General features: G+C 70.0%; 49 protein-coding genes (1 of these 49 running past the window's edge). 30 read left to right on the forward strand and 19 right to left on the reverse strand.

Features of this window, described 5'->3' with window-relative positions; all coding sequences use genetic code 11:
• Positions 1-108: 108 nt before the first annotated feature.
• The 3 genes from FCN22_RS08550 to FCN22_RS08560 all read right to left on the reverse strand — a co-directional run bounded on the left by FCN22_RS08550 (position 109) and on the right by FCN22_RS08560 (position 3,275).
• On the reverse strand, positions 109-1,608 hold the full coding sequence (locus FCN22_RS08550; protein ID WP_137121135.1) for an APC family permease: 1,500 nt from the start codon (positions 1,606-1,608) through the stop codon (positions 109-111).
• A gap of 114 nt (positions 1,609-1,722) precedes the next feature.
• Positions 1,723-2,415, reverse strand: coding sequence for a cache domain-containing protein (locus FCN22_RS08555; RefSeq protein ID WP_137121136.1), 693 nt, complete (start codon positions 2,413-2,415; stop codon positions 1,723-1,725).
• A gap of 44 nt (positions 2,416-2,459) precedes the next feature.
• A complete protein-coding gene (locus FCN22_RS08560; RefSeq protein ID WP_137121137.1) occupies positions 2,460-3,275 on the reverse strand; it encodes a FadR/GntR family transcriptional regulator in 816 nt (271 codons plus the stop codon).
• Positions 3,276-3,454: 179 nt separating this feature from the next.
• On the opposite strand from FCN22_RS08560, the gene FCN22_RS08565 reads away from it, so the two are divergent.
• The 5 genes from FCN22_RS08565 to FCN22_RS08585 all read left to right on the forward strand — a co-directional run bounded on the left by FCN22_RS08565 (position 3,455) and on the right by FCN22_RS08585 (position 9,795).
• Positions 3,455-4,939: a (Fe-S)-binding protein gene (locus tag FCN22_RS08565; RefSeq protein ID WP_202911477.1), complete on the forward strand. Its 1,485-nt coding sequence runs from the start codon at positions 3,455-3,457 to the stop codon at positions 4,937-4,939.
• A 2-nt stretch (positions 4,940-4,941) separates the two neighbouring features.
• The gene (locus FCN22_RS08570; RefSeq protein WP_137121138.1) at positions 4,942-6,468 is read left to right on the forward strand and encodes an FAD-binding oxidoreductase; all 1,527 of its coding nucleotides are present in this window, start codon (positions 4,942-4,944) and stop codon (positions 6,466-6,468) included.
• The gene (locus FCN22_RS08575; RefSeq protein ID WP_202911478.1) at positions 6,465-6,782 is read left to right on the forward strand and encodes a hypothetical protein; all 318 of its coding nucleotides are present in this window, start codon (positions 6,465-6,467) and stop codon (positions 6,780-6,782) included. The genes FCN22_RS08570 and FCN22_RS08575 overlap by 4 nt, the downstream gene beginning before the upstream one ends.
• A 93-nt stretch (positions 6,783-6,875) precedes the next feature.
• The gene (locus FCN22_RS08580) at positions 6,876-8,666 is read left to right on the forward strand and encodes a thiamine pyrophosphate-requiring protein (protein ID WP_137121139.1); all 1,791 of its coding nucleotides are present in this window, start codon (positions 6,876-6,878) and stop codon (positions 8,664-8,666) included.
• A 7-nt stretch (positions 8,667-8,673) separates the two neighbouring features.
• Positions 8,674-9,795 (forward strand): enolase C-terminal domain-like protein, encoded by a 1,122-nt coding sequence (locus FCN22_RS08585; protein WP_137121140.1) that lies wholly within the window; start codon positions 8,674-8,676, stop codon positions 9,793-9,795.
• Positions 9,796-9,885: 90 nt separating this feature from the next.
• Here the strand turns inward: FCN22_RS08585 and FCN22_RS08590 are convergent, their stop codons facing one another.
• On the reverse strand, positions 9,886-10,806 hold the full coding sequence (locus tag FCN22_RS08590) for a LysR family transcriptional regulator (protein WP_137121141.1): 921 nt from the start codon (positions 10,804-10,806) through the stop codon (positions 9,886-9,888).
• Between the two features lie 72 nt (positions 10,807-10,878).
• Here FCN22_RS08590 and FCN22_RS08595 point away from each other — a divergent pair, with 72 nt between their 5' ends.
• The 5 genes from FCN22_RS08595 (at position 10,879) to FCN22_RS08610 (ending at position 16,709) form a co-directional block, all read left to right on the forward strand.
• Positions 10,879-12,921, forward strand: a complete 2,043-nt coding sequence (locus FCN22_RS08595; protein WP_137121142.1) for an NADH:flavin oxidoreductase — start codon at positions 10,879-10,881, stop codon at positions 12,919-12,921.
• Between the two features lie 97 nt (positions 12,922-13,018).
• Positions 13,019-14,284, forward strand: a complete 1,266-nt coding sequence (locus FCN22_RS08600; RefSeq protein ID WP_137121143.1) for an aromatic ring-hydroxylating oxygenase subunit alpha — start codon at positions 13,019-13,021, stop codon at positions 14,282-14,284.
• Entirely contained in the window at positions 14,281-15,417 is a 1,137-nt protein-coding gene (locus FCN22_RS08605) for an FAD-binding oxidoreductase (RefSeq protein WP_137121144.1), read from the forward strand. Before FCN22_RS08600 ends, FCN22_RS08605 begins: the two co-directional genes overlap by 4 nt.
• Positions 15,418-15,570: 153 nt before the next feature.
• Positions 15,571-15,783, forward strand: a complete 213-nt coding sequence (locus tag FCN22_RS22160; protein WP_238384614.1) for an MFS transporter — start codon at positions 15,571-15,573, stop codon at positions 15,781-15,783.
• A 101-nt stretch (positions 15,784-15,884) separates the two neighbouring features.
• Positions 15,885-16,709: an MFS transporter gene (locus tag FCN22_RS08610; RefSeq protein ID WP_238384615.1), complete on the forward strand. Its 825-nt coding sequence runs from the start codon at positions 15,885-15,887 to the stop codon at positions 16,707-16,709.
• Positions 16,710-16,730: 21 nt separating this feature from the next.
• Here the strand turns inward: FCN22_RS08610 and FCN22_RS08615 are convergent, their stop codons facing one another.
• Both FCN22_RS08615 and FCN22_RS08620 read right to left on the reverse strand, forming a co-directional pair.
• Positions 16,731-17,429, reverse strand: a complete 699-nt coding sequence (locus tag FCN22_RS08615) for a DUF6766 family protein (RefSeq protein WP_137121145.1) — start codon at positions 17,427-17,429, stop codon at positions 16,731-16,733.
• Positions 17,430-17,510: 81 nt separating this feature from the next.
• Positions 17,511-17,912, reverse strand: coding sequence for a hypothetical protein (locus tag FCN22_RS08620; RefSeq protein WP_202911479.1), 402 nt, complete (start codon positions 17,910-17,912; stop codon positions 17,511-17,513).
• A 349-nt stretch (positions 17,913-18,261) separates the two neighbouring features.
• Here FCN22_RS08620 and ddaH point away from each other — a divergent pair, with 349 nt between their 5' ends.
• Positions 18,262-19,023 (forward strand): dimethylargininase, encoded by a 762-nt coding sequence (ddaH, locus tag FCN22_RS08625; protein ID WP_137121146.1) that lies wholly within the window; start codon positions 18,262-18,264, stop codon positions 19,021-19,023.
• Positions 19,024-19,096: 73 nt separating this feature from the next.
• The gene (locus FCN22_RS08630) at positions 19,097-20,275 is read left to right on the forward strand and encodes an SIS domain-containing protein (RefSeq protein WP_137121147.1); all 1,179 of its coding nucleotides are present in this window, start codon (positions 19,097-19,099) and stop codon (positions 20,273-20,275) included.
• Positions 20,276-20,365: 90 nt separating this feature from the next.
• On the opposite strand, the gene FCN22_RS08635 is transcribed toward FCN22_RS08630, so the two are convergent.
• Positions 20,366-21,655: a hypothetical protein gene (locus tag FCN22_RS08635; protein WP_137121148.1), complete on the reverse strand. Its 1,290-nt coding sequence runs from the start codon at positions 21,653-21,655 to the stop codon at positions 20,366-20,368.
• Positions 21,656-21,959: 304 nt separating this feature from the next.
• Between FCN22_RS08635 and FCN22_RS08640 the strand changes: the two genes are divergently transcribed.
• The 3 genes from FCN22_RS08640 (at position 21,960) to FCN22_RS08650 (ending at position 24,511) form a co-directional block, all read left to right on the forward strand.
• Positions 21,960-22,379 carry a hypothetical protein gene (locus FCN22_RS08640; protein ID WP_137121149.1) on the forward strand — a complete coding sequence of 140 codons (420 nt, stop codon included), beginning with the start codon at positions 21,960-21,962 and terminating at the stop codon, positions 22,377-22,379.
• A 1-nt stretch (position 22,380) separates the two neighbouring features.
• Positions 22,381-23,193, forward strand: a complete 813-nt coding sequence (locus FCN22_RS08645) for a FliA/WhiG family RNA polymerase sigma factor (protein ID WP_137121150.1) — start codon at positions 22,381-22,383, stop codon at positions 23,191-23,193.
• A gap of 82 nt (positions 23,194-23,275) precedes the next feature.
• Positions 23,276-24,511 (forward strand): GGDEF domain-containing protein, encoded by a 1,236-nt coding sequence (locus FCN22_RS08650; protein WP_137121151.1) that lies wholly within the window; start codon positions 23,276-23,278, stop codon positions 24,509-24,511.
• Positions 24,512-24,613: 102 nt separating this feature from the next.
• Here the strand turns inward: FCN22_RS08650 and FCN22_RS08655 are convergent, their stop codons facing one another.
• Positions 24,614-24,961 (reverse strand): hypothetical protein, encoded by a 348-nt coding sequence (locus tag FCN22_RS08655; RefSeq protein WP_137121152.1) that lies wholly within the window; start codon positions 24,959-24,961, stop codon positions 24,614-24,616.
• Between the two features lie 84 nt (positions 24,962-25,045).
• Complete coding sequence (locus FCN22_RS08660) at positions 25,046-27,760, reverse strand: putative bifunctional diguanylate cyclase/phosphodiesterase (protein WP_137121153.1); 2,715 nt, start codon at positions 27,758-27,760, stop codon at positions 25,046-25,048.
• A 226-nt stretch (positions 27,761-27,986) separates the two neighbouring features.
• Between FCN22_RS08660 and FCN22_RS21580 the strand changes: the two genes are divergently transcribed.
• The gene (locus FCN22_RS21580) at positions 27,987-29,660 is read left to right on the forward strand and encodes a peptidoglycan-binding domain-containing protein (protein ID WP_162308163.1); all 1,674 of its coding nucleotides are present in this window, start codon (positions 27,987-27,989) and stop codon (positions 29,658-29,660) included.
• 76 nt (positions 29,661-29,736) lie between these two features.
• The gene (locus FCN22_RS08670; RefSeq protein ID WP_137121154.1) at positions 29,737-30,252 is read left to right on the forward strand and encodes an RsiG family protein; all 516 of its coding nucleotides are present in this window, start codon (positions 29,737-29,739) and stop codon (positions 30,250-30,252) included.
• A 49-nt stretch (positions 30,253-30,301) separates the two neighbouring features.
• Here the strand turns inward: FCN22_RS08670 and FCN22_RS08675 are convergent, their stop codons facing one another.
• Genes FCN22_RS08675 through aroA form a run of 4 tightly spaced genes read right to left on the reverse strand, consistent with a single transcriptional unit; the run spans position 30,302 to position 37,395 of the window.
• Positions 30,302-32,350, reverse strand: a complete 2,049-nt coding sequence (locus FCN22_RS08675; protein ID WP_137121155.1) for an oxidoreductase — start codon at positions 32,348-32,350, stop codon at positions 30,302-30,304.
• A complete protein-coding gene (locus tag FCN22_RS08680) occupies positions 32,343-33,212 on the reverse strand; it encodes an SDR family oxidoreductase (protein WP_137121156.1) in 870 nt (289 codons plus the stop codon). The genes FCN22_RS08675 and FCN22_RS08680 overlap by 8 nt, the downstream gene beginning before the upstream one ends.
• On the reverse strand, positions 33,209-34,429 hold the full coding sequence (locus FCN22_RS08685) for an acyl-CoA dehydrogenase family protein (protein ID WP_202911480.1): 1,221 nt from the start codon (positions 34,427-34,429) through the stop codon (positions 33,209-33,211). The genes FCN22_RS08680 and FCN22_RS08685 overlap by 4 nt, the downstream gene beginning before the upstream one ends.
• Positions 34,426-37,395, reverse strand: coding sequence for a 3-phosphoshikimate 1-carboxyvinyltransferase (gene aroA, locus FCN22_RS08690; protein ID WP_137121157.1), 2,970 nt, complete (start codon positions 37,393-37,395; stop codon positions 34,426-34,428). Before aroA ends, FCN22_RS08685 begins: the two co-directional genes overlap by 4 nt.
• Positions 37,396-37,536: 141 nt before the next feature.
• Between aroA and FCN22_RS08695 the strand changes: the two genes are divergently transcribed.
• From FCN22_RS08695 to FCN22_RS08715, 6 genes are all read left to right on the forward strand, one after another.
• Positions 37,537-38,994, forward strand: a complete 1,458-nt coding sequence (locus tag FCN22_RS08695) for a chlorohydrolase family protein (protein WP_137121158.1) — start codon at positions 37,537-37,539, stop codon at positions 38,992-38,994.
• A 72-nt stretch (positions 38,995-39,066) separates the two neighbouring features.
• Complete coding sequence (locus FCN22_RS08700; RefSeq protein ID WP_137121159.1) at positions 39,067-41,217, forward strand: GAF domain-containing sensor histidine kinase; 2,151 nt, start codon at positions 39,067-39,069, stop codon at positions 41,215-41,217.
• Positions 41,214-42,560 (forward strand): hypothetical protein, encoded by a 1,347-nt coding sequence (locus tag FCN22_RS22165; RefSeq protein WP_238384616.1) that lies wholly within the window; start codon positions 41,214-41,216, stop codon positions 42,558-42,560. Before FCN22_RS08700 ends, FCN22_RS22165 begins: the two co-directional genes overlap by 4 nt.
• Positions 42,557-43,228 (forward strand): response regulator transcription factor, encoded by a 672-nt coding sequence (locus FCN22_RS08705; RefSeq protein WP_238384617.1) that lies wholly within the window; start codon positions 42,557-42,559, stop codon positions 43,226-43,228. Before FCN22_RS22165 ends, FCN22_RS08705 begins: the two co-directional genes overlap by 4 nt.
• Positions 43,229-43,395: 167 nt before the next feature.
• Positions 43,396-46,218, forward strand: a complete 2,823-nt coding sequence (locus FCN22_RS08710) for a hypothetical protein (RefSeq protein WP_137121161.1) — start codon at positions 43,396-43,398, stop codon at positions 46,216-46,218.
• The gene (locus tag FCN22_RS08715; protein WP_137121162.1) at positions 46,206-47,183 is read left to right on the forward strand and encodes a hypothetical protein; all 978 of its coding nucleotides are present in this window, start codon (positions 46,206-46,208) and stop codon (positions 47,181-47,183) included. Before FCN22_RS08710 ends, FCN22_RS08715 begins: the two co-directional genes overlap by 13 nt.
• Positions 47,184-47,304: 121 nt before the next feature.
• Here the strand turns inward: FCN22_RS08715 and FCN22_RS08720 are convergent, their stop codons facing one another.
• A complete protein-coding gene (locus FCN22_RS08720; RefSeq protein ID WP_202911481.1) occupies positions 47,305-48,504 on the reverse strand; it encodes an NAD(P)/FAD-dependent oxidoreductase in 1,200 nt (399 codons plus the stop codon).
• 237 nt (positions 48,505-48,741) lie between these two features.
• Between FCN22_RS08720 and sigK the strand changes: the two genes are divergently transcribed.
• The 5 genes from sigK (at position 48,742) to FCN22_RS08745 (ending at position 52,456) form a co-directional block, all read left to right on the forward strand.
• Positions 48,742-49,350 carry an ECF RNA polymerase sigma factor SigK gene (sigK, locus tag FCN22_RS08725; RefSeq protein WP_137121163.1) on the forward strand — a complete coding sequence of 203 codons (609 nt, stop codon included), beginning with the start codon at positions 48,742-48,744 and terminating at the stop codon, positions 49,348-49,350.
• Positions 49,347-50,171: an anti-sigma factor gene (locus tag FCN22_RS08730; RefSeq protein WP_137121164.1), complete on the forward strand. Its 825-nt coding sequence runs from the start codon at positions 49,347-49,349 to the stop codon at positions 50,169-50,171. The genes sigK and FCN22_RS08730 overlap by 4 nt, the downstream gene beginning before the upstream one ends.
• Before the next feature lie 156 nt (positions 50,172-50,327).
• Positions 50,328-51,101: a GVDTG sorting domain-containing protein gene (locus FCN22_RS08735; RefSeq protein ID WP_137121165.1), complete on the forward strand. Its 774-nt coding sequence runs from the start codon at positions 50,328-50,330 to the stop codon at positions 51,099-51,101.
• A gap of 76 nt (positions 51,102-51,177) precedes the next feature.
• Positions 51,178-51,987 (forward strand): class F sortase, encoded by an 810-nt coding sequence (locus FCN22_RS08740; RefSeq protein WP_238384618.1) that lies wholly within the window; start codon positions 51,178-51,180, stop codon positions 51,985-51,987.
• Positions 51,988-52,036: 49 nt separating this feature from the next.
• A complete protein-coding gene (locus tag FCN22_RS08745; RefSeq protein WP_137121166.1) occupies positions 52,037-52,456 on the forward strand; it encodes a hypothetical protein in 420 nt (139 codons plus the stop codon).
• 152 nt (positions 52,457-52,608) lie between these two features.
• Here the strand turns inward: FCN22_RS08745 and FCN22_RS08750 are convergent, their stop codons facing one another.
• From FCN22_RS08750 to FCN22_RS08765, 4 genes are all read right to left on the reverse strand, one after another.
• Positions 52,609-52,929 carry a TraR/DksA family transcriptional regulator gene (locus FCN22_RS08750; protein ID WP_137121167.1) on the reverse strand — a complete coding sequence of 107 codons (321 nt, stop codon included), beginning with the start codon at positions 52,927-52,929 and terminating at the stop codon, positions 52,609-52,611.
• A 109-nt stretch (positions 52,930-53,038) separates the two neighbouring features.
• Positions 53,039-53,785 carry an MFS transporter gene (locus FCN22_RS08755; RefSeq protein ID WP_238384630.1) on the reverse strand — a complete coding sequence of 249 codons (747 nt, stop codon included), beginning with the start codon at positions 53,783-53,785 and terminating at the stop codon, positions 53,039-53,041.
• The gene (locus tag FCN22_RS08760; RefSeq protein WP_137121169.1) at positions 53,785-54,477 is read right to left on the reverse strand and encodes an MFS transporter; all 693 of its coding nucleotides are present in this window, start codon (positions 54,475-54,477) and stop codon (positions 53,785-53,787) included. The genes FCN22_RS08755 and FCN22_RS08760 overlap by 1 nt, the downstream gene beginning before the upstream one ends.
• Positions 54,478-54,601: 124 nt before the next feature.
• Entirely contained in the window at positions 54,602-54,946 is a 345-nt protein-coding gene (locus FCN22_RS08765; protein WP_202911482.1) for a carboxymuconolactone decarboxylase family protein, read from the reverse strand.
• 154 nt (positions 54,947-55,100) lie between these two features.
• On the opposite strand from FCN22_RS08765, the gene FCN22_RS08770 reads away from it, so the two are divergent.
• Entirely contained in the window at positions 55,101-55,724 is a 624-nt protein-coding gene (locus FCN22_RS08770; RefSeq protein ID WP_137121170.1) for a hypothetical protein, read from the forward strand.
• 22 nt (positions 55,725-55,746) lie between these two features.
• On the opposite strand, the gene FCN22_RS08775 is transcribed toward FCN22_RS08770, so the two are convergent.
• Positions 55,747-56,400 carry a hypothetical protein gene (locus tag FCN22_RS08775; protein WP_137121171.1) on the reverse strand — a complete coding sequence of 218 codons (654 nt, stop codon included), beginning with the start codon at positions 56,398-56,400 and terminating at the stop codon, positions 55,747-55,749.
• Positions 56,401-56,785: 385 nt separating this feature from the next.
• On the opposite strand from FCN22_RS08775, the gene FCN22_RS08780 reads away from it, so the two are divergent.
• Positions 56,786-57,671: the beginning of a tetratricopeptide repeat protein gene (locus tag FCN22_RS08780; RefSeq protein WP_137121172.1), read on the forward strand. 2,033 nt of this gene lie beyond the right edge of the window; the window shows 886 of its 2,919 coding nt (coding positions 1-886); it begins with the start codon at positions 56,786-56,788; its stop codon lies beyond the right edge, outside the window.

A 57,671-nucleotide genomic window follows, 5' to 3' on the forward strand; every position in this document is an offset into this window, starting at 1 on the left:
GCCGTCACCGGACTCACCACATCACTGGTCACACCCGACTCGGCGTCAACATACTCGCCACCGACAAAACTACGCAGAACCCGGGGACTCGTGCTCACGACATACTCCTCATTCGGTGTGATGGACAGCAGGCTGACTGGTGCTGGCGTCGCCGTGGACCAGGTCGTCACGACGGGTGTATGGCTTGGCGATGATCATGTAGACCAGGCCGACAGCCACGACGATGGTGGCCGACAGCAGGACGATCCAGTTGTCGTACCAGGCGACGTCCGGGGTGCGGGGCCAAGCCATGTTGACCGCAGCCACCACCTGGTAGGCGATCGCGGCGATGTTGACGGCGAGACCCCACCTGCCGAGGGTGAACTTGCCGGACGGCTTCCAGCCGCGCAGCCGTGCCCGCAGCGCGGCCAGCACCACCATCATGAAGGCCAGGTAGATGCCGAGGGATGCGAACGAGATGATCTTGGTGAGCGCGTTCTCCGAGATCTTGGACCCGACGATGATCAGGGCCGGGACGGTCGCCGCCAGCACCAGCGCGAACGGTGGCACGTGCCGGTTCGGCGAGAACTTCTTGAACAGGTGGCTGGCCGGCATCATGTCGTCGCGGGCGTAGGAGTAGACCAGCCGGCTGGCCGCGGCCTGCAGGCTGAGCGCGCAGGAGAAGAACGAGATGAGCACGATGAACATGACCACCTTGAACCCGACCGCACCGAAGGCGTCCCGGAAGACCGTGGAGACCGGATCCGCGTCCTTGCCCGAGATCACGGCGCCGAAGTCGGGCACGGCCAGGATCAGGGCCAGGGTGATCAGCAGCGAGGCCACACCGCCGATGTAGATCGTCATCCGCATCGCCCGGGGGATCTGGATGCCTGGGTTGCGCACCTCCTCGGCGACGTCGCCACACGCCTCGAACCCGTAGTAGAGGTAGAGCCCGATCAGCGCGGCTGCGGCGAAGGCCGGCAGGTAGGAGCCGGCACCCTTGGTGCCCGCCGAGTCGAAGAGGACGCCGAGGCCGTGGTGCCGTTCGGTGAGCAGCAGCCAGCCACCGACCGCAACCGCACCACACAGCTCGGCCGCGAAGCCGAAGAACGCGATCTTGGCGAGCAGCTTGGTGCCGCCGAGGTTGATGACGGTGACGACGGCGATGAGCACCAGTGCGCAGATGATCGTCACGTTGGTCGAGGGCTCGATGCCCAGCAACATCGCCACGAACGGGCCGGCGCCATAGGTCACACTGGCGATGGTGACGATCAGGGCGAGCATGTAGATCCACCCGGTCATCCAGGCATACCGGCGTCCCCACAGTCGTCGGGCCCACGGGTAGACGCCACCGGAGACAGGGAACTGTGCCACCACCTCGCCGAACACCAGGGCCACGAGCAGCTGGCCGATTCCGGCGATCACGACCGCCCAGATCATCGGCGGGCCCCCGGTGGCCAGCGCGAAGGCGAAGAGCGAGTAGATCCCGACGACCGGTGACAGGTAGGTGAACCCGAGCGAGAAGTTACCCCACAGGTTCATGTCGCGCTTGAAGTCGGAGGTGTAGCCGAGAGATGCCAGGTGGGCGTCGTCCTCGTCGTGCAGCTCATGGGCCGTGGAAGCCGTCATGTCTCATCTCCTGCCCGGTGTACGACGCCAGGGTGTGCGGTTCGGCCGCGAACGATCGGCCCGTCGCGGGGCAGCGTCAGCATCGCTGCGCCGCTTCGGTGGAAGGTAGCGCTGTTAAACCTGTGACGTCAATGGTTTCGAGAACTTGCCCGTCCGGAGTCGCCACGGCAGGCGCGGGAGCGACTGGAAGCCCAGGGCATCGGCAGCCTCGGCGGACACGAGCTCCCCCGTGAGCCAGGCGGTCGACGTGGACAGCACCACCCTGCCCTCGGCACCCAGCACCACCACCTCGCGCGCCCCACCGAGCTCGGGCAGCAGTCGGGTCTCGAGCCATGCGGCCGGGACATCTGCTCCTGCCACGCCGAGGAACTGTCCGTCGGCCACGATTGGCGTGGTGAAGGTCAGGATGTACTGACCTGTGCCGTGGACGTCGACATAGGGACCCACGACATGCCGTGCGCCCGATCTGCGTGGCACGTCGAACCACTCGGCGCTCTCGTAGTCGTAGAAGCCGAGGCTCAGCCGATTGAGGTCCACCTCGAGTGCCACGGGGTCTTCCCGGCCCGGCTCGGTCTGCCACCACTCCAGCCGCAGCGGCTCGTCGTGCAGCACGTCGGGAGCCACGATCAGCCCGATCCCGATGACCAGCCCGCGCCCTGCTCGCAGGTTCGAACGTATGGCGGGGCTCAGCTCAGCGATGTCACCACCACCCAGCGGTGCCCCCCGGGCGACCGAGGCCGCGTGGGCGCGCAGGGCCTCGTCGTGCACCCTGTCGACGACGGCGAACACCTCTTCCGCGAAAGCCACGATCGCACGTCGCGCCCGCACGCCGGGCCGAGGCGCGGCCGCGCTCATCGTGCGGCCACCCGCGCCCCGCGAGTCCTGCGCCGCGGGGCCAGCCCGGTTTCGTCGCGACGGTCTCCCGCGGTCGCCGCCTTGAGGTGCAGGTCCACCAGCCACGCGGTCCGTGTGGTCAGGTGTTCCTCCATCCGCGACCGCGCCAGGTCTTCGTCCCGTTCCTCCACCGCCTGCACCACCAGGGCATGACCCTCGACAACCCGACGCAGCCGCTTGCCGGAACCCCCTGCCGGCCAAGGGATCTGGCCCATCTCGGTCTGCAGGTCGATTTCCGCCATGGTCAGTCGCACGGACTGCGTGCAGGCTGCGAGCTCGACGAAGTAGCGCGCGTCGAGTCGCCGTTTGTCGGTCAGGTCCGTGGCGCCGGCCAGGCGGTCGACGATCTCGCGCAGCCGAGTGACCTCCAGGGGTGACGCGCGTCGGGCGGCCAGCCGCGCTGCGGTTCCGGCCACGGCCACGTGCACGTCGCCCAGCTCACGCAACTCGCTGGTGCCCAGTTCTTCCAGCCGCACCTGGGACAGCCCGGCCAGTGCTTCGTCACGAGTCCTCACGAAGCTGCCGCCCGCCCGACCGCGGCGGGTCTCCACCAGGCCCCGGGCGCGCAGGTCGGCCAGCGCGTCGCGCAGCGTCATCGTCGAGACGTTGAGGGAGGTGGCGAGGTTCGCCTCGGCCGGCAGCTGCTCGCCGTCCACGATCAGTCCGAGGGCGATGGCGCTCCCCAGCCGGCGCACGACCGCCTCGCTGCGAACGACACCCTCGTCGAGGGGCGCGAACACCGCCCGTCGCGCGTCTCCCGAGAGCAACCTCATGCTCTCCCCTCCCTCCGACCGGCGACCACTGCTCCGCCGCAGTCTCCATCCGCAACGCGCTGGATTGCCATTCAACCACTGCCGCTGCTCAAGTCGGCAGGGCTAAACCCTAGAAATCAGAGGTATCACTGGCTACAGTCATCGGAACCCGGAAGACGGCAAGGTCCAGGAGGCCCATCGTGACCCAGGTTCCACCCGATCCGACCATCGAGGGCGACGCCCTGTCACGGCCGTTCACCCCGGGCGCCCAGCCCGCCGACCTGGCCGGACTGGACACCTACGTCGAGACCGCGGCCGCGAGCACGCCGACGCCACTGGCCGACCCGAAGACACGCGAGTTCGTCGAGGAGTGGCGCAACGCGTCATACAACTGCTTCTCCTCCGGGCACAAGTTCTGTCGTGAAGTGTGCCCGGTGACCCAGGTGGCCCGCAACGACTCCTGGACCCCGACAGCCTTCCACGCCAACGTCGTCGCGCTCGAGCGTGGGGAGCTCGAGATCGGGGACATCGCGTCGGACTACGTCAACTGCACCCAGTGCGGGGCGTGCGAGCTGCGATGCCCCAACACGCTGTTCACCGGCGACTTCTACCGCTTCCGCACCCGCACCGTCGACGTCGTCAAGGCGGTGCGCGCGCTGGCTGTCGACAGCGACGTGCACCAAGCCGGATGGAAGACCTGGAACGAGCGCACCAACGACCGCACGCACGAGCCTGTCCTCGGTGACACACCCGTCAGCCAGGAGACGGTCCGCGACTGGGCCGACGGGCTCGACCTGCCGATAGGCGGCGAGACCGTCCTGTTCGTCGACTGCGAGGCGGCGTTCTACCGCACCTCGGTCCCCCGCGCCGTCGCGCAGATCCTCGCGCTGGCCGGCTACGAGTTCGGCCTCATGCAGGAACAGTGGTGCTGCGGCGGACCGGCGGCCGAGATGGGCTACGTCGACCAGGCGAAACGGTTCGCCCGGCACAACCTCGACAACTGGCGGGCGTCCGGCACCAAGCGGGTGCTGGTGCTCGACCCACACGACTACATCTCGTTCACCGAGGACTACCCCAAGTACTTCGGTGAGGAGTTCGACATCGAGGTCGTGCTCGTCATCGAGGTCTTCGCTGAGCTGATCCGAAGCGGCAAGCTCTCGCCCACGGTCCCGATCGACAGGGCCATTACCTACCACGACCCGTGCCGGCTCAACAAGCGCAAGGGGATCTGGGAGGAGCCCCGCGAAATCCTGCGCGCCATCCCGGGACTCACCTTCGAGGACGTCGACCGGGTCACCCAGTGGTCCTACTGCTCCGGCGGTGGTGGCGGACTACCCATCGAGAAGCCCGAGCTGACCGCGGCGATCAGCGCCAAGCGGCTCGACAACGCGGCCCAGCTCGACATCGACACCCTGGTCAGTGCCTGCCCGTGGTCCGAGCGTCCGCTCACCGAGGCCGGAGACGCACAGGACATCGACGTGGTGGACCTGCACGAGCTGCTCGCCGAGTCGTTGGGCATCGAGGTGGGCGGATCGCGCGGCGACCTGGGCGACAGGCGGCTCGCCCAGGAAAGGTCCGGGGTGCCGGGACGAGCCCGCCGGGCCCGCGGCGCCGGATGCGGCTCCGGGGGCTGCGGCTCCGGGGGCTGCGGCTCCGGCAACGGCTGCGGATGCGGAGGCCACTGACCATGGCGCTCACCGAGACGCAGCTCGACTCCCTGGTCCAGGCGCTGCGGACCGTCCTGCGTGACGACCAGATCCTCACCTCCAAGACCGACCGCTACAACCGCACCCGGGTGCCAGCCCCCTTCCCTGTGCATCGCTGGGCCGAGCGGCTGCCCGACCTGGCCGTGTTGCCGACGACGACCGAGCAGGTGGCGGGAGTGGTCCGGATCGCCAACGACCTCCGGGTGCCGGTGGTCCCGCGCGACGGTGGCACCGGTCTGACAGACGGCGCTGCTCCCCTGCGGGGCGGCATCGTCGTGGACCTGAAGGCCATGGACCAGATCTACGAGCTCGACCTCGAGAACCGCACCGTCTCGGTGGGCGTGGGCATCAACATGCTGAAGCTCAACGAGAAGCTCGCGAGACACGGCCTGTTCTATCCCGACGACCCCGCGTCGTACCCCTGCTCGCTGGTGGGCGGGCGCATCGGCACCAGCGGCTGGTCACTGATCGGCTCCCGCTACGGCCACACGCGAGACCTGGTGCTCAGCTTCGACCACGTGCTACCGACCGGCGAGGTCATGCACGTCGGCGACGGAGGCGGCGGCAAGATCAGCAAGTCCTCCAGCGGTTTCCAGCTCAAACACCTGTTCATGGGGCACCAGGGCACGCTGGGCATCGCGACCACCGCCACGCTGAAGCTCTTCCCCAAGCCGGAGGCCGAGCTGTCACCGTTCTGGTCGTTCGACAACTATGACGACGCCTACGCGTGCACCGGCGCACTGGCCCGGGCCGGCGTCGCCACCTTCGCCGGTGCCGTGCTCTTCGACGAGTACAAGGTCGCCTACCTGCGCCGCGACGACGAGGCCTACATCCCCCAGCCGGGCGACGTGCGCGCCCTGGTCTGCTCGGTGATGTACGGCTACGAGGACGAGGTCCGGGCAGGCGGCAAGCGGCTCTTCCGCATCGCCCGCGAGCACGGTGCCAGCTACCTCGGCGACGAGATCTCCGAAGGAGACTGGGCCGCCCGCCACGACAGGTATGCGACTCCTCTGCACGGCCGCACCAAGGACGGCCAGGTCATCCCGATGAGCTGGCACTGCGAGGACGCTGCCGTGAACTACACCAACCTCCCCTCGGTGTCCAAGGCCTGGCACGACATCATCGCCGACCTGCGCCGCAAGACCGACGTGTTCGACGACTGGGGCATGTTCGCCTACACCTCCGGCAACACCGGTGTGGACTACCTCACCGAGATCGACGTCGGGATCTGGGAGCAGCGACTCGACGACACGGCCTGGGAGCTGTGGGTCAGGGCCAAGCGGGACATCGCGGCCGTCGCGCTCGCCCACGGCGGCTCGATCAGCACCTGTCACGGCTCCTGTCGGGAAGGCGAGGTCGATCTCGTGCCCGAGGAGCTGGGCCGCGGCTTCCAGGTCATGCTCGACGTCAAGCGCACGCTCGACCCGCACAACATCATGAACCCGGGCAAGTACCTGCTCGACCGCGCTTATGACGCGAGTCCCCACCCCGAGGGAGCGCTCCAGTGACCGACGAGTCCACCAAGGCCCCCCACGGCCCGCGAGCTGCCGCCGCCTACCGCTTCGCCGAGCAGATGACGCCTCCGCCTGCGGCACGGGTCAGTGAAGTGGCCCAGACCACGTTCGAGCACGTCTACGAGGTCGATCCCCGGCTCATGGAGCGCCACGTCCTGCAACAGACCTTCCCCAACTGGGACACCCTGCGCATCATGAACGCCCGCCACGACCACCTCGACTGGATGCACCGGCACTTCGCCGACACGGTCGTGACCGGTTCGGCGCTGCTCGACGAGGTCGAGGGGTTGCACCGCACGACCGAGTGAGCCGGACGGCATACCGCGTCCTCGCAACAGGCGCGGCACATGTTCTGACGGGAGTCGGGTAGAGGCGAAGGTACCCGATTTTCAGGAGGAACCGTGAGCGATCCGATGGTTGCCGACTTTCTGCTCGACCGGCTGCGTCAGTGGGGGGTGGAGAAGCTGTTCGCCTTCCCCGGCGACGGCATCAACGGGATCGTGGGGGCACTGGGGCGGGCGGACAACAAACCGGAGTTCATCCAGGCCAGGCACGAGGAGATGGCTGCCTTCGAGGCCGTCGGCTACGCGAAGTTCACCGGGCGCCCCGGCGTCTGCATGGCCACCTCAGGTCCAGGAGCGGTGCACCTGCTCAACGGCCTGTACGACGCGAAGCTCGACCACGTGCCGGTCGTCGCCATCGTCGGCCAGACGGCCCGCACGGCGATGGGGGCGTCCTACCAGCAGGAGATCGACCTGATGAGCCTGTTCAAGGACGTCGCGTCGGACTACCTGCAGATGGTGACGGTGCCGGAGCAGCTGCCCGTGGTGCTCGACCGGGCCATCCGCATCGCCACGGCGGAGCGGACCGTGACGGCACTGATCATCCCGTCCGACGTGCAGGAGCTGCCCTACTCCGCGCCGACGCACGAGTTCAAGATGTCTCCGGGCAGCGTGGGCACGAAGTGGCCGACCCCGGCCGTCGACGACGCGGTGATCAGGCAGGCGGCCGACATACTCAACGCCGGGTCGAAGGTGGCCATCCTCGCCGGCGCGGGCGCCAGCGGGGCCCGGGCCGAGCTCGAGCAGGTGGCTGAGCTGCTCGGGGCGGGCGTGGCCAAGGCGCTGCTCGGCAAGGACGTGCTCTCGGACGAGCTGCCCTACGTGACCGGGTCGATCGGCCTGCTGGGCACCAAACCGAGCTATGACCTGATGATGGGCTGCGACACGCTGTTGACGGTGGGTTCCAGCTTCCCCTACACGCAGTTCATGCCGAAGTACGAGCAGGCCAAGGCGGTGCAGATCGACATCGACCCGAAGATGATCGGCATCCGCTACCCCTACGACATCAACGTCGTGGGGGATGCGAAAACGACGCTGCAGGCACTCATCCCGCTGCTCCAGCGCAAGGAGGACCGCTCCTGGAGCGATGAGGTCGTCAGCGGGGTGTCGAGCTGGTGGGAGACCATGGACAAGCGCGCGGCCGTCGAGGCCGAGCCGATCAACCCGATGCGGCTCTTCTCCGAGCTGTCACCCAAGCTCCCCGACGACGTGATCGTCACGGCTGACTCCGGCAGCAGCGCCAACTGGTATGCCCGGCACCTCAAGTTCCGGGGGCGCATGCGCGGTTCGCTCTCCGGCAACCTGGCAACCATGGGCCCTGGTGTGCCGTATGCGATCGGCGCCAAGTTCGGCAACCCGGAGCGACCTGTGATCGCCTTCGCGGGGGACGGCGCGATGCAGATGAACGGCATGGCCGAGCTCATCACGATCAAACGCTACTGGCAGGACTGGGCGGACCCCCGGCTGATCGTCGCCGTGCTGCACAACAACGACCTCAATCAGGTGACGTGGGAGCTGCGCGCGATGGGGGGCGACCCGAAGTTCACCGAGTCACAGTCGTTGCCGGACGTCGACTACGCCGCGTTCGCCGCCACCCTGGGTCTCCAGGCCATCACGGTCACGGATCCGGGTGACCTCGCCGGCGCGTGGGACCGGGCCCTGGCTGCAGACCGGCCGACGGTCCTCGACGTCCACGTCGACCCTGACGTGCCGCCCATCCCGCCGCACGCGACCTTCGCCCAGGCCAAGGCCACGGCCGAGTCGCTCCTGAAGGGTGACGAGGATCGGTGGGGCGTCATCAAGGAGGGCATCAAGACCAAGGCCCAAGAGTTCCTGCCGGGCGATCGGTAGTCCCGACGTGCCGAAAAGCAAGGCAGGCACCGAGCCACGCGTCGAGGCCGTCGACGCCCGCGTGTTCACCGTGCCCACGAGCTCACCGGAGGCCGACGGGACGCTGGCGTGGGACTCCACCACCTTGGTGCTGGTGCGGGTCCGGTGCGGCGACGAGGTGGGCACGGGCTGGACCTACGGGCCAGGTGCGTGCGCCCTCGTGGTGCGCGAACAGCTGTGCGACAAGGTCATCGGCACCGACCCCCAGGACGTCCGCGGCACCAGCGCAGCGATGCTGAGGGCGGTGCGCAACGACGCTCGGCCGGGTCTTGCCAGCTATGCCATCGCGGCGGTCGACATCGCGCTCTGGGACCTCAAGGCGCGCCTGCTCGGGCTACCGCTCCACCATCTCCTCGGCGCCGTGCGTGAGGAGGTGCCGATCTACGGCAGCGGCGGCTTCACCACTTACGACGAGGCCCAGCTCGCCGCCCAGGTCGAGTCCTGGCTGGAGGTCGGAGCGCGCGAGGTCAAGATCAAGATCGGCGAGTCGCGGGGCACGCGGGTCGATCGAGACCTGGAGCGGATGCGTCAGGTGCGTCGTCTGGTGGGCGACGACGTGGGCCTCATGGTGGACGCCAACGGCGGCTACCAGGTCAAGCAGGCGGTCCGGCTCCTGCGTGACGCCGCGGACCTCGACGTCAGGTGGTTCGAGGAGCCCGTGTCCTCGGACGACCTCGAGGGCCTGCGCGAGGTCCGCGGTCTGGTCGACGCCGACGTGACAGCGGGCGAATACGGCTGCGACCTCTACTACTTCCGTCGGATGTGTGCCGCCGGAGCCGTCGACTGCCTGCAGGTCGACGTGTCCCGTTGCGGCGGCATCACGGAGTGGCTGCGCGCGGCAGCCGTCGCCGCGTCATACGGCTTGCAGGTCTCCGGCCACTGCGCACCAGCGCTGCACGCGCACGTGGCCGCCGCCGTGCCCAACCTGCGCCATCTCGAGTGGTTCCACGACCACGTCCGGATCGAGTCGATGCTGTTCGACGGTGCGCCGGTCGCCCGCGACGGCACACTTCACCTCGACGGCTCCGCACCGGGTCACGGCCTGACCCTGCGCGAGGGCGACGCCGAGCAGTTCGCCGTGGACGTCTGATCCCCCGGTACCACGCCGTCAGCCCAGCCCAGTCGGGCCGACTCCTCGGCGCTCCGGGCCTTGCTCCGCTCGATCCTCACGCCGTCGTCGTCAGCCCAGCCGAGGCAGGCGGTTGCGGTTGGCCACCTCCTCGAGTGCCCGCAGGGCCTCGGCGATGACCGGTTGTCCGCGGCTGCCCCGTCGGACCGCCGTGAGGATGTGCCGCGCGGGGCTCGGGTCTCCACGCAGCGGCACCCGGGCGACCGGATAACCGGAGGGCAGGCGCGCGAGCCGGGGCACGAGTGCCACGCCGAACCCAGCCCCGACGAGCGCGGCGCCGGTGTCCCACTCGGCGACGTGGTGCACGATCGCCGGCGTGAACCCTGCCGAGGCGCACGCCGTGAGGACGAGCTGATGGTGCGGTCGCCCCGGCCGGTCCCCGATCCACAGCTCGTCGGCCGCCTCCTCGAGGGGCACCGAGCTCCATCCGGCCAGGCGGTGGTCGGCGGGCACCAGCAGGTCCAGCGGGTCGTCCAGCAGCGGCCGCTGGTCGAACCGTGGGTCGATGCTCGGTGGCAGGGAGTCGGTGGCGACCACCACCGCGATGTCGGCGTCACCGGTGAGCAGCAGGTCGAAGCATTCCTCGGGGTCGGCCTCGATGATCTGCACCGTCAGTCGCGGTCGCTGGGCGCACACGGTCTTCGCGGCGTAGGGCAGCAACGCCGCAGCTCCCGTCGAGAACCCCGACAGGCGCAGCGTCCCGAGCTCCTGGTCGGATCCCCGCTGGACGTCGGCGCGCATCTCCTCCCAGCGCGTGTAGAGTTCATCCGCGTGCGCCACCAGGATCTGCGCCGCCGGCGTCAACCGCACTCCCCTGCCCTCGTGCACGAGGAGCGTCACGGCCAGGTCGCGGGCCAGCGAACGGAGTTGGTGTGACACGGCGGACGGGGTGTAGTTGAGCGCCTCCGCTGCGGCGGTCACGGTGCCCCGTTCGGCCAGCACCCGCAGCACGTGCAACCGTGGGTCGATCATGCAACAGTCTTGCACGATCTCGTGCACTTCTCTGCGCTTATCTTCAGGAGTCGATTGGGTCACACTGACCGGGTGCGCACCCTCGACCCCTTGTTGCAGGACTTCCGGCTGAAGCACCTCACGCTGCGCAACCGCGTCGTGAGCACCTCGCACGAGCCGGCCTACGGCGAGGACGGAATGCCCAAGGACCGCTACCGGCTGTACCACCTCGAGAAGGCCCGGGGCGGGGTCGGATTGACCATGATCGGGGGCTCGGCCGTCGTCTCACCCGACAGCCCGCCCTCGTTCGGCAACCTGCTACTCTACCGCGACGACATCGTCCCGTGGCTGCGCCGCCTCTCCGACGACGTCCACGAGGCGGGCGCCGCAGTGATGTGCCAGGTCACCCACCTGGGGCGCAGGACAAGCAACTTCACCGGTGACTGGCTGCCGCTGGTCTACCCGTCACGGCTGCGCGAGCCGGCTCACCGCGCCTTCCCCAAGGTCGCCGAACCCTGGGACCTGGACCGCATCGTCGCCGACTTCCGCGACGCCGCCCTCCGCTGCCGCGACGGCGGGCTCGACGGGATCGAGCTGATGGCCTACGGGCACCTGTTCGACGCCTTCCACTCCCCCGCCACCAACCATCGCAGCGACGAGCTGGGCGGCACCCTGGAGCGGCGTATGGCGTTCCCGCGCCGGGTGATCCAGGAGATCCGTGCGGCGGTGGGACCAGACTTCATCATCGGCATCCGGATGTCGATGGAGGAGGACCTCGCCGGCGGCCTCGGTCGGGAGGAGGCGCTCGAGCTGCTGCGCCACTACGTCCACGACGGCATCGACTTCCTCAGCGTCATCAAGGGCAACATCGACAGCGACGCCCACCTGGCCGCCGTGATCCCGTCGATGGGCACGCCCGCAGCCCCCTTCCTGGAGTTCGCCGGTGAGCTGAAGCGGGCCCTGGACATCCCGGTCATGCACGCCGCACGCATCCAGGACGTCGCCACCGCCAGGTATGCCGTCCGCGAGGGTTTGCTGGACCTGGTCGGCATGACCCGCCCCCAGCTCGCCGATCCGCACCTCGTGCGCAAGCTGGCCGCCGGTGAAGAGGACCGGATCCGCCCCTGTGTCGGAGCGAACTACTGCCTCGATGCGATCTACGACTCCGGCGACGCCAAGTGCATCCACAACCCCGCCACCGGACGCGAGCAGGCCTTGCCGCACACCATCGAGCGCTCGCCGCGGCCCCGTCGCAAGACCGTCGTGGTCGGTGCAGGGCCGGCCGGCCTGGAGGCCGCCCGGGTCCTCGGTGAACGCGGTCACCAGGTGGTGGTCTTCGAAGCGGCGGACGCACCCGGAGGGCAGATCCGGCTGGCGGCGTCCTCGCCCCGGCGGGCCGACCTCATCGGCATCGTCGACTGGCGGGTCACCGAGGCCAAGCACTCCGGCGTCGACTTCCGCTACGGCACCCTGGCCGGCACGAAGGAGGTCCTGGCCGAGGAACCGGACCTGGTCGTGGTGGCCACTGGCGGGACTCCGGACCGTTCCTTCCTCACCGCGGGCCAGGAGCTGGTCATGGACACCTGGGACGTGATGGACGGCAGCTTCCGCACGCACGGCAACGTGCTCGTCTACGACGACAACGGCACGGAGCAGGCGATGGATGCCACCGAGCTCCTCGCCACCCGCGGTGCCCGCGTCGAACTCGTCACGCCGGAGCGTCAGCTGGCCCCGGGCGTGGGCAGCATGAACTCTCCCGCCTACCTCGCGGCCTTCACCGAGCACGACGTCACGATCACCCTTGCCTACCGGCTGACGGCGGTGACCAGGGGCGCCGACGGCCGCCCGGTCGCGCATCTGGTCAGCGACTACGCAGACCATCCGCTCGAGCGGCACGTCGACCAGGTCGTCGTCGAGCACGGCACGTTGCCCAACGACGACCTCTACTTCGAGCTGCTGCCCGGATCGAGCAACCTCGGGGAGGTCGACCACGAGGCGCTGCTGGCCGGGTCCCCGCAGACGGTCAACCGCAACGCCGCGGGCAGCTACCAGCTCTTCCGGATCGGCGATGCGGTCAACAGCCGCAACATCCACGCCGCGATCTACGACGCGCTGCGCCTCTGCACGGCCACGTGAGCACCGGCCCGAGCGCCGACCCAACCACACGCCCGAGCGCCGACCCAACCACACGGCATACCAGTCCAACCCGACGCATCCACCCCAAGGAGTCCCGATGACCGCACTCGCCGGCCGCTCCACCCGCTTCCCGGAGCTCGCCGGGCTCGTGGCGTCCCGAATCCCCGGACGCTGCCTGCCTGCTCCGTTCTACACCGACCCTGCCATCCACGACGCCGACGTCGCCGGCATCTTCGCCAGGCACTGGATCTTCGTCGCCACGGAGCCGGAGGTGTCCGAGCCAGGCGACTACGTGACCGTCGAGATCGGCCCCTACTCGGTGATCATCGTTCGTGACGACGACGAGCAGATCCGGGCGTGGCACAACGTGTGCCGTCACCGTGGAGCCCGAATCCTGCCCGAGGCCAACGGGTCCGTGGGCAACATCGTCTGTGGCTACCACAAGTGGACCTACAGCCCGGACGGTGTCCTGCTGTCGGCCGGAGAGCAACCGCCCGACTTCGACAAGGGGTGCTTCGGCCTGAAGCCGGTGCAGCTGCGCAATGTCGCGGGCCTGATCTACCTGTGCCTCGCCGACGACCCGCCCGCCGACTTCGACGAGGTGATCCCGCGCATCGAGCCCTACCTCGCCCCGCACCGGCTGGAGCACACCAAGGTCGCTGCGCAGGTGGACCTGGTCGAGCCCGGCAACTGGAAGCTGGTGATGGAGAACAACCGGGAGTGCTACCACTGCGACGGTCACCCGGAGCTGTTGTGCTCGTTCTTCCCCACCTACGGCTATGAGCCCGACGACATGCCAGCGCGCCTCCAGCCGGCGTTCGACCGCTTCCTCCAAGCCGACCTCGACCTACGCAACGCCTGCGACGAGCGGGGTATGCCACACGCGCTGATCGAGGAGCTGTCCGGTCGCCCGACCGGGTTCCGGATCCAGCGCGAGGCGTTGGACGGGGCAGGCGAGTCGTTCACCCGTGACGGCAGAGCGGCGTGCCAGCGCCTGCTGGCCGACTTCGACACGCCACGGCTGGGACGGATGACGATGCACCAGCAGCCCAACGTCTGGCTCCACCTGCTCAGCGACCACGCCGTCACCTTCAGCGTCCTGCCGATCGCTGCCGACCAGACCCTGGTGCGCACCACCTGGCTGGTCCACGAGGACGCAGTCGAGGGCGAGGACTACGACGTGGCGGCCCTCACCGACGTGTGGCGGGCCACCAACGAGCAGGACCGCGGGTTCGTCCGGCTCGCCCAGCAAGGGGTGAGCAGCCCGGCATACGAGCCAGGCCCCTATTCGGCCAGTGAATACCAGGTGGAGCAGTTCTGCGCCTGGTACATCGAGCGAATGACCCAGTTCGTGCAGTCATGACCGAGCTGTTGTCCACGTCCGCACCGCTCACCGGCGCCCTTGGCACCGCAGGTGACCAGCACCTGTGGGACGACAGCGAACTGACCCTGATGTGTCGACGGACCATCCAGGTCACCCACGACGTGCGGACCTTCGTGCTGGAGCCACTCGCGGCCGTGCCCCAGGAGCAGCTCCCCGGGCAGTACCTCACGATCACCGTTGGCATCGACGGGATGGAGGTGCAGCGGTGCTACACGGTGTCCTCTCCCCCGACCCGTCCGGGCGCCTTGACGATCACGGTCAAGCGCGTGCCCGGGGGGCCGGTGTCCAACTGGCTCCACGACCACCTGCAGGCTGGCGCAACCCTGCGCGCCGCGGGGCCGTTCGGCCGGTTCACCATGAGCGAGCACCCCGCCACGAAGTACCTGTTCCTCTCGGCCGGTAGCGGCATCACCCCGCTCATGTCGATGACTCGCACCCTGTGCGACCTGGGCATGCCCGCAGACGTGGTGTTCGTGCACAGCGCACGCTCCCCGCGGGACATCATCTTCCGGCGTGAGCTCGAGGCGATGTCAGCGGCCTTCGACAGCTTCACCGTGACCGCCGTCTGCGAGGAGGACTCGCCCGTCGAACGCTGGGCCGGGCCGCACGGACGGTTGTCGCTCGGGCTGGTGCGCGGCGTCGTGCCGGACCTCGCCGAACGTGAGGTCTTCACCTGCGGGCCCCCTCCCTACATGGAGTCCGTTCGGGCCATCCTCACCGAGGCGGGGTGCGACCCGGCTCACTGCCACGAGGAGAACTTCTGCTTCGAGGCGCCAGGACGCCTCTCACTCTGTCCCGACCCCGGTGACGCCGGAGTGCCCCCAGTCGCTGAGCCTCCTGTCGCGGCACCGGTATTCACGGTGGAGTTGCGCGCCAGCGGACGGCAGATCGAGTGCGCCGCCGACACCACCGTCCTCACGGCCGCGCTGCGGGCCGGGGTGAACCTGCCCAGCTCCTGCACGGAAGGAGCATGTGGCACCTGCAAGAGCACCCTGCTGAGCGGGAGCGTCGACATGCAGCACGCCGGCGGGATTCGCCCCCGGGAGATCGCGCAGGACAAGTTCCTGCCTTGCTGTTCCAAGCCGCTCGAGAACCTGGTCATCGACCGATGAGACCATCGCGGCCGGGCACCGTGGCCTGTACATCCCGATCAGCGATGCCCGCTTGCCGAGATCCTCGTTGTCGCGACGGTTGAAGGCAGCCGGTCCAACCGGGAGGGGCCCTGGTCGAAGTTCCACTGGCGAGTCCTCATCGGCCTCGGCAGCGTGTGGATCCTCGACGGTCTCGAGGTCACCATGGTGGGCAGCGTTGCCTCGCGGCTGACCGAGAAGGGCAGCGGCCTCGCGCTGAATCCCGGCCAGATCGGCTTGGCTGCGGCCATCTACGTCCTCGGGGCCTGCCTCGGGGCGCTGTTCTTCGGCCAGCTGACCGACCGCTTCGGACGCAAGAAGCTGTTCATGCTGACCCTGGGGGTCTAGATCATCGCGACCGTCGCGACGGCCTTCGCCTTCGCCCCCTGGTACTTCTACCTCTGCCGGTTCTTCACCGGTAGCGGCATCGGTGGAGAGTGCGCAAGAACGTGCCGGAGAGCCCCCGCTGGCTGTTCATCCACGGGCGGGCGGACGAAGCCGAACGCATCGTCGGGGGGATCGAGGACGACATACGGGAGGAGACCGGGGAGGAGCTCGAAGAGCCGCAGGACACCATGAAAGTGCGGCAACGCGAGTCGATCCCGTTCCCTGAGATCGCCAAGGTCGCGTTCACCATGTATCCCAAGCGGGCGATCCTCGGCCTCGCGCTGTTCGTCGGACAGGCTTTCATCTACAACGGGATCACCTTCGACCTCGGGACCCTGTTCGGCACGTTGTACGGCGTTGCCTCCGGCACCGTGCCCCTGTTCATCATCATCTGGGCCCTCGGCAACTTCGCCGGCCCGGTGACCCTCGGGCGGCTGTTCGACACCGTCGGGCGCGAGCCGATGATCTTCGGGACCTATCTCAGCTCTGCGCTGGTGGCGGTCGTCCTGGCCGGAGTGCTCGCCTACGGGATCGGCGGCGCGTGGTTGTTCCTGGGCATCCTCGTCGTCTGCTTCTTCCTCGCCTCGTCCGGGGCGAGCGCCGCCTACCTCACGGTGAGCGAGATCTTTCCGATGGAGACCCGAGCACTGGCCATCGCCTTCTTCTACGCCGTCGGCACCGGCGTGGGCGAGATCACCGGGCCGCTGCTGTTCGGCAAGCTGATCGGCTCGGGCAACGAGGGCAACGTCGCGATCGGTTTCCTGATTGCGGCCGCGGTCATGGCCGTCGGCGGCATCGTGGAGATCTTCTACGGCGTCAAGGCCGAGCAGGCGAAGCTCGAGGACATCGCCATGCCGCTGACCACCGCCGACGAGAGCGATGCCTGAGGCCGCGGACGGCCGAGGGCCTCAGCCCTCCACCGCGGTCTCGTCGTGCGGCGCGCCGACCGGCTTGGACTCCGGGGATCCACGCTCGCGCAGGTAGACCGACAGGACGGCCATGCTGCCCACAGCCAGCAGCTCGGACTGCCAGTTCTGCAGCGTGCGGTTCCAGAAGTCCGGTGCCATGAGGTAACCGCCCAGACTCACCGGATCCTCCAGGTTGCTGAGCTGTTGGGAGTTGTATGCCGACCGCCCCGCCACCAGCTGCGCGAGCCACGACCCCAGGAACACCAGACCCATGACGAGCACCAGGGAGTGCGAAAAGATCCGGGTGCGCCAACCGCCGGCCTTCGCCCACTTCGGCGAGTCCTCCTCGGCGTACCGTCCGACCTTCTGCTCGCGGTCGCTACCGCGTCCCGAGGCACCCACCTTCTTCGACTCGGGTGAACCCCTCTGGACGAGCCACACGGTCAGGAGGATGTAGAGCAGGAACTGCAGGTACTCCGACTGCCAGTTCTCGGCGACGTCGACGGTGAAGTTGGAGGAGGTGACGTACTCCCAGAACGACACGTGGGCGAGGCCCAACGTGTCCGCCCGGGAGTTGATCTCCGCCTGACCCGTGAACGCCTGGCCCAGCAGGGCGAGCAGCAGCAGGGCACCGAAGACGAGCCCGAGGCCGTTGTCGCGAACGGTTTCCCGGAGGGTGCGTGAGCGCGCCGAACTCATCGGCCGACCAGTCCTACGACCGTGCAGTAGACCAGGCCGACCACGATGGTCAGCACATAGGTGGCAAACATGTATCGCATCTCAGCCGCCCTTCACGATGCAGTTGTAGGGCCGGTCGTGACGCGGCTCGCAGCCCGCGGCCACCACCTTCCACCCGCTGCCGAACTGCGAGAGGAAGACGATGTCTCCGCGCAGCACGACGCGGGCGTTGTTGCCGTAGACGTCCACGGTCTCCGGCTCCTGCGCCCGGGGAATGCCCTGCTTGTCGACCACCGTGCCACAGGACTTGCCCGTGGAGTCCTCCAGTTCCTGGAGTGTTCGCGGCGCCAGCAGGCCACAGGCCCGAGCGCTGGACCCTTCGGCCAGTGCGGTGTGGAAGTCCCGCGCAGCCTGTTCAGCACCCACCCGGTCAGGGGCGATGCCGCCGCAACCGGCGAGCACCAGCACGGCGAAGACTGCCGCCGCCACCGTCCGCACCGTCACGGATCGACGCCGAGATGCGCGCGGTGCCAAGTGCATGCCGTGAGGTTAGGACATTTCCGCGGCTGGTGGTCGCAGGCCCGCCGTGGCCGGAATGTCGGGCTGCGCTGCAGCGCCTTCTCGGGTCACCGTCGTTGCCACGGCGCGGCTGCCGCCGGCCTCGGCGCAGCCGGATTCACGATGGTGAAGCAGGCGTGGGCGGAGGGTACGCGGCGCGCCGCCGAGGGCATGCGTCAGGACGTGGCCGCCGTTGCGGCGCCGAAGCCGTCTCCCGAAACCTCTTGACCCCCTGGCCGGCACCGCGAGGTCCTCGGTATTGACGAGTCCCGGCTGCGCGGCCATAGTCAGCCCAATGACCCCCGTTGCGATCGTCCGCAGAACCAGTTCAGCGCTCCAGGACGGTCTCACGTCGCACATCGCACGGGTGCCCGTCGACGTGGACCTGGCCCGACGCCAGCACGAGGCCTACTGCGCGGCGCTCACCGACGCCGGCTATGACCTCCGCTACGTCGAGGACGCGGCGGAGCTGGCGGACGCGGTCTACGTCGAGGACACCGTGGTGGTCTTCGGCGACATCGCGGTGCTCACCCGTCCCGGTGCGCCCGAACGCCGCCCCGAGGTCGCCGGCACCGAGGCGGTCCTGCGCGAGCTGGGTCTGACCGTCCACCGCATCAGCGAGCCCGCGACGCTCGACGGTGGCGACGTGCTGCAGGTCGGCTCGACGGTCTACGTCGGGCGCGGCGGACGCACCAACGGCGCCGGGATCGCCCAGCTCCGAGAGCTGGTGCGTCCGCTGGGCCGGACGGTCGTCCCGGTGCGGCTGACTGAGGTGCTGCACCTGAAGTCGGCGGTGACCGCCCTGCCGGACGGCACCATGCTGGTGCTCGATGACCTGGTGGAGCAGGGCGCCCTGCCGCCGGGTCGACCCGTCACGGAGGAGGCCGGCTGCCACGTCGTGCCGCTCGTCGACGGCACTGTCCTGATCAGCGCGTCGGCGCCGCGAACTCGGGACGCCTTGGAGGACTTGGGCTTTGGCACCCGGCCGGTCGAGATCAGCGAGTTCGAGAAGCGCGAGGGCTGCGTCACGTGCCTGAGCGTGCTGGTCCACTCGTGACAAGGCGCGGCCCGACGATGTCGACGGGCTTGTTCTGGACAGGTTCGTGGCGCGCACATGACGGGAGCGTGAGATGACATCACCGGAGACACCGGACTGGTATGACGGGGCGGTCTTCCCGGAGCTGCGCCAAGCTCCGCCCTGGGTCATGGAGGAGATGATCGCAGCCGAGAGCGCCCTCCCCTCGCAGCTCGCCGACACCACGGGCGAGGCAGCCGCACGACTCGCCGCGCGGATCAGGGAGGTCGTGGAGGCCGGGGACCCTCTGGTCGTGACCGGAGTCGGGACCTCGGGCCACGGCGCCCGCGCGACGGCGCTGATCCTCAACGACGCCGTGTCCGGTTCGCCTGTCGCGGCGGGGCCGGCGGAGGCTCGCGAGTCCTCGGACCAGGAGCTGGCGCCGCGGGCTCGGGGCCTGTGCCTCGGTATCTCGCACGGCGGCATGACCCGGTCGACGGCGGCCGCGCTGGCCGCCGCCCGGGAGGCCGGGGCGAGCACCGCGCTGGTCACCGCCTCGACCGAAGGCCCGGTCCGCCGCGTGGCTGACGACATCCTGCAGACGCCCCTGAAGGACGCGTCCTACTGCCACACCGTCGGCTACGTCTCGCCGATCCTCGCCGCCATCTCGGTGGCCGCCGCCTACCGGGGTTCGCCCTTCCCCGCAGCCGAGCTCACGTCATACCTGCAGGAGCTGGACTCGATCCGGGAGGTGGCCGCAGAGGTCGCCAGCGGCCTGCACGGCGCTCGCCGGCTCATCGCCGCCGGTAGCCTGGTCGACGTGCCCACCGCACGCGAGCTGGCGCTCAAGGTTGCCGAGGGTGCACGGCTGCCGACGAACGCGCTCGGGGTGGAGGACACGCAGCACGGCCACCTCGCCGGTCACGACCGGGACTCCGCCCTGGTCGCCATCGCGACCGGCGGAGCCGAAGCGAGACCGTCCGCTGACCGCGTGGCGGAACTGTTGCGCTCAGCACGGCACATCGGCCTGCGGACGGCGGCAATCGTCAGCCCTTCCCTTGCTGACGCCATCGATCCCGCCACCGCGAGCGCCGGTCTGGTGGTGCTGCCGGGTGGTGCCGGTGCCGGACTGCCCGACGCCTGGACGTCCCTGCTCGGCGGGGCGTTGGCCCTGCAGCACCTGACCGTCGGCCTCGTGCGCGCAGAGGGGGTCAACCCGGACCTGATCCGCCGGGAGGAGCGCCTCTACCGCGAGGCCGTCGCCCTGAGCGGCGCCAAGCTGCCACGGACCTGACCAGCGCCGAAACCCCACGCCCGCACCGCCTCGCGCACTCCGCACCTCGTGGGTCGCTCGCTGTCAACAGGGCCTCGCGCCCACCGATCCTCAGCGGGTGACCCGGACGACGACGCTCTTGACTCCCACCCTGCCGTAGCGGTCGACGGCCGCCGCCCGGAAGACCTTGCGGCCCGTGCCCTTGGTGCACCGGGCCCGGGTGGTCGCGCGGTAGGGATCACTGAGGCCGCAGCCCGCGGGTGCCACCCAGAACGGCACCGCTCGGTAAGCACCGGCCGGGGTGCGGCGCCCCGCGGAGCGCAGGGTGAACGGTCGGCCGATCCGGGCCGTGCGCGGGCCGGATGCCGAGGCCACGCGCGGGCCGAGGGGCGCAGGACCGGTGCGCTGCAGGAACGGTGAGCGCGCGACGTTCCAGTGGCGCGCGAGGTAGCTGCCCTTGCGGGGCGACACGTTGTAGTAGGTGTCCCGCCCGCAGTCCACCATCCCTGCGAAGGGTTGCCGCAGTCGCAGCGGCACGGCGCACCGCCGCACCAGTCTGGTCCCGCTCGCGTCCTGGTAGCACATGATGTCGGCCGTGTCCCGGCAGTGGCCGTGGGCGCTCGCGTAGGGCGCGCCCGGCTGCACCGCGCCGAGCGTGTGCAGGGCCTCGTGCAGCAGACCGCCCTCCCAACAGGGCGGCGTGAGCCAGGCAAACAGCGCCATCCGGTTGTGCCAGTTGTCCGCCGGACGAGGGGTGTCGTCGAGAAAGGTCTCCCCGAGCCCGCAGACGCGCTGCCGCGGCGGCGTCTCCGCCCAGACCACGTAGTGACGCCGCGGGCTGGTGTAGCCGAGCCGCCGCAGGTGGGCCCACAGCCTGGCCGGACCGGCATAGGCGCTGGCCGGCACCACCACCTTGCGCACGGACACGACACACCGCCCGGAGGCGGGCTCCGAGGTCACCCAGCGCATCCGCTGACCGTAGGAGCGGCCGGCCGAGGCGAACCACACCTCGGTGCTCGCCTCACCGATCCACTGCCGGATCCTGGGCGCCACCGTCCGGTAGCGGTCGGGATAACCCTTCGCTGTCGCGTAGATCGCCTGGAAGCGGTAGCCGCCGGTCCCGGTCCGCAGACACGGCGCGGACGAGCCGACCGGGTTGACACCCGGCACCCGCATCGGCGTCGCGACCGCACGGTGCACCGGCTGCGGCTCGAGCGCCCGGCGGACCGGCGGTGCCGAATCGAGTCCGTGGCCGAGCTGGCCGACCCGGCTGACCCAGGCGGGCACGGAGTCCGACCCGGTCACCACAGGAGCGGTCGTGGCCACGGGGGCTACGGCACTCCCGGTCAACCCGCCCAGCGCCAGGGCGAGGATTGCCGGGAGCAACAGCCTGGTGCGCATGGAACCTCGCCGTTCGGTCGGTGATGAAGGAATGTTCAGTCCGTCGCCGGGCCGGGTCTGCCGGACACCAGGCGCCACACCGAGCCGTGGGTGTGGCACACGTCGACTCCCTATCGCCACCCGCAGCCGCCGACCTGAGAGGTCGGTTGGACTCCTCACCCTCGACGGTGCCTCCGAGAGGCGGGCGGCCGCGCAGGCAACACCGTAAAGACCTCGTAAAGTGGGCATTTCGCCCCAGCAGCACCATTGGTCCCGCTGGTAGCGTCGTGCCGGACGGGCGCCGCCCCGATGGAAGTGTGGAGAAATGAGGCTCTTTCGCAGGCGACACGCCTCGCCCACTGCGGATCGCCCCCGCGCTGACCCCCTCACCGTCACGCTCCAGGTCGATGCCAGCGCCGCGACGGAACAGTCCATCGAGGTCGACGCCGACAACGAACTGCTCTCGTTGCTGGAGGAGGCGCTGCGAGAGCACCTGCCCTTCGGGATGGAGGGGGCGGCGCACGCCCAGGCGGTGGCCGTGCTGCCGATCGTGGTGGGCCGCGACCTCGTCGTGGAGGGGCGGCGGACGCCCGCCGAGGAAGTGCTGGAACAGCTGTGCCGCGACCACTCCCAGTCGCGCTCGGTGGACGACGGAGTGGTCTCGTGCAGCCTCTGCTCCGGCACCGGGTGGCCGTGCGGCGTGTGGGTGGCGGCGGCCCGTGCCGGCCTGGTCGAGGAGCGCTGAGATGATCCCGGACGACGAGGCCGGAGGGGCCGACCTCACCCATGAGCCGCAGTCACTCGCGGACGTCCACGACGAGCCCGAACTGTGGTCCTTCTACAAGCGGACGGGCGATGAAGCCGCCCGCGAGCGGCTCATCCTGCACCATGCCCCGCTGGTGAAGTTCGTCGCCGGTCGGCTCCGCTCGGGTCTGCCCTCCACGGTGGACCCGGGAGATCTCTACAGCGACGGGATGTTCGGGCTGTTCGACGCCATCGAGAAGTTTGACCCGGGGCTCGGTATCAAGTTCGAGACCTATGCCCAGCAACGGATCAAGGGGGCCATCTACGACCGACTGCGCACCATGGACTGGGTGCCGCGCTCGGTGCGGAGCAAGATCAAGGCGGTCGACCAGGCCCACGAGAGGCTCGAGCTCGAGCTGCAACGCACCCCCACCGACGAGGAGGTCGCCGATGCCGCCGGCGTGACGCTGCCCGAGCTGCGCGGCGTCTACACCCGGACCGCGACGACGAGCGTGCTCTCCCTCGACCGCCGGATCGGCGGCCAGGACGACCAGTCCACGCTCGGCGAGCTGCTCGCGCCGTCGACCGGAGAGGTGCTCGGCGAGGACCTCGAGGACGCGGAGCTCAAGCAGGAGCTGCTGCGGGGCGTGCGGCTGCTCCCCGAGAACGACCGCATCGTGATCACCCTCTACTACTTCGAGGAGTTCACGCTCGCGGAGATCGGCCAGGTCCTCGGTGTGACCGAGTCGCGGGCGTGCCAGCTGCACGGCCGCGCCCAGAAGAGGCTTCGGGCGCACCTCACCGCCCACGTCTGAGGCGGCTGGGGGCTCAACCGGCCGGTGGGAGGCGCCGATGGTTGGAGAAGGCCGAAGGCGCCCGACAGGATGGCAAGGAGCCATGACGCAGCGAGAGCACCGGACCGTGCGAGCCGTTCCCCGCGAGCCGCTCCCCTCCAGCGTGTACCACTTTGCCATTGCCGTGATCGCGGCGCTGTTGTGCCTCCAGTCGGTGGTCTACCACTCCGAGGTCCACCGCAACGAGATCGGCATCGGCCTGGTCCTGACCATCGCGATCGCGGTGACCCTGCTCGCCTCGACCCGAAGCACGCCCAGGCTCGCCCGGTCATCCCGTTTCGGGCTCTCACTCGACGCCGTCTGGGTCTTCGCGGCGGTGTTGCTGCTTCCCTTCCCGCTCATGCTCTTCGCCATCATGGTGGCGCGCTGGGTGGCCGGCGTGGTCACGGCTGCCACGGCCGGCGCGTCCTACCGACGGTCGCGGCTCATCTCCTACGTCTCGATCACCGGCATCAGCGGCTGGGTGGCCTCGGTCGTCCACCTCGCGGTCAACCACCTGCCTCGGCCGGGTTTGCGCGCCGACTCCCTCGAAGTGGTCGCCGTGCTGGCGGCAGCCGTGACCTTTGCGGTGCTGTCCAACGCGCTGACCAGCATCGGTTACGCGCTCTACCGCTCGGAGCACCTGCGGATCAAGGAGACCGCCACCGGTTTCCTCGTGGAGGTGGCCCTGCTCTGCCACGGCGGCCTCATCGCCTGGGCCTGGACCGTGTCGCCGGCCATGTTCCTGCTCGGCCTCCCCTCTCTCGTGCTCGTCCAGCGGGCGCTGCTGCACGACCTGTTGGAGCGTCGAGCCAACCGGGACGCGAAGACCGGCCTGGCCGCCCACGACTGGTGGAAGGAACGGGCTGCCCACGAGATCGGCCAGAACCGGACCGGAAGGCAGGTCGGTGTGCTGGTGCTCGACATGGACCACTTCAAATGGGTCAACGACACCCATGGACACCTCGATGGCGACCGCGTGCTGCGCGAGGCGGCGGCGGTGCTCGAGCAGCTGGTGCGCTCGGGCGATCTGGTCGGTCGCTTCGGCGGCGAGGAGTTCGTCGTCCTGCTTCCGGACATCCGACTACCCCAGCTGCTCCAGGTCGCCGAACGGCTGCGCAAGGGGGTGGAGCGGCACGTGGTGCCGCTCCCCCGCGGCTCGGTGCGCCTCACCGTGTCCGTCGGTGGCGCCGTCCACCCGCGCGACGGAGACAGCGTTGACGCGCTCCTCGCCCGGGCCGACGAGAACCTCTACCGGGCAAAGCGCGCCGGTCGCAACCAGGTGGTCATCGACACGTGAGCACCGGCTGCCGCCCTGCACCGTGCATGGAAGCAACCGCAACGCCTCCGCGCATCGGAATGCCCGGTCCACAGACCAGGCGAGAGTGATGGACGGCGCCGTTCAGACGGCGAGCGGCGGACTCCGGTCCCCGTCGCCGCCGGGGCCGCCGGGTCGAGCGGATCCTTCGAGGTGTGCAGCGTTCGCAGCCGCCACGATGCCCTGGCGCGCCTGGTCCCACAGCTCAGACCAGCCCTCGGCGGGGATTCGGAGCGCGGTCCGTCGCACCTGACGACTGGCCGGGTCGAGATAGGAGACCTCCACGACGAACGTGACGTCGTTGAAGCTCTCGTCCGACGTGTTGTAGATGCCCGTCTCGAATGCAGCGTCCTCCACGCGCACGCTGCCCCTCGCGAAGGGTATGCCGTCAGCGGTCATCTTCGCGTGGATCGCGTCGCGCAGTCGGTTCATCGGAAAGGTCCTTGTCACAGTGCTTCCGGGCCTTTGGGCGCGGGACGAACAGTAGTGAGTCGATGCCACAGTGGCCCGGGAGACCTACTCTGACACGTCGCCCCCCAGCGCCGGGGCCACTTTGCCGAAAAGGTCCTGCCCGGGGTGCGGTGCAGCCCGCGTCCACCGCTCCCGCCAGGCGGCCGTCCAGTCCGTGACCGCGGCAAGGGCGAGTGGCCGACCGAACCAGTAGCCCTGGCCGATGTCACAGCCCATTTCCTGGAGCAGGGCCACCACTTCGGCGCTCTCGACTCCTTCCGCGACCACCACGCAGTCGGTGCCGTGCGCCATGTGGATGATCGCTTGGACGACCGAGGACTGTGCCGGGCTGGCCCCTGCGAGATCGCGGACGAAGGACTTGTCCACCTTGAGCTCCCGGATGGTCCCCTGCCGCTGCAGCAGCGACTGGATGGAGGAGAACCCCGTTCCGAAGTCGTCGATGGAGATCCGGCAGCCCAGCTCGGCCAGGACGCGCATCACTCGTTCGGCGCTGGTCCAGTCGTGGACGTTGGCCGACTCGGTGATCTCGATGACGAGCTGCTCCGGAGGGACACCGTGATGGGCGAGTCGTTGCTCGATGTGACGTGGGAGGGACAGGTCGAGCAGGTTGCGCGCGGAAACGTTCACCGAGACCGTGAACGCGTCGGAGCCGACGTCCAGTCGTTCGCGCAGCTCGGCGTGATCCCGGAGGACGTCGTCGACCACCTGGGAGGTGAAGGCGGTGATCATGCCCGACTGCTCGGCCAGGGGGACGAACGCGTCCGGGTAGAGCAGGCCCCGGATCGGATGGTGCCAACGCACCAGAGCCTCCGCTCCGACGACGGCGCCCGTGCGCAGGTCGATCTGCGGCTGATAGTGCAGCACCAGCCCGGCACGGGGCACGTCACTGTCGGACACGTGACCCGCGTGCCTTGCCGGAGCCCTCTCCGCCCGGTCCAGCGCGGCCCGCAGGTCGACGGTGAGCAACAGCTGCTCCGGGGTGTGCTGGGCCATCCGAGGCTCGTAGACCTGGGGCCGGCTGTCCTTGTTGACCTTCGCCTCGTAGAGGGCGATGTCAGCCCGCTTCAACAGCTCCGATATCCCGACGCCGGCCTCTGCGTGCGCGATGCCGAGGGACGTCTCCACGGCCAGCTGGATCTCCTCCAGCGGGATGGTGTGGGACACGGCGGCGGCGATCACCTCGGCATACCGAAGCGCTTCCTCCGGACGGGCAAGATCGCCGGCGAACACCACGAACTCGTCGCCACCGACACGAGCGACGATGTCGGAACGGCCCACCAGGGCACGGATCCGGTCGGCGACCACCTTGAGGACCTCATCACCCGTGGCGTGGCCGAGGGTGTCGTTGATCCGCTTGAACCCGTCGAGGTCGAAGATGATCAGCGAGGCGTGCCGGCCTCGTGACCGCGCCGCCCGCAGCGCCCGGGCACCGCCGCGGTAGAGCCGGGTCCGGTTCCCCAGCATGGTCAACTGGTCCTGCTCCGCCTCACGCGCCTTGGACTCCGCGTAGCTGCGCATCGAGTCGTGCTGCCGGGCCAGCATGAGCGTCGAGGCAGCCGAGGACAGGAACTGGGAGAGCACCCGCGACAGCTGTCTCGTGTGCCGCTGGTGGCCGTGGAAGCTCAGCTCGCAGTGACCCAGCACCCGACTCGCTGCGCTCAACGCACCGACGGCCTCGGTGGCCGTGACGTAGGGCGCTGCCGGCGCCGACGGGACCCGATAGTTCGGGGGCAGCGGCGTCACGCTGACCTGATCGGCGTTGCGTCGGGCCCGGACCACATGGCCGCTGGAGCCGAACTGCTGCGGATTGGGATAGACCGTGATGGCGCACTCGGTGACCGGGAAGATCCGCACGGCGTTCGCGGCGGCCAGACTGGCGATCTCCAGTTCGTCGCTGCGGCCGAGGAGGCTGGCGTTGTGCTCGTCCAGGTTCTCCCAGGTGGCCCGCTCGTGCCTGACCTCAGCCAGCTCGTAGAGCAGCTTCCACACGAGGGCGGCCGAGAGCGGGACCAGGACCAGCACGTAGTCGTCCACGGGGAGGAGCAGCACCATCCCGAGCACGAAGGCGACGAGCACCGGGATGCTGGTTCGCAGTATGCCGACCCTGAACACGTGCGAGGTCAGCTGCACCGGGTAGGTGAGCCGGTAGCAGCCCCAGAGGCAGAGTTCCCCCATCGCGCTGGCGACGAGGACGCCCAGCACGTAGTTCCACGGCAAGGCGTCGAACGACGAGACGAGGAGCGCGGTCAGGCTGGTGACCAGCAGCCCCGACCCGAAGTTGAAGAGCGCCCGGAGCCGTTCGTCGGGGTGCAGGACGTAGTCGCGAAGCAACAGCGCGCTGCGGGCGAGCAAGGCCGCCAGGATCGTGGCGGCCGGGCTGGTCACGGCGACCGAGACGAGCACGGCCAGGTCGCCGAGCGCATAGCGGAAGGAGCGCTCGCCGCGACGCACCGACACGACGCCGGCGGCGAGCATCGCGAAGTTGAGGACGAGCACCAGCCAGAAGATCGGCGTGGTGAGGGGCCCCGGCGCGAGGCCCCGCCGGATCAGCGCGCCGAGGGGGCCCAGCAACCCGACGGCGAGCACGATGGCCACCCAACGCTGCAGCGTCGCGGGCGGCCATTCGTCGACCGCGGCGCCCGGTCGGGAACGCGGCCACGACGCGCCCGAGGTGGCCTTCGAAGGGGGCGCCGGCAAAAGCCCACCCGGCTCGTCGACCGGCCAGAAACCGGTCGGCCCGATCACTGCCCGCTCGTCCACCCTGCTCCCGTCCAGCCCCGGCTCCGCCTACCCAGCGAACTCCATGATGCCCGACTCCGAGACAAAGACAGCAACACGGATGGTCGAGAACGGCCCACCACGACAAATTGATCTCGATTGAAGGTTCAAGTGGAAGGTGCCGGTGCCGATAGGACGGGAGAACGCTCACCCTCACGACACCACGGAGCCCCCGACCGCCATGTCCCGACACCGCCAGCCCCGCGCAGTGCGCACCACCTCCGCCGCCGCGCTCGCCACGGCCACCGTGCTCCTGCTCCCAGGGGTCGCCCAGGCCGCCCCTCCCCCCGCGTCCAGCGCTGCTGCCACACCGCAGGTCGGCGCCATGGCGCCGGCGAACCCGGCGCCCTCTGCCCGCAACACCGCCGCGCAGGCGCTCCGGCCACCGACGACCCCGACGTTGCCGAGGAGCATCGAGGACTACGCCATCCACGTGTCGGCGAGCTCGTGCGACACGTCGGACAAGCCCGGGACGGTCAAGCTCGCCAAGCTGCTGGTGAACACCTACCCGGGGACCAGCTACAGCCTGTCGCGTTCCTGCGGCTCCAGCACCATCCCGACGACCGAGCACTACGACGGCCGCGCCATCGACTTCGCCACGAATGCCCGCACCAGCAGCGGCCGGGCCGTCGGCGACAGCTTGGTGCAATGGCTGCTCGCCAAGGACAGCTCGGGCAACCCCGGCGCGAACCTGCGTCGCCTCGGGATCCAGTACATCATCTGGAACAACTGGGCCTGGTACACCTACAAGTCGCCCTGGATCACCAGCAACGGCGGCTGGGTGCACTACCGGGAGGACTGCTTCACCACCGCGACGGGCGCCGCCTACGACTCCTACTGCCACCGCAACCACGTGCACCTGTCGCTGTCCTGGAACGGGGCAATGGGCCAGACCACCTGGTGGACCGGCCGGGTCAACAGCTTCGACTACGGGCCGTGCAGGGTGCCGGACCTCAACTGGGCACCGACCCGTCGTGCCTTCAACGGCACCAAGTGCCGCAGCTATCCGACCGTCCAGCCGGAACCCGGGTCGTCGGCGTTGCACCGGACGCTGGTCACCTTCTCGGGGATGTCGGCCCGGCTCGGTATGCACGGGAACGCCGTGAAGGCGGTGCAACAGGCCGTGGGAGCCGGTGCGGACGGCTCGTTCGGCCCTGCGACCGACGCCATGGTCAGGCAGTTCCAGGCCTCCCAGGACCTCACCGCGGACGGGATCGTCGGCGTCAACACCTGGCGCGCCCTGCTCAAGGTGACCGCGCCGGGCTACCGGCCGCCTGTGTCTGCCACCCCACCACCTGCGCCGGCCCCGACCCAGCCCGTGATCACCGCCCCGGCGCCGGAGCCGTCGCAGCCCGTGAAGGCCCGGACCAACGTGTCACTCGCGGCCTCCGCCGCCCGGATCACCAAGGGGCGCAACGTGATGCTGACGGGCGACCTGCTGACCACCTCACGTCGCAAGATCGTCGGCGAGACGGTGCGGCTCTACCGCAAGCCTGCCGGCTCGCGAGTCTGGAGCCCTCTGCGGTCACTCCGGACCGGTGCTTCCGCGAGGTTCCGCGCCACGGAGCGTCCCGGCGTGACGACGGCCTACCAGGCCCGCTACACCGGATCCTCCCGGTATGTCGCGTCGGCGTCGCCCTCGCGCACGGTCACCGTGACCGTCGTCAAGGCGCGGCCCTACGCGAAGTACGAGAAGGTCGTCCTGCGGGTGGGGTCCCGCGGTGTCTCCGTCAAGGTGCTGCAGCGGGCCCTGCGCATGCCGGCGCGTGAGCTGGACGGCGTGTTCGGGCCCAAGACCCGCGCCTGGGTGGTGGCCTTCCAGAGCGCGCACCGACTGCCGGTCAACGGCGTGGTCAGCGCCCGGGTCTGGCGGGCGCTGTAGAGCCCGCGCGTCCCGGCTCGGTCCGAAGGGGCGGCGCCGCTAACCTTGGGGCTCCCGGCCGAAGTGGAGCAGTCGAATGAAGGCAACCGACCAGTTGACCGAGGTCTCGGAACACCAGGACCTCGCTGCTCTCCCCCTGGATGAGCTGCGTCGGTATCGCCAGCTGCTGCGCGACGAGGAGGACCGCGTGTCCTACCACCGGCGGGTGCTCTTCGGGCGGGTCGACCTGTTGCAGAAGGTGTTGGACAACCCGCACCGCACGGACCAGTCCTGGTTGCTCAACGCGCGAGAGCTCGCACACGCCCTGCGCGACCGCCACCCGGGCACCCAGCGGGCGGCGCTTGTCCGGATCCGGCATGCCGAGGAGCTCACCGAGCTCCCGGACACCGAGGGCGGCGGGTGGAGCCGTGACCCCGACCTGCACGACCCCGACGACGTGCAGGACGTGCTCGCCGAGACCCGGGCGGTGGCCGACCGGATCAGTGGCTACCGCAGCCAGATCCACGCCCGGATGGACGAAGTGATCGCCGAGCTCATCGCCCGGTACAGGGCAGACCGCTCGGCCGTCCTGCGGCTCATCGACGAACGCTGAGGCAGGGCGTCCGTCGGGGCGCACGACCCCCGGAACGCGGCCGCTGACGCTACCGGCTCAGGAGCTCGGACGCGGCCAGGAGGCCCTCGTCAAAGGCGCGCACCGCGTTGAGGCCTGCGGTGTCGCGGGCGCCCCCCACGACCACGCTCGGCAGGCCGCGGGAGACCAGGGCGCCGGAGACGGGGTCGTGCGGCACCTGTCCGGCGGCCACCACGACCGAGTCTGCGGCGATCAGCTCCCTCCCGACGGCCCCCACGACCAGCACGCCCTCGGGCACGATGGCCTCATAGCGGACCCCCGTGCGCAGCACCGTTCCCCACCGGCGCAGCTCGCCGAGCAGGACCCAGCGGGTGGACCGCCCGATCCCCGTGCCGATCCGGCCGGAGCGCCGCATGAGGGTGACCTGCCGTGCCGGGGTACCCACGCCTGGGGTGGAGCCCTCGGCGATGGGCAGGTAGTGGTCCCGGAAGCGTCCCAGCTCGTCGCCGGCCTGGACGTGCGTCAGCAGGTGTGCGAGGTCGACCGCCACACCACCGCCGCCGATCACCGCGACCCGCGCGCCCAGCCGCCCACGGGTGCTGCCACGCGGGTCCAGCGCGGCGAACGCTTCGGGATAGGTGAGCACGTGCTCGAGATCCGATCCGGGCAGCGCCGTCTCACGAGGACGCACCCCGGTCGCGACGACGACGCCGTCGAGATCGTTGTCGCCGGTCAGGCGCCGCACGTCGACGGGCTGCCCGAGGTGGACCTCGACACCGAGCCGGTCGAGCTCGTGGGCGTAGTAGCGCACCGTCTCGGCATAGTCGGCCTTCCCCGGCACGAGCCGGGCCATCCGAAACTGGCCGCCGAGCTCGGCTGCCTGCTCGAACAGCACGACCCCCGCGCCCGCCAGGGCCAGGCCACGGGCGGCGGACAGCCCCGCCGGGCCGCCACCCACGACGGCGAAGCGCCTCCCGACGCCGGCTGCACTCGGCCTGCCCACCTCCCCCAGCGACAGTTCCCGGGCGGCGCGCGGGTTCACCATGCACGACACGGGTTCGTCGACGACCGAGCGGTCGATGCAGGCCTGGTCACAGGCGATGCAGATGTTGACCAGACGGCTCCGGGCCGAGCGTCCCTTGCCCACCACCTCGGGATCAGCCAGGAACGGGCGCGCCATCGAGACGAAGTCTGCCGCGCCGACGCGCAGGAGCTCCTCCGCCTGGGCCAGCCGGTTCACGCGGTTGCCTGCGATCACGGGCAGGTCGCCGACCGCGGCCTTGACCGCGGCGGCCTCGGCGGCCCAGGCGGCCGGCGGCACGTTCAGCTGCACCGTCGGCACCGGAGACTCGTGCCACCCGATGCCGACGTTCAGCGCATCCACGCCGGCAGCCGCGAGCGCACGTGCGAACCGCTGGGTCTCGGCGGCCGTCGTCGAACCGGGGAGAAGGTCGGCGCCCGACATCCGGTAGATCACGGGGAACCGCTCACCCACGGCCGACCGCACCAGCCGAACCACGTCCAGGGGCAAGCGCATCCGTCGCTCGAGGTCTCCGCCGTAGTCATCGTCGCGGTGGTTGGTCAGCGGTGAGACGAACTGGTTGAGCAGGTAGCCCTCCGAGCCCATCACCTCCACGGCGTCGAAGCCGGACGAGGCAGCCGATGCGGCCCCTCGGGCGAAGTCCCCGGCGGTGGTCCGCACCTCTGCCGGGCTCAGCTCTCGCGGCGGGTCCGGCGAGAACCGGCTCGGCAGCGCCGACGGTGCGACGGGCGACAGGCCGAACGAAGCTCTCGAGGCGTAACGGCCTGCGTGGAACAGCTGCAGGGCCACCAGCCCTCCGGCCGCGTGCACCTCCTCCGTCACCCGGGTGAGGCTCTCTCGGTGTGCCGGCTCGTCGAGCAGGCCGTAGTGGGGACCGGCGGCGCCGACCCGGCTGACGGCCCAGCCGCCGGTGATGACGAGTCCGGCGCCGCCGCGAACCCGTTCGGTGTAGAACGCGGCGAGGGCACGGCCTCCGTCCGCGTGGTCCTCCAGTCCGAGGTGCATCGCACCCATGACGACGCGGTGCGGCAGCACAAGCCCACCGATGGCGCCGGACCGCCAGAGCAGGTCAGGCATCCGGGCCCACGCCGGCGGCGCCGGGGCCGGGCCGCGGGGGAAGCGACAGCGGGGGCATCGCATCCGCGTAGAACGGCGGAGCCACGACACTGAGGCCGCCGTCGACGACGAGGGTCTGACCAGTGACGTACTCGGAGGCGGCGGACAGCAGGAAGAGCACGACGTCCGAGACCTCCTGCACCGTGCCCATCCGTGCCTTGGGCACCTTGGCGAGGACCTCCTCCAGCGGGGGCATTCCCGGGACGTCATAGAAGAACGCGGACGAGTCGGACTCGATGATGCCGCCGTTGACCGCGTTGACGTTGATGCCGTATGGCGCGAACTCCACGGCCATGTAGCGCACCCAGGCCTCCAGCGCGGCCTTCGCGGTCCCCAGGTTGGCGTAGGTGGGGTAGGCCCGTTGGCTGCCGTAGCTCGACAGCGTGACGATTCGCCCCCCGTCGCGCATCAACGGCACCGCACGCTGAGCGGCGAGGACGAACGACCGGACGTTCATGGCATAGGAGCGGTCGAGGTGGTGCTGCCCGAGGTCGAGGATCCGCTTGAACGAGCTGGCCGCCGCGTTGTTCACGAAGTGATCGAGGCGGCCGTAGCGCTCAGTGACCACGTCGAAGAGGCGATCGATGTCGGCCGGCTGCTCGACGTCGGCCTGCACCATGGTGCCGGCACCTCCACGCTGCTCGATCTCCGCGAGCGTCTGGGCCGCGAGGTCCTCGTTCTTCTTGTAGTTGACCACGACCGTGCCGCCGTGCGCGGCCAGCGAGAGCGCGAGTGAACGCCCGATCCCGCGAGAGCTGCCCGTGATGAGCGAGACGGTGCGCGAGAAGGATGCAGTCGGTTCCGCCTGCTCCGTGGCGGTCACCGGACGGCCTCCCCGTCCCGCTCGTACCGACGCAGGACCTCCCGGGCGATCACCGTCTTCTGGATCTCGTTGGTCCCTTCCTCGAACCGTTGGGCACGGGCGTCGCGATAGACCCGCTCGATGGCGCTGGAGGACCAGTAGCCGATGCCGCCATGGATCTGCAGGGCCTTGTCGGTGACCCTGGTGAGCATGTCCACCGCGACGAGCTTGCACATGGAGGACACGGCGACGACGTCCTCGCTGTCGCCGCGCTCCCACTCTCGAGCGGCATGGGCGACGAGCTGTCGAGCCGCCTCGAGGTCGGCGGCGTTCTCGGCGATCATGAACGAGATCGCCTGTCGTTGGGACAGGGTCTTGCCGAAGGTCGTGCGGTGCAGGGCGTGGTGCACGGCAAGGTCCTGGGCGCGTCGGGCCAGCCCGACGCAAGTCATGCCCACGGCGATCCGGCTCGGCGTGAGGAAGCCGCCGAGTGCGACCTCCAGGCCCTGGCCCTCGGCGCCGAGCCGGTCCGCGACCGGCACCGGCGCGTCCTCGAAGACCAGGTGCGCGTGGTCGGTGCCGCGCACACCCATCGTCTCCGCCATCGGTGTGACGGTCACACCGGGGGTCGACCGGTCCACCATGAGGGCGAGCGTGCCCTCCTTGCCGGTGCTGCCCGTCAGCCGGGCGAACAGCAGCCACCGGTCGCAGTTGACGCCGAAGGTGATCAGGTGCTTCTCGCCGGAGAGCAGGTAGCGGTCGCCCTCACGGGTGACGTGGCACCGCAGATCGGCCCCGGTGCCGGCGGTCGGCTCGGTGAGGGTGAACGCCACTCTGCTCTCCCCCTTGACCTGCGGTATGACGAAGCGCGCTCGTTGCTCGTCGGTGGCGAACTGGTCGATCGCCCGCCAGACGCCGTTGCACACGTGCACGATCATCCGCAACGACGCGTGCGACATCGAGAACAGCTCGAGCAGCTGCAGGTAATGGGAGAACGTCAGGCCCGCCCCGCCATACTCCTGCGGCGCTGCCAGCGAAAGGTAGCCGCGCTCCCGCAGCTCGTCCCACAGCCCCTGTGCGACCACTCCCTCGCGCTCGATGCGCTCGGCCCAGACCTCGCCCGGTCCGGCCACGTAGGCGGCGACCTCGTCCTTGAGCGCGGTGAAGCGCGCCTCGTCCACGGTCTGATGGGTGTCCACGACAGCTCTCGCCACGGATGTCGGAGTCGTCTGGGTCACGTCGGCAGCTCCTCCTCGGTGCGGGTCCGGAACCCCCGGGCCCGTTCGCGCAGCACGAACTTCTGCACCTTGCCGGTGGCATTGCGTGGCAGGTGGTCCACGAGCTCGAGCCGCTCCGGCCAATAGTGCTTGGACACCTCGTGGCTGTCCAGGTGCTTCTGCATCGACTCGAAGTCCAGCTCGGAGTCGGGCGCGAGGACGACGAAGGCACAGGCGCGCTCCCCCAGCCGACGGTCCGGCATCGCCACGATGGCGACGTCGTCGACCGACGGGTGCTCGAAGAGCAGCTGCTCGATCTCCGAGACCGGCACCTTCTCCCCGCCCCGGTTGATGATGTCCTTGACCCGGCCACTGATCCGGATGTAGCCGGACTCATCCAGGATCCCGAGGTCGCCCGTGCGGAAGAAGCCGTCGGCGGTGTAGGCCTGCGCCGTCCAGTCCGGGTGCCCGAGGTAGCCCTCGAAGAAGGTCGGCCCGCGCAGCTCGAAGTTGCCCTCCACACCGCGGGAAAGCGGCCGGCCCCGATCGTCGGTGATGCGCACCTCGATGCCCGCCAGCGGCCGGCCGTCGGTGCCCCAGGCCTTGATGGGCTCGTCGGCAGGCGCCGACAAGGTGCCCAGGCACGTCTCGGTCGTGCCCCATGCACCGCACACCGCGGCGTCGAGCACCCGCGTCGCCCGCTCGGCCAGGCCACGGGGCACGGCGGCTCCGGTGGCCACGAACACGCGGAGGGTCTCGGGCCGCGGCGCACCACCCTCGACCGCGCGCACCAGGTCCGCGAGGAAGGGCGTGGCCGCCTGCACGACGGTGCCGCCGTGCTCACGCAGAGCCCGTAGGCCGACGTCGGGATCCCAGACCGGCTGCACCACCTGGGGGGCACCGAGCAGCAGCGCCACCCACATGCCGTAGAGGAAGCCGGTCTGGTGGGCCAAGGGGGATGGCACGTAGACACAGTCCGAGCCGTCCAGTCCCAGGTGCGACGCCTGCATGGCGGCGGCACGGGTGAGGACATCGTGCCGGTGCAGAACGCCTTTCGGCTCACCCGAGGTGCCCGAGGTGAACAGCAGCTGCGCCGTCTGCCGCGGGCGGGCGGACAGCCCGGACGCCAGCTGCGAGTCGACCGGCGCACCGTCGACAAGGGCGCCGTAGTCGTGCCAGGCGGGCCCTCCCTCAGAGGGCGGTGCCCACCTGCCCTCGCCCCCCAGCACGACGACATGGTCGAGGTGGGTCCGGCCAGCCCGGCACATGGCGGCCGTCTCGGCCGCGTGGTCCCGCCCCCGGAACGAGTGGGGCACGAACAGCACCCGCGCCCCTGAGCGGTCCAACGCGAACGAGATCTCGCGTTCCCGGAGGATGGGCATCAGCGGACAGCAGACCGCCCCCACCCGCAGGATCGCCAGCGAGACGGCGACGAACTCTCCCCGGTTGGGCAGCTGGAACGCCACCCTCTCCCCCGGCCGTACACCGAGAGCAAGCAGTGCGCCGGCCAACCGGCCCGCCTCCCGGTCCAGCTCTTGCCACGTCCACACCCGCGAACGCGAGCGCGAGCACTCGATCACGGCGGGCTGCTCGGGCCGCTTCGCGGCCCAGCGCCGCACCCATTCCGTGATGGGCGTCCGGGTCGGGTCCCCGGGAGGGTGCCGCCGGCGCGGTGCTGCCGCGGCACGCCCCTGTCGCACCGACATCCGCAGACCGATCGCGTTCATCGCATCCAGGAAGGTGGGGTAGGAGATCTGGTAGGCGTGCGGGTAGCTGAGCCGGCTCACACCCTGCGCCCGCGAGGCGGCGACGGCCAGCGCCATGAGGACCCGGTGGTCGTTGAACGACGACAGCGGTGCGCCCGTCAAGCCGGCCACGCCATGGACCAGCAGCCGGTCCCCGTCGAGCTCGAGCCGTGCGCCCATCCGGTTGAGCTGGAGCATGGCCGAAGCGCGATCCGACTCCTTCAGTCGGGTGTGCGAGACATGGTCGAACACCGTTGTCCCTCGGGCGAAGGTGGCCATCGCCGCCAGCACGGGCAGCATGTCGGGAAGATCGCGACAGTCCACGCGGGTGCTCTCCAGCGGGTGCCCGTCGTGACTCACCCGCACGGAGCGGGCGGCTGCGTCGAGCGACATGCCGAGCCCCATCCGGGTCATGATGTCGAGGACCTCGGCCTCGGGATGGTCGGTCTGGTCACTGCTCACCGCAGTCATCCCGTGCAGCAGCACGTCAGCCGGATGGACGGCGGCCGCGGCGAGCCCGAAGGCCGCCGACCCCACGTCGGGGGGCAGCAGCAACCTCGTCGGCGCCGCCTCCTGGTCCGGCTCGACCTCGAACCGGCGCCAGTCCTCACTCACCTCGACCCGGAGTCCGAACTGCCGCATCATGCGCACGGTCAGGGCGAGGTAGGTGCGTTCGTTGGCCGAGCCCTCCACCTCGATGACCGTCGGTGCGGTGGCGAACGGTGCGAGCAGAAGCAGTCCGGAGATCCACTGTGACAACGTGCCGTCGATGGCCACCCGGCCGCCGGACGGCCGACCGGGTCGGATCGTGATCGGTGGGCAGCCGTCGGCGGACTCCAGACGCACCCCCAGCTGCTCGAGAGCGGACAGGAGTGGGACAAGAGGGCGCCGCTGGAAGTACTTCTGTCCGGTCACGGTGACCGGACGGTCAGCCAACGACGCCAGGCCGGTCATGAAGTAGAGGGTCGTGCCCGAGCTGCCCGCGGTGACGACCTCCCTGCGAGGACGGTAGGGACCGCCGTGCACGAGGAAGGTGTCACCCTCGACGTCGATCCGCGTCCCGAGCTGGCGCAGCATCTGGACGGTGTAGCGCACATGGCGAGCGTCCGACAGCCCGACCACGCGGCTCTCTCCGTGCGCGAGAGACGCGAGGATCAGCGCGCGGTGTGCGTGGTACTTCGAGTTCGGCACCACCACCTCACCCGCGACACGGCCCTCGCTGCCGTCGACGGACAGGTACACGCCCAAGAGACTAACCACCTTCCACCATCGGTAAACCCTCCGCGACCACGCCGGCGCCCTGACGGACCAGTGGTCCTGGCAGGTGGTGCTGTCACCGGCGGTAGGGTCGGGATACCAATTCCCCTGACACGGACGGATCCCATGACGAGGACGCTCTACTCCGCGCCCTACATCGTCGGTTTCCAGGAGGGCCAGCACCGCATCCTGCGGGACGGGTGCCTGGTCGTCGACGGTGACCGGATCACGCATGTGGGAGCCGAATACGCCGGTGAGGTGGACGAGCGTGTCGACCTGCCGAACCGCATCATCACACCCGGCTTCATCGACACGCACTCACATCTGCACGAGTCGCCCATCGACAAGTCCGTCCAGGAGGACACCGGCAACCGTCAGTTCTGGCTCACCGGGCTGATCGAGATCCTGCCGGCGGAAGCGGCCGGGCTCGACCGTGCGTCGATGCGAGCATGCGTCGACTACTCGCTGATCGAGCTCGCCCGTTCGGGCACCACGACGGTGCTGCAGCTGGGCGATGAGGCCGACTACGTGGCGGACGCCGTCGAGGCCAGCGGGCTGCGTGGCTATGTCGCACCGTCCTACCGTTCGGGCCGATGGTTCACCCCGGACGGCAGGCGGGTGGACTACGAGTGGGACGAGGCGGCTGGGCGTCGGGGGCTCGAGGAGGCCATCCGCTTCGTGGAGTCGAACACGGGCCGGGCGGACGGCCGGGTCCAGGGGTTCCTCGCCCCCGGCCAGGTCGACACGTGCAGCGAGGACCTGCTCCGCGCGAGCTCGGTGGCCGCTGGCGAGCTGCGAGTGCCCGTGTCCCTGCACGCATCCCAGGGAGTCTGGGAGTTCAACGAGATCACACGGCGACACGGACGCACACCCGTCGAGTGGCTCGCCGACATCGGCTTCCTCGGACCCCGCACGCTGCTCGGCCACGCGATCTTCATCACCGGGAACAGCTGGGTCAACTTCGCTGGCAACGACCTCGGCCTGCTCGCGCAGTCGCAGACGTCCGTGTCCTACAACGCCTGGTGCTTCGCGCGCCGGGGCATCCTGATGGAGTCGTTCCCGGAGTATGTCGAGGCGGGGGTCAACATGTGCCTCGGCACCGACACTGCTCCCCAGTCCATGATCGAGTCGCTGCGCTGGACAGCCATATCCGGGAAGATCACCTCGCGCCGCGCCGACACCTCCACCGCACGGCGCGTCTTCGACGCGGCCACGCTCAACGCCGCCGCCATGCTCGACCGGCCCGACCTGGGGAGGATCGCGCCGGGCGCCAAGGCGGACCTGTTGTTCTGGCGGACGGATTCCTTCGGCATGGCTCCGCTACGCGACCCGATCCGCAACATCGTCTACTACGCGCAGCCCTCCGATCTTGCCGACGTGATGGTCGACGGCAAAACGGTCGTGGAGGACGGGGTGGTCGTCGGAGCCGACGTGGCGGCGGCCGCCAGGGGGGTTCAGGCCGCGGGCGAGCGGGTCTGGGCGCACTGGTCAGAGGGCGACTGGGCGGGCCGCTCCCTCGAGGAGGTCGCACCGATGACCTACCCCGCCTTCGAGGACACCGACGTCGAGGGCACCAAGCGCTGAGCACCCACCACGGCCGCTCGAGACCGCTGCCAACCCCTCCCTGACGCCGGCCTCACGGCATACAGTGGCGGGGTGGCCCACCCGCTCTTGGGCCGGATTCTCTTCCGGGTCGTCTTCGCGGTCTACCTGGCCGGCCTGCTCACGTGGCTCGGCCTGGGGCTCCTGCCCTCCGGAATGGTCCATGGGAGTGGGCCGATGACGGACGCGACGACGGGTCTGCAGACCGGGGTCCAGTACGCCTTCAGCGTCCTGAACCTCGCGCTGGGCGTGCTCCTGGTGTGGCGGCGACCGGACGAGCTCGTGCCCCGGCTGCTCGGCTTCGCGCTCCTGGGCACCGCGGCGACGTTCAACATGCCGAGCCATCGCGTCTTCCACGTCCTGGGCTCGCCCTGGCCGATCGCCGCCCTGCACTTCACCTTCCACATCGTGTCCGGCCTGGCCTATGTCTGGGCGGTGGTGCTCTTCCCCGACGGCACGCTGTCGCACCGGCTTCGGGTCCGGCGCGGGACGTTGCGCACGATCGTGGTGGTCACCTCGACACTCGTCGCCCTCGTGTGCTGGCGCAGCAGCTTCCTGGCCCACCCGCAGTTCTTCGTCGTCTTCTTCGGCGTCGCCGTCGCGATGGCCGGCGTGGGCGCGCAGCTGTTGCGTCTGGCCGACCCCTCGGCGTCGCCCAAGGACAAGGCCACCGCCCGTCTGCTCTGCGCGGCGCTGCTCCCCGCCCTGACGACGGCATTGATCTGGCTCGGTGCGAGGGTGGTGCTGCTGGCCACCGGAGGGGACCCGGGTGCCGCGCAGGTGGGGGGCGCGGTCCAGGAGCTCTTTCCCGCCGTGTTCGCGGTGGTGCCGATCGTGCTGTGCGCGGGGGTGATCCGTTACCGGCTCTGGGACATCGACCGGCTGTTGAGCCGGATCCTGGTCTACGGGTTGATCGCCCTGTCGCTCAGCGCTGCGTACGTCGTCGCCGTCACCACGGGAGGCTGGCTGGCCGGTGGCGGGCTCTGGCTCACCGTGCTCGTCCTCTCCCTGGCGGCCGTGGTCGTGGAGCCGTTGCGCGTCGCCGGTCGCAGGTGGGCCAACCGCGTCGTGTTCGGACAGGTCCTCAGCCCGGTCGAGGCCGTGCAGCGCCTGACCGCGACCCTCGAACGCCTGACGCCTGCCGACGAGCTGCAGCGCATCGCGGACGTCACCGTCGCCGCAACCCGCGCCAGCTCCGCCGAGCTGTGGGTCATCGACGAAGGGCGTCTGATCCGGACGGCCAGGTCGCCAAGGGCGCCCTGTTCCGCGCCGGCATTGTCGGAGTCGTCGGAGTCGTCGGAGAACCCCGAGATCCTCTTGAGCGGTGGCGACCTGGCCGTTGAGGCGCTCAGGCAGCTCGTCGGCGTCCCGCACGGCTGGTCGATCAGCCACCACGGTGAGGTCCTCGGCCTCCTGGCCGTCGATGTCAGGGCGGACACGCCCCTGACATCGACGGACTGCGTCGTGGCGGAGGACGTCGCGGCGCACGCGGGGCTGGTGGTCCACAACGCGAGGCTGACCGTGGTCCTGGCCCGTCAGGTCGCCGACCTCGCGACCCAGGCAGGCGAGCTGCAGGCCTCTCGGCGGCGGCTGGTGGCGGCACAGGACACGGAACGACGCCGCCTCGAGCGGGACCTGCACGACGGCGCGCAGCAGGCCCTCGTGGCCGCGATCATCGGTGCGCGGGCCTGCTTGGAGCACCAGCCGGTCTCGCGTCCCGACGCCGAGCGGCTGCGTGAGGTCCTTGCCATCGCGGCAGAGTCCATCACGCAGCTCTGCGGCGACGGGCGACCCCCTGCGGTGGTCGAGCTCGGACTGCGGGGAGCGCTCGAGCGGGCGTCCGCGCTCGCCCGACGCGGCCGCCTCGACGTGGACGTCGAGGTGGCCGTGGGCGCGCTCGCTCCAGAGATCGAGGCCGCGGTCTACTTCTGCTGCGTCGAGAGCCTCCAGAACGTGGTGAAGCACGCCGGCGCCAGCCGGGCCACGGTCGTCGTCGGCCCGTCCGGGCCGGACCTCGCCTTCGCCGTCGTGGACGACGGTGGCGGGTTCGACCCGCAGGCACTCGGCCACTCCAGTGGGCTCGAGAAGCTCGCGGAGCGTCTGGCGGTGCGGGGTGGCACGCTCACAGTGAGCACCGGACCGGAAGGCGGATGTGCCGTGCGCGGACGGCTCCCTCTGGGCGTCGACGCATCGGGACGGCGATGAACGTGCGGCTCTCCGGATGGCCCGAGCGGAGGTTGGCGGCCGCCCGGCATACCGCGCGGTTCGCCGTGGCGGCCCTGATCTACAGCGGATTCGCCATGCTCGACCGGGATGTCGTCCGGCAGGACCTGCGGCCGTCGCTGACGTGGGTTGCCGCCGTCACGGTGGTGGTCGCGGTGGTCCTGTGGGTGGCCCGCGATCGGCTCGAGCGGCTGGTGGCCAAGGCGGTGCTCGGTGACCGCGCGGTCGGACACGAGGTCATGCACGGCTTGGTGCGACGGATGACGACGACGCTTCCGGTTGACGAGGTGGCGCCCAGGATCGCTGAGGCGGCAAGCCGTTCGACCGGGCGCTCTCGTGCCGAGGTCGCCGTGTGGCTGGCCGCGGGCGAACGCTGGACGCAGACCTGGCCGCCCACCTCTCCCCCGGTGTCCAACGAGACCCGTTATGCGTTCGGAGTGCGTCACGGTGGCGCAGAGGTCGGCCAGATCGCGGTCGGCCTCGGCGACGACGATCTGTCACCGTTGGACCGCAGGCTGCTCGATGCCCTGGCCGGACCCGCGGGGCTGGCGCTGGGGACGGTGCAGCTGACCGTCCAGCTGCGCCGGCGCAAGGCGGAGCTGGAGCAGGTCAACGTCGCCCTGCGGTCGTCCCGAGATCGGCTCCTCGCCGTGCGTGCCGGCGAACAACGCCGGATGCGAACCGAACTGGCCGCCACCGTCTTGCCTCATGTCGCCGCGGCGATGGCCGGGCTCGGCGGGGCCGACGCCGAGGGAGCCCCGGAGATCGACGGTGGGCTCACGAGTGCTGTCGCAGTGCGCGCGGATCCCGAGCTGAAAGACATCGAGCAGGCCGGCGTGGAAGCCGGCCTGGCCCTGGACCGGATTCGCCTGATCGCGCGGGGCATCTTCCCGCCGCGGCTGTCGGACGACGGCCTGGCCTCATCTGTTGACGGGTGGCTGCTGCGCGAGGAAGCATCCGCCACGATCGAGGTCGACGGTGACGTCGCAGCCCTGCACGCACAGGCCGAGCAGGAGGCATGCCTGTACTTCTGCATCGTGACGGTGCTCCGTGCTCTACTCGCCGTGGACGCGTCCGACCTGCGGGTCAGTGTGACAGTGGGACCGCAGATCGAGCTTGCCGTGAGCGGACGGACCGACGAGCCGCTGGACGGCGACTCCCGCCTCGTGGTGGCCGACCGGATCGAGGCGTTCGGTGGGATGCTGACCGACGTGGCAGAGGCCGGCCGAAGCGGCATACGGGCGAGCGTTCCGGGGGCCCCCGGTTCGGCCTCGACGCCGCCGACGGACACGAACCGAGGACCCCATCAGGCGGGACCGCCGTGACGCGGGTCCGGGTCGTCTTCGCCGACGACAGCTTCCTGGTCCGCGAGGGAGTCCGCCGCATGCTCGACGCCTCCGGAGACCTCGAGGTCGTCGCCGCCTGCGCCGACCTCGACGAGGCGCTCGACGCCGTCGCGGAGCACCTCCCGGAGGTCGTGCTCACCGATATCCGGATGCCGCCGACCCACACCGACGAGGGAATCCGGGTCGCCGCACACTGCCGGCGCGCGCACCCGGAGATGGGCGTTCTCCTGCTGAGCCAGTACGTCGAGCCCAGCTATGTCAAGGTGCTCCTCGAGCAGGGCACGGAGCGTCGGGGCTACCTCCTCAAGGAGCGCATAGCCCAGCTCGACGACCTGACGGCGGCCATCCGGACCGTCGCCGAAGGCGGCACCGCGATCGACCCCAAGGTGGTGGAGGCACTGGTGCAGGGACGCTCGAAGGTGGGCGACTCCAGCCTGGCCCGGCTCAGTCGCCGCGAGCGCGAGGTGCTCGCCGCGATCGCCCAGGGACGCACCAACCGTGCGGTCGCGGCCGACCTCGTCCTCAGCCAGCACGCGGTGGAGAAGCACATCAACTCGATCTTCGCCAAGCTCGACCTCAGCGGCGACCAGGAGCACCACCCCCGCGTCCGAGCCGCCCTGCTCTACCTCGCGGAGGGCCGCTCCTGAGGCCAGTCCTCGGCCACGCCGTGCGGGCACCAACACGCGAGAGAGGGGTGCGTGCACCCCCTTCACGAGAGGCGTGCCGGCACCATCGGATCCGGCGCCGGATCCCGGAACCGTTGTCCTCATCCGCTCGGCCACCAAGGGCCGCAGCAACACCATGAGGATCCACGATGACCATCACCGCAGCACCCACGACCACCACCACCACCACCTACAGCCTCCCCGGAGTCGACTGGCTCTCCGTGCAGGTGCAGGGCGACGGCGGCACGCTGACCATCGGCGACACGCACGTGAGCGCCCACGTCACCGCGCCAGCCGACGGTGCGCCGGCGCGCCTCGAGGCCGACCCGGGCGACGTCACCCTCGGCGGTCTGTCCGCCGCTCTCGGGGCCGGCTCCGCTGACCCCCTGTCGGCCCTGCCCAGCCCGCTCGCCAGCTACCTCTCCGGCGTGTCGATCACCAGCGTCGCAGTGACGTTCGACACCGAGGCAGCGAGGATCACCGAGTTCGACCTGAAGCTCGTCGGGACGAAGGGATTCGCACTGGTCCCGGGCTCGGTCGAGGTCGACGACCTGGCAGTCACTTTCTCCGTGTCGAACGCCGGCGGGTCGGTGGCATTCGCCGTGACCGGAGCCGCGACGCTGTCCGGCAGCCCGGTGGCGCTGGCCGTCACCCACGATGAATCCGACTCGTATGCCGTGTCGCTCACCTCGGCCGGCGCGCCCGTGCCCGGGTCGCCCACCGTCACGGCCATCGTCGGGGGCGAGCTCACCAGCCACCTCCCCGCCGAGCTCGCCCACGCCGACTTCGGCCTGTCCGTGGCCACCGCCACCTTCAGGAAGGCAACCGTCGACACCCTCGACGTCATCCTGTCCACCGGTTCCCCCCTCGCGCTGCCCGATCCCGTCGCCCTGACCGTCGACCGGATCAGCGCGCACGTGACGGTCAGCCATCCCACCGATCCGGCCGTGCGCTCGATCAGCGTGTCCCTCGAGGGGGACACCACCTTTGCGGGCGCCGCGATCGAGGCTCGGCTCGAGGCCTCGGCGAGTAGCGGGGCCGAGCCGCAGTGGACGCTGACCGGCGGCCTCGCCGACGGCGCCGTCCTGACGGCCTCCGCCGTCGCGCAGACCTGCGGCGCCACCCTCCCCAGCCAGCTGCCGGACCTCACCCTGTCCGAGCTGTCGGTCGAGGCGGTCCTCGGCGAGGGCACCCTCACCATCAAGGCGGCCTCAGCAACCGAGTGGACGGTCCCGGTCGGTCCGGACGGGATCGGGGTCGGCCACCTCGCGGTGACCTTCACCCGCCACGCACCCGACGCCGACGGGCACACCTTCGGTGGCTCGATATCCGGCACGGTCCACCTCGCCGGTGTCGACGTGCCCGTGGCCTACACCGTCCCCGGTGGACTCTCTCTCTCGGCGACCATCCCACAGGTCGCGCCCTTCGCGATGCTGCGAGACCTGTGCGGCGACACCGCTGTCGGAGCACTGGCCCTGCCACCGGAACTGCTCGCACTCGGCCTCACCGACGTCGCCCTGTCCATCGACGTCACCCAACAGGAGGCGTCCTTCGCCGCCGGCGGGCCCGGCTTCAAGCGCGTGCAGGCCGTGGTGCGCAAGGCCACCACGTGGGGTTTCGCCCTGGGCATCGAACTGGACGACACCTACGAGTTCTCGTCGTTGTCACCAGCTCTCGGTGGCCTCGACAGTGTCCACCTGCCTGGCGCGTTGATCGTCATCTCCTCCTTCGACGACGCCACCTTCAGCTTCGACGAGCTGCAACCCGTGGCCGGGAAGGGCGTGAGCAGGGGCGCGCTCGTCGACGGCCGGCTGGACCTGTCCGGTCTGGGCGCCGACACCTTCCTCGGCGAGAGCCACCTCGACGTCAGTGCCCACCTCGGCACCTCGCTGAGCGACGTGTCACTCGAGGCATCCGTCGCCGACGTGCACATCACCGACGGCGTCGTCCTCAAGGACGCGGAGTTCGAGCTGGTGCCCGACCCGGAGAACATCTCGATCCAGGTCTCCGGTGCCGTCGACGTCACCCTCGACTCCAGCCCGCTGGAGTTCATCGGCGGCGTCAAGGTCGTCCCGAACGGCATCTCCTTCTTCGCGACCATGAAGGGCACCTGGCAGGACCCCTTCGGCGCCAAGGGGATCGCGCTCACCGACGTCTCACTGGAGATCGGCTCAGACTTCGAGGGGGTGCCCTCCATCGGGATCGCCGGCGGCCTGGCCATCGGTGCCTTCTCCGGACACGCAGCCGTCTCGTTCAACTCGGAGCTGCCCACCCAGAGCGTCCTGATCGTGGCCTTCAACCACCTGTCACTGCTCGACGTGGTCGAGACGTTCTGTCCCGCGTCGGTCACGGCCGGGATCCCCAAGGAGGTGTCCGGCACCTTGGCCGGCGTATCGCTGGAGGATGTCGACCTCTACGTCGTCCCCCAGGACACCTCCATCGGCAAGCTCACCTACAAGCAAGGGCTCCGCGTGGGCGGCACGCTGCAGGTTGCGGGCTTCACCGTGCAGGGCATGGTCGAGATCGACCCCGCGGACGGTGTCGCCGCCAGCGGTTCGCTCAGCCCGGTGCACATTGCCGACGTCTTCTCGTTGACCGGCGCCGATCCCCAGGAGGGTCCGACCCTCGACCTCGAGGTCAACACGACCAGCGTCCCGACAATCGCCATCGCGGGACAGGTCACCATGCTCGGCCTCGCCGGGTCAGCCCACGTGAACCTGTCGGACGCAGGGTTCGACTTCGGCTGCAAGGGGCAGGTCTTCGGCCTCTTCGACGCCGACGTCACCGCCAAGGGCGGCAAGCTGGAGTCGGGCGACGGCTTCCTGGTCCACGCCGACATGCACCAGTCCTTCCTCACCGACCTGGCGCGACGGGCGGAGCGACTCTGCAGCAGGCCGGCGCCGACGCCTCCGCACAGATCGCTGCCGCACAGCATGCGGTCGACACGGCGCAGGCCGACGTGCAGCGACTGACCGCGGCGGGCGACGCCGCGCGTGCCGACCTCGGCGCCGTGCAGTCTGACGCCCAGGCCAAGATCCAGGCAGCGCAGGCTGGCGTGACCCGGGCCCAGAACGCCCTCTCGGCGATCAACGCCCAGGTCGCGTCCACGAAGGCGGCGGTCCAGAGCGAGCGTGACGCCGCCGCGGCGCGGTTGCGTGACGCCCAGGCCAAGCTCAGCGTCGCTCAGTCGGCCGTGGACTCCCTGAACAGCCAGATCAGCAGTGAGCAGTTGCAGATCGACCAGCTCAACAGCGACATCGGCTGGTGGCACAACTGGTACAACAACCTGGCGTGGTACGACAAGGCCTGGGGCTGGACCAAGCTCGGCGTCGAGGTCGGCTGGCGCGGCACCCAGGTCGCCGGTCTGACCGCCGCGATCGCCGGGTTGCGTGCCTCGGAGCTGACCGCGAACGGGGTCCTGGACGTGGCGCGCCAGACTGCACAGGCCGCTCAGGCTGCCTCGGCCACCTACCCGGTCGACCAGGACCCACGCGTCCTCGCGCTCCAGGGAGGTCTGGCCGCGGCGCAGCTCGGCGTGCAAACCGCACAAGGTGTCCTCGCCACCGCGCAGCAGTCGACGACGGCTGCCGTCGCCGCGGCCGCACAGACCGTGACGGGACTGGTCCAACAGCTGGCACAGGCCACCGACGTGCTGCAGACCGCGAGCGCGGCACTCGGTGGGCTGCGGCAGGCCGTCGGGTCGGCCGCCGACATCGTCGGCTACGTCGCGGCGCACGGTCTGGGCAGCCTGCTCGACGTGCGGTCCGCCTCGTTCGACGGCACCCTCACGGCCACCTCCGGCGGCTCGGTGACGCTCGCCGCCGACGTGGTCCTCCAGGGCGCCGAGCAGCGGGTCCGGATCTCCTACGACTTCCATGACCTGGCGGCCGGAGCCAAGGCGCTCGCACAGCAGTTGCTGCCCGGAATCCCGGTCTGACCCACCCGAGCTGCCGTGGGCGGGCCGCGACCCCCGGTCGCGGCCCGCTCACCCGCGCCCAACCAGCGCTGGCGCTCTCGGTGCCGCCCCATTGGGCTCTGCCGGCTGACGGGGCGGTGTGTCAGCCGAGAGGCGATCCGCTGGTGCGCAGGTAGCCCGGAGGCGCGACGTTGTCGACGAGGAGTCCGACGGCCGCGCGCGCGGCAATGGGGCCCACGAGGTTGCCGGACCCGCTGTAGCCGCCGCAGGCCACCACCCCCTCGTCCACCGGGACGCAGAGGGCACGCCGGTCCTCGGTGTAGCCGACGGAGGCCGCCCAACGGTGCGTGACGCTGACCGGCTCGCCGGCGACCCGGGCTGCCGCGCTGTCGATCCAGCGCTGCACCTGTGGCGTCGGATCGTCCTCGTAGGTGGTCTCGTCCTCCAGGAAGTGGTCCCGTCCGCCGCCGATGAACAGCCTTCCTGACGGATCCTGCTGGGCCCACTCGTATCCCGCTCGAAAGTCGACACCGCACGGGAGCCGATCCGCAGCGATCGGGCGGGTCGCCACCATCTGCAGCCGCATCGTCCGCACCATGGGAGCCAGCTGGGGCAGGAGCAGCTCGAGCTTGCCGTCGATCGCGACGATGATGAGGTCTGCTCGCACCGATCCGCGTGGCGTCGTGACGAGGCCGGCCTCGACCGTCGTGACGGGTGAGTGCTCGTGCAGCTGGGCCCCGGAGGGAAGGGTCGACGCCAGCCCGAACGCCCTACGGACCGGATTCATCAGGGCGTCGTCCGGGTTGAAGAAACCCTGCCCGAGGCGGCCGTCGTATGCCTCGACCGCGACGCCGATGGACGCGAGAGCCTCCTGCTCGGCCTTTAGCTCGACCAGCTGCACACGGGCGGCCTGCTCCTCGTTGTCGTCGATGGGCTCGCCGGGGAGGCCCGCCAGCGAGAGCGAGCCGACCTGCCGCACCACGCCGGGGCCGAGACGGTCGGCCAGGCGCCGCTGTTCGGCCAGCGTCTCCCGGTAGAGCTCCGCACGCAGGTCCAGGGAGACGGGAGCGTCGGGCGACGAGAGCGACATCGCGCCACCACAGGACAGGAACCCCCCGTTGCGGCCGGCCGCTGCTGCCGCGACGCGGCCGGCGTCCAGACCGATCACCGACAGGCCACGGTCCGCGAGGTCCTCGATCGCCGCCAGGCCGCTGCCCCCCAGCCCGATCACGCAGGCATCGGCGGTCACCCGGCCGACGAGCGGACCGAAGCCCCGCCATTCCGGCAGTGCCGGGTCGTCGTCCCATCCGGGACGGTTCAGGTCGGCCACGAGCTGCGTCATGTGAACCCTTCTGGCTCTTCGGACTTCGGACGGGTCTTGGCGGCAGGTTCCCCGCCAGGGTCGCCGAGCCGCACCGGGGTGGCCGGCCACCTCAGGGTAGTGAGCCTGCTGCGGCCAGCATCCTCGGGACGGCCGCTTGGCCGACGATCCCTGCCGCGAACGCCATCGGTGGTCCACAGGCAGGGCAATCCACGGTCGGTTCGGCGGCGAATGACCTGTGTGTGCATCATGGTGCCCATGACAACCGATCCCCCCGGCAGGGCGTTGCCCGAGGTCGCGGGGCACGGTGGGCCGGACACCAGAGCAGAGCTGACGCAACTGCTGCGAGCCAGCGGTCACGGGGACGAGGAGGCCTTCGCGAAGTTGTATGACGTCACGGCACCACGCGTCTTCGGGCTGGTCCTGCGGGTCCTGCGGGACCGCGCGCAAGCCGAAGAGGTGACCCAGGAGGCGTTCCTGGAGATCTGGAGGACCAGCCCGCGCTTCGACCCGGCGCGAGGCAGCGCGCTGGGCTGGCTGATGACCATCGCACACCGGCGAGCGGTCGACCGGGTGCGCTCGGCACAGGCGCAGACCCGCCGCGACACGGCATACGAGGAGAGCCGGCGAGCACCGGCGTATGACGTGACGGCTGAGCAGGCCCATCAGAACCTCGAGGCGGGGGTCGTGCGGGAAGCGCTGCGCGAGTTGACCCGGGTGCAGCGGGAAGCCTTGGAGCTGGCCTACTTCGGCGGGCTCACCCATCGCGAGGTGGCCGATCGGCTGGACCTGCCGCTCGGCACGGCCAAGACCCGGATCCGCGATGGGCTGACCAGGTTGCGAGACACGTTGGGAGCGGACCGATGAACGACGAGCCTTCCCGCCACGTCCCGGAGGTGGACGAGGGCCCGCACGCGCTGGCCGCTGCGTATGCCCTGGACGCCCTTGACAGCGAGGAGAGGACGCGGTTCGAGGAGCATCTGTCCACCTGTGCCGAGTGCCAGCGTGAGGTGGGGAGCCTTCGTGAAGCGGGAACGTCGATGAGCGCCCTGTCCGAGACGGAACCGCCGCCCTCGCTGAGGCAGGGGGTGCTGGCCGGGATCCGGGAGACGTCCCAGGACCCCGTCGAGCCCACGTCCGCGATCCCAGCCCGGAACGACACGGATGCCCCGCTGCCGGGGCGTGGGGCGGCCGACGAGCTGGCGACGCGCCGCGGCAGGCGACCGCAGAAGTCGCCCGGGCGGTGGGCGGCCTGGGTCGCCGGTGCGGCTGCGGCGCTCGTGCTGGTGGTCGGGGGCCTGACCTGGCATCCCTGGAGCCCGGACCAGTCGACCCGCCAGCTGACCGCCGTGGAGCAGGTCACCCGCGCCCCTGACGCGCAACGGTTTGTCAAGCCGGTCGAGGGTGCGACGGTCACGGTGGTGCGATCGTCGAGCAAGGGCCGCGCGGTGATCGTCGCCAAGGGGATGCCCGAGCCGCCCGCAGGGCACGTCTACGAGGTCTGGTACTTCGACGCGTCCGGCCATCCCGTCAAGGCCGGGTTGATGCCGCGCTCCGACGACCACGAGGTGACCTTGCTGCTGGACGGTGACGCGGCCGACGCGCACGGAGCGGGAGTGACCGTCGAGCCCGCAGGCGGCTCCGACCAGCCCACCACCAAGCCGTTGGTCACCTTCGACTTCGCCTGAGTCCCCGCGCAGGCACCGGCTCGGCACCGGGCTCGACCCGCTTCGCAAAATTTCCTCACCAATCGGCAATCCGTCTGGTCGGTGGCATCGAAACCCCTGATGTCGAAGCCATGACCAGCCGGGGCCCCCGGCGTCGATTGAGAGGAAGTCCATTCCATGAAGAAGTCAACTCTGCTGCTCGGACCGGCCCTGATGATGTGTGCGGCAGGCGCGATCGCGCTTCCGGCCACCGCGTCGGCCGCGTCCGGAGACTCCTACCAGGCGACGCTGTCGCCCTTGAACCACGCCACCGGGTCGGGCACGTTCATGCTGACGCTGAACGGCAACCAGGCCACGGTCACCGAGAAGGTCAGCGGCCTGGCGGACACGTTCGGGGGCAACCCCTACCCGCACGTGCAGCACATCCACATCATGGGTCAGGGCGTGTGCCCCGACCCGTCGGCCGACAAGAACGGTGACGGTGTCGTGAGCACCGTCGAGGGACATCCGGCCTACGGGATGATCGGGACCACCCTGTCGACCAGCGGTGACACCAGTCCCAAGGCGGGCACCGACCTCAAGGTCGCCGGGATGGGTGGCAGCTATACCTACCAGCGCACCTTCACGATGAACGCGGACACGATGAAGTCGGTCAAGGACGGCAACGCCGTGGTAGTGGTGCACGGGCTGGACCCGGCCACCCTCAGCAAGAAGGCGCAGGGCGAGAAGAGCGAGCTGGTGCCGTCGCTGCCGCTGGCCGCGACCTCGCCGGCCCTGTGTGGATCGGTCAAGCCCGCACAGATGGCCAACGTCCCCTCCGGGCCGGCGCAGACCGGTGGCGGTGGCACGTCCGGCACTGCCGACGAGGGCATGCTGTTGCTCGGTGGTGGCCTTCTGCTCGCAGCCGGTGGCGCCGTGGTGGCTCGTCGCAAGCTGAGCAACCAGCACTGAGCGACACCCGGATCACCCTCGGCGGGGAGGGGCGCCGAGAGGCGTGGAGCAGACCAGGAGAGGCGAAGGAGCAGCCATGAGCGGTGGGCACCAGCACGGTCGGCCGGGTGGGCGATATGGCCGATATGGCATCGGGTTGACCGTGCTGGCCGCGCTGCTGGCGGTCGGTGGCCTGCTGTCGATCGTGGGCTTCGTCTCCTCCGAGCCGGATCCGCCGCCGCAGCCCCCGGCTGCGGCGGCGGACGGTCCCACCGCCAGGGCCAGCACCTCACCGACGACCTCGAGCCCGATTGCTCCCTCCACCGGTCGGTCCGCCCGCAAGGACAGTCACGTCATGCCGACCCGGCCGGCCGTGCGTCAGCCCGGCGGGGCGTCGTCGCCCGCCCGCACTCCGACCCCGACCTCGGTGGGCCCGGTGCTGCCGCGCTCGAAACCGGTTCGGCTGGACATCACCAGCATCGGCGTGCACAGCACGCTGATCACCCTGGGCACCAACCCTGACGGCTCGGTGCAGGTCCCCCCGCTGGACGGCGGCGCCCCTGCCGGCTGGTACCGCGGCTCGCCCACCCCGGGCCAGCTCGGCCCCGCCGTCATCCTCGGGCATGTCGACGACGACCAGGGTCCCGCCGTCTTCTACGACCTCGGTGACCTCGAACCAGGCGCGCGGATCTCGGTCGCCCGGGCCGACCACCGCGTCGCGGTGTTCCGCGTCGACCGGGTGGACAGCTACCCGAAGGACCGGTTCCCCACCACCGAGGTCTACGGCAACACCGACCGGGCCGAGTTGCGTCTGATCACCTGTGGCGGCACCTGGAACCCCACCATCGGCCACTACGACCACAACATCGTCGCCTACGCCACCCTCGTCTCGTCCCATCCCGCCTGATCTCCCTGGAAGCATCCAGGGCAGTCCGGCACGTCCGTTGGAGGACGCCATGTCCGTGTCCCTGTCCGCCTCACGCACGGTGACCGAGTCCTACCATTCGCCGTGGCGGCTGTTGCTTGCCCCGGCGGCGGTGGTCGCCGCCGTCGCTCACATTCCTGTCACCGGAGAGCACCTGCACGAAGCGCCCTACATGGGCGTGCTGTTCATCCTGCTCACCATCGCCTGCCTTGCCCTGGCCGCCGCCGCGGTGGCTCACGACTCCGCGGCGGTCTACCTCGGCGCCACCGCTGTGTGCGGCCTCGCGGTCCTCGGCTACGCCGCGACCAGGATCGTCGCCTTCCCGATGCTGGCCGACGACGTCGGCAACTGGCTCGAGCCCCTCGGGATCGTGTCCGTCATCAGCGAGCTGACCGTCGTCGCCAGCGCCCAGCTCGCCCTTCGAAGCAACTCCTCTCGGCCGTCGAGGTAGGCGGCGGATGGAGGAGACGTCACCGACCGCGACACCGGCGCGGTGGGCCAGGATCACGACGACGTCAGGGCGCTCGAGCACGCGGACCGGATGGCCGCCGACACCCACAACCCGGCGCGATCGAGTTCGCGCTGCTCGACCGCGTGACTCCCTCAGCTGTGCTGGACGCAGCGGAGCGCCCACGGGCGCACCTCGAGCCGCTCTTCCGGGATCGGCTCCCCACACACCTCGCACCGGCCGTAGCTGCCGTCAGCCAAGCGCTCTCGTGCCCGGCGAACGTCTTCCAACATGGCCAGCAGGTGCTCCTGCGTCGACACCGCCGTGAGCCGGTCGACCGCCATCGAGGTCCCCTCGCCGACACGCTTGCCGAAGGAGATCGTGCCGAGCTCGCCGGCCGGCTTCGTCAGTTCCGCAAGCTCTGCCTCGAGCCGCTCCTCCCGCTCGGCCAGAAGGTTGTCGATGTCATGGCGCATCTCACCAGCGTAGAGGGACGAGGGGCGTGACGCCGTCGGCGTCCGGGTAGGCCGTACGACGTCCACGCCAGCCATCAGAAGGCAACCGCGCCAGCCCCCCGGCGCGTCGTCAGAAGTCCTCGTCACGCGCATCCACCGGCGATTCCCGCCCGACGACTCGCCGGCGCGGCGCGATGAGCGCTGCGCAGCAGGCACCAGCCAGGGCGGCGAGGCCGCAGACGGCGAAGCTGACGGTGTATGCCGTGTTGCTGGGTCCACCGCCCGGAGCCGCGAGCAGCGCCAGGACGGCGATCGACACCTGCGCGCCGACCGCTCCGCCGGCCCGTCGCAACACCGACGTGATCGAGGTGGCGATACCGGTCTCCCCCGGCTCGGCGGCGAGCGCGATGATGCTCCCGCTGAGGCTGACCACGAAACCGAATCCGACGCCCAGCACCGCCAGCTCCACCATCACCATCCACAGCTGGCCACGGAACAGCGCGAGCCCGAAGGTGCCCAACGCGGAGAGCACCATCCCAGCAGTGAACACGGCTCGGTGACCGAACGCGTCCACCAGCGGGCCGGTCAGGGGTGAGAACACGGCCTGCCCGAGCGCTCGCGGCATGAGCACGAGGCCGATCAGCAGCGGACCGGCCGCGAGCCCGAACGCGCTGGCCCCGGGTGCCTCCCCCGACCCCTCCAGGAGGAACGGCAGCACGATGTTGGTGCCGAACACGGCATACCCTCCGAGCAGCGAGGTCAGGTTCGTGAGCAGGACACCACGGGAGCGCAGCACCTGCAGGTCCATCAGCGGCTCGCGGGTGTGGGTCTCGCGCCGGTACCAGGCCGCCCCCAGCACCACCGTGAGACCGAACATCACCAGTGGCAGCGGGCCGGTCCAGCCGCGGTGTGGGCCTCGGTGATCGCCACGATCAGGGCCGCGATCGCCCCGCCGAACAAGGCCGCGCCGGGGGTGTCAAGTCCGCGCGGTACCCCGCCCCCCAGGGACGGCACCACGAACCTGACCATGAGGATCGCCAGGGCAAGGGCGATCGCGCCGACCCCGAAGATCCACCGCCACGACAGCAGTTGGGCCAGTGCCCCACCGACGGGAGAGCCCAGCACCGCACCGAGTCCGAACCCGCCGGTCAGCACCCCGATGGCGGTGTTGGCCTTTTCCCGCGGCAAGACCTCGGTCGCGATGGCGAAGCTGAGGGGAAACACGACCCCGCCGACCCCCTGGACCATCCGGAAGATCACGACGAGTTCGATGTTGGGTGCCACTGCCGTCGCGACGCTGCCGAGGGCGAACACCACCAACGCCCAGAGGTAGACGCGCGTGCGTCCGATGCGGTCCCCCAGTTTGCCGAGAAAGACGGGGGCAACCGAACCGACGATGAGATAGCCGGAGAACAGCCACACCGTCCATTCGCGGGAGGCAGACAGGTCCTGCTGGACGGTTGGGATCGCCGGCGAGATCGCGGTCTGCTGGAAGCCGTAGACCATGTCGGCCACCAGTAGGGCGACGACCACCGCCCAGCCGGACCGCTGCACCTTGCCCGCGGTCACGAGGAGTGCTCGACGGGGTCCTGGCACCGGTGCCGGGGTCGGCTCACGCTCACGCTCGGCACCCTACGCGGGTGCGGCCTCGCCGAGTTCGCCTCACCGACGGGCTCCGATCGTGGCTGGAGTCCTATCGGTAACCCCGTCTGAGCAGGTACTTGGCGCCGGCGTCGCAGGCCGCCGGACTCAGCAGCTCGAAGCCGAAGGCGTCAGCGAGCCGATCGGTCGTGTTGAAGGCGGCACAGACCGCCAGTGCGTCCTCGACCTGCTGGTGGGAAACACCTGTGGACAACAGCTCCCGCATGTCCTCGGCGTCCACGGTCCTCTCTCGGGTCAGTTTGCCCAGCATCCTCAGCGTGGCCCGGAGCCCGTCCTCGATCGGGGCTTCGCGGCGTCCGGGAGTGGATGGCCGGAGAGCGTCCGGATGAGCCACCAGGACTTGGTGCGCTGCGCGCTTCTTGTCCTCATCCGACATGGCGCCGTCCGCCTCCTTGGCGCACGTCACCATCTTGCCTCAGGTACGCGGCGTGCCGCGCGCCGGTCGTATCACGCGGGGTGGGCCCCCCTCCTACTGTTCAGGCGGTGTTTCCAGGGCTCGCACCCGGGTCCGACCCCGCGAAGGAGGCGCCATGAACAACGGTGGCAAGTCGGACGAGTTCGTCGTTCGAGTATTGGACTCGATGCAGTCCGAGGACGTCGACCCACGCGTAGGGATCGTGCCGGCCGATCTCGAGGTGAGCGCCGAAGAGGCGCTGGCCGCACTTCACGCGACAAAGGGCGCCGAGAAGGTGTTCAAGGCGTTTCCCCAGTTCCTCGACCCGGGATCGTGGCTTCCGGTTGCGGTCTTTACGGTGTGTTCGAAGTTCGGCAGCGCACGCTACCTCGACCTATGGGACGTCGACCATTTCGATGGCTTCACGAACCTGCAGCGGAACCTCGATGAGTGTCGAGTATGGTTTTCCGACAAGGGTTTCGACGCTTGGGGCTCCGAGCAGACGAGATCCGGTCGGATCAACTGCTTCTTCACTGCGCCCCAGGCCGGGGCATACATCTGCACCGCCCGGCTACAGAGCTACGCGGGCCCCGCTCTGGTCGAGTGTCTGATCGACAACTCGTCCTTCGGCCCGCTTCCCGTCAACGGGACGATCACCCAGCCTCACCCGTGCAACCTCTCGGCAGGCGGTCACCACTTCCGGATCCGTCAGTTGTCGGGCTCCTTCTTCTTCCTCTCCCTGACGGTCTGGCGGTCCTGAACCGGGGCGGCGAGTCCAGCGACTATGCGCTCCGTTGTCGAGCTTGGTCGGGTGACGGCTCCCGAGTGACGGTTGTTGTCCGGCCCAGGCGAGCGGTGGCAAGGACCGTACGGCGATGGGCGATCATGGTGGCGAGACCGGCGTTGACCAGGAAGTAGTAGACGGGATAGACCAGCAGCGGCGCCGAGAAGGACCCGACGGCTGCGCCCGTGCTGGCGCCGCCCAGCGCGGCCATCAGGAACAGCGACAGGGTCTCCGAGTGCGGCTGGCGCCAGGCCTTCGGCGCCATCATCAGTGCCCCTACCAAATCGGCCGCTATCACGCAGCAGGTTGCCACGACCGGTGCGCCCGCGGTCAGCCACCCCGCGACGCCGGCTCCGGCCAGAGCGAGAAGGGCAACTTCCGATGGCGAGGGTCTCCCGCTGCCGAACTGGATGGAAAGCCCGAACACCAAGCAGGTCCCCGCAGCCTGAACGACGAGTGGCAGCAGGCTCCAGCGGGCACCGTCCGCTCGCTGAGCCTGCACGGCAACCACCCCCAGCACACTCCAGATCAGCCAGGTGCCGCGGTGCGGGACGGTCGTCCTGCGGAGCGTGTCCCGCACGTATGGGAAGGTGTCGGCCGCTCCCAACGCTCCTGCAAGCGCCGCCATGATGGGCCCGACCTGGTTCGTCATGACGTCTCCTGGCCACCGGAGCCGCGATTGCGATTTTGCGGACAGGTACGAGCCGGTGATGTGCACATGGTGTAGGTCTCGTTCATGAGCGCCTCCTGGCTGGCCGTGTCGAGAGCCTGCTGCGCCCCGCGAGGGGCGGTGCCGGGGCCGTAGGGGCAAACGCTGGGGACCCGCAGCCGGGGCGGCCGTGCCAGCTGACACCCTTCACAAAGGACCGCGCAGTGGGACAATCCGCAGTGTGGGCTTACAGCGGTCTGTTCGGGTCTCGGCCGTGGCCGAGCACCGATCGACGACTGCCATTCGGCCGGCGCCGTCAGGGTCCAGGTTGCCGGTGCCGCTCACCGGGCTCGTGGGTCGTGTCGACGACGTTGCCAAGGCAACCAACTTGCTGAAGCACAGTCGGCTCGTCACTCTCACCGGCCCGGGCGGCGTCGGCAAAACACGCATAGCGATCGCGGTTGCACCTCTGACGGCCTCGTCCTTCGTCGACGGGGTGCACTGGGTCGACCTCGCACCGGTGACAGATGCTCCGGCCGTCGGCACGGCGATCGCGGAGGCGCTTGGCATCGCCGGGCGCTCCACGCAAGGAAGTACCTATGACCTGATCCAACAACTTGAGGTGCGATCAGCGCTGTTGATCCTGGACAATTGCGACCAGCTCCTCGATGCCAGCGCCCAACTCTGTGCCGAGCTGCTCACCAACTGCCCCGGGCTCACGGTCCTGGCCACGAGCCGTGAACGACTCGGCCTTCCAGGCGAGCTCATCCAGGTCGTCGCGCCGCTGCAGATGCCTGGACCAGGTTTGGCCCTGACGCCCGACAATTTGCAGCAGGCCTGTGCGGCCAACTTGTTCGTGGCGCGCTGTCGAGACCTGATCGGGGACTTCGAGCTCACAGCGGACAACGCCAAGGCAGTCCTGCGAATCTGCAGGCGGGTGGACGGCATACCGCTCGCACTCGAACTGGCCGCAGCGCGGGTCCGGGTGCTGGGGACAGCGCAACTCGCCGACGCTCTCGACCGCTCATCGGATCTGCTCAGCGACGACGGACGCCGGGGGCCGGATCGCCACCGCACCCTGCGTGCGACCCTGGAGTGGAGCCACGACCTCCTCAGTCCCGAGGAGCGGCAGTTGTTCCGACGCATCAGCATCTTCCCGGGCCATTTCGACCTGGCTGCCGCGACCGCCATCGTCGCTGCGCCGGACGCCGCCGAGGTGGTCGTCCTGCTCGGCCGGCTGGTGGACAAGTCGCTGCTGCAGGTGACCCGCGGTC

The organism is Segeticoccus rhizosphaerae, from assembly GCF_005222685.1.
GTDB classification, from domain to species: domain Bacteria; phylum Actinomycetota; class Actinomycetes; order Actinomycetales; family Dermatophilaceae; genus Segeticoccus; species Segeticoccus rhizosphaerae.

What these genes read in the sequence shown, in the direction of transcription:
- FCN22_RS08560 (WP_137121137.1), bottom strand. Translation starts at nt 3,275, where the DNA reads ATGAGGTTGCTCTCGGGAGACGCGCGACGGGCGGTGTTCGCGCCCCTC.
- FCN22_RS08770 (WP_137121170.1), top strand. Translation starts at nt 55,101, where the DNA reads ATGAACAACGGTGGCAAGTCGGACGAGTTCGTCGTTCGAGTATTGGAC.
- FCN22_RS08640 (WP_137121149.1), top strand. Translation starts at nt 21,960, where the DNA reads ATGAGGCTCTTTCGCAGGCGACACGCCTCGCCCACTGCGGATCGCCCC.
- FCN22_RS08550 (WP_137121135.1), bottom strand. Translation starts at nt 1,608, where the DNA reads ATGACGGCTTCCACGGCCCATGAGCTGCACGACGAGGACGACGCCCAC.
- FCN22_RS08630 (WP_137121147.1), top strand. Translation starts at nt 19,097, where the DNA reads ATGACATCACCGGAGACACCGGACTGGTATGACGGGGCGGTCTTCCCG.
- FCN22_RS08670 (WP_137121154.1), top strand. Translation starts at nt 29,737, where the DNA reads ATGAAGGCAACCGACCAGTTGACCGAGGTCTCGGAACACCAGGACCTC.
- FCN22_RS08745 (WP_137121166.1), top strand. Translation starts at nt 52,037, where the DNA reads ATGTCCGTGTCCCTGTCCGCCTCACGCACGGTGACCGAGTCCTACCAT.
- FCN22_RS08635 (WP_137121148.1), bottom strand. Translation starts at nt 21,655, where the DNA reads ATGCGCACCAGGCTGTTGCTCCCGGCAATCCTCGCCCTGGCGCTGGGC.
- FCN22_RS08730 (WP_137121164.1), top strand. Translation starts at nt 49,347, where the DNA reads ATGAACGACGAGCCTTCCCGCCACGTCCCGGAGGTGGACGAGGGCCCG.
- FCN22_RS08590 (WP_137121141.1), bottom strand. Translation starts at nt 10,806, where the DNA reads ATGATCGACCCACGGTTGCACGTGCTGCGGGTGCTGGCCGAACGGGGC.
- FCN22_RS08775 (WP_137121171.1), bottom strand. Translation starts at nt 56,400, where the DNA reads ATGACGAACCAGGTCGGGCCCATCATGGCGGCGCTTGCAGGAGCGTTG.
- FCN22_RS08605 (WP_137121144.1), top strand. Translation starts at nt 14,281, where the DNA reads ATGACCGAGCTGTTGTCCACGTCCGCACCGCTCACCGGCGCCCTTGGC.
- FCN22_RS08695 (WP_137121158.1), top strand. Translation starts at nt 37,537, where the DNA reads ATGACGAGGACGCTCTACTCCGCGCCCTACATCGTCGGTTTCCAGGAG.
- FCN22_RS08615 (WP_137121145.1), bottom strand. Translation starts at nt 17,429, where the DNA reads ATGAGTTCGGCGCGCTCACGCACCCTCCGGGAAACCGTTCGCGACAAC.
- FCN22_RS08740 (WP_238384618.1), top strand. Translation starts at nt 51,178, where the DNA reads ATGAGCGGTGGGCACCAGCACGGTCGGCCGGGTGGGCGATATGGCCGA.
- FCN22_RS08755 (WP_238384630.1), bottom strand. Translation starts at nt 53,785, where the DNA reads ATGTTCGGTCTCACGGTGGTGCTGGGGGCGGCCTGGTACCGGCGCGAG.
- sigK (WP_137121163.1), top strand. Translation starts at nt 48,742, where the DNA reads ATGACAACCGATCCCCCCGGCAGGGCGTTGCCCGAGGTCGCGGGGCAC.
- ddaH (WP_137121146.1), top strand. Translation starts at nt 18,262, where the DNA reads ATGACCCCCGTTGCGATCGTCCGCAGAACCAGTTCAGCGCTCCAGGAC.
- FCN22_RS08720 (WP_202911481.1), bottom strand. Translation starts at nt 48,504, where the DNA reads ATGACGCAGCTCGTGGCCGACCTGAACCGTCCCGGATGGGACGACGAC.
- FCN22_RS08655 (WP_137121152.1), bottom strand. Translation starts at nt 24,961, where the DNA reads ATGAACCGACTGCGCGACGCGATCCACGCGAAGATGACCGCTGACGGC.
- FCN22_RS08765 (WP_202911482.1), bottom strand. Translation starts at nt 54,946, where the DNA reads ATGTCGGATGAGGACAAGAAGCGCGCAGCGCACCAAGTCCTGGTGGCT.
- FCN22_RS08675 (WP_137121155.1), bottom strand. Translation starts at nt 32,350, where the DNA reads ATGCCTGACCTGCTCTGGCGGTCCGGCGCCATCGGTGGGCTTGTGCTG.
- FCN22_RS08645 (WP_137121150.1), top strand. Translation starts at nt 22,381, where the DNA reads ATGATCCCGGACGACGAGGCCGGAGGGGCCGACCTCACCCATGAGCCG.
- FCN22_RS08750 (WP_137121167.1), bottom strand. Translation starts at nt 52,929, where the DNA reads ATGCGCCATGACATCGACAACCTTCTGGCCGAGCGGGAGGAGCGGCTC.
- FCN22_RS22165 (WP_238384616.1), top strand. Translation starts at nt 41,214, where the DNA reads ATGAACGTGCGGCTCTCCGGATGGCCCGAGCGGAGGTTGGCGGCCGCC.
- FCN22_RS08735 (WP_137121165.1), top strand. Translation starts at nt 50,328, where the DNA reads ATGAAGAAGTCAACTCTGCTGCTCGGACCGGCCCTGATGATGTGTGCG.
- FCN22_RS08710 (WP_137121161.1), top strand. Translation starts at nt 43,396, where the DNA reads ATGACCATCACCGCAGCACCCACGACCACCACCACCACCACCTACAGC.
- FCN22_RS08650 (WP_137121151.1), top strand. Translation starts at nt 23,276, where the DNA reads ATGACGCAGCGAGAGCACCGGACCGTGCGAGCCGTTCCCCGCGAGCCG.
- FCN22_RS08570 (WP_137121138.1), top strand. Translation starts at nt 4,942, where the DNA reads ATGGCGCTCACCGAGACGCAGCTCGACTCCCTGGTCCAGGCGCTGCGG.
- FCN22_RS08600 (WP_137121143.1), top strand. Translation starts at nt 13,019, where the DNA reads ATGACCGCACTCGCCGGCCGCTCCACCCGCTTCCCGGAGCTCGCCGGG.